This is a genomic window from Paucibacter sp. DJ2R-2 (assembly GCF_025717675.1).
In the GTDB taxonomy this organism is placed as follows: Bacteria; Pseudomonadota; Gammaproteobacteria; order Burkholderiales; family Burkholderiaceae_C; genus Paucibacter_A.
Window position 1 is genome coordinate 1,537,928 of sequence record NZ_JAJIRT010000001.1, and the last position, 56,351, is coordinate 1,594,278.

Here is a 56,351-nt window from a genome sequence, read left to right on the forward strand (position 1 = left end):
TCTCGGCCAGGGGCAGGCCCAGGCGGCGCCAGGGCTCGGGCGCCAGCTCGTCGCCGCCGATGTGCACAAAGGCGTCCGGGAAGACCTCGGCCCATTCGTCCAGCAGGCTGGCGATGAAGTCGTCGAGCGCCGGCTGGCGCGGGTCCACCGCCGTGCCGAAGATGCCAAAGCCGCGCTGCGCCTGCTGGGGCACGGGCGGGCACAGCAGATCCGGCCGCGCCAGACCCAGGGCCCAGCAATGGCCGGGCAGGTCCAGCTCGGGCACGACGCGGATGCCGCGCTCGGCCGCCTGGGCCACCAGGCTGCGGGCCTGTTCCAGGCTGTAGCTGAAGCCGGCGCTGGCGCGTGCGGCCAGCTCGGGGTGGCGATCCGAGGCCAGGCGCCAGGCCTGGTCGTCGCAGACATGCCAATGCAGCACATTGAGCCGGGCCGCAGCCATGCCGTCGAGCAAGCGCGTCAGGGTTTCGAAGGGCAGGGGGCGGCGCGCCACGTCGACCAGCAGGCCACGCCAGGGGTGGCGGGGCGTGTCTTCGATGAGCAGACCGGGCAGGGCGCCCCGATCCGCCAGCAAGGCCCCGTGCCGCAGCTGGCTCAAGGTGTGCAGGCCGTGGCGCGCGCCCCAGAGGCGCGGTGCGCTCAGCCGGATCTCGCGCTTGGCCGCGTCGATCTCCAGCCGGTAGGACTCGTCGTCGCCCAGCTGGGGGATCGCCGGGCGCGTGTCACTGACTTCCAAGCGCAGCCGTGGGGCGCCGTCTGCGCTCGGCGCCTTGTGCAGATCAGGCAGCAGGCGCTGCGCCAGCGCGCGCAAAGTCGGCAGCTCGGCGCCCGGCCAGCACCAGTCGGCCAGCGGCAACTCAGCCGGCCGGCCCTGCAGCTGTGCGGGCCAGGGCATCAGGCTGTGGCTCCAGCCGGCCCCGGGGTTCAGGGCAAGCTTCGCCTCTGCAACGCCCTCATCCTTGAACGCAATTGACATGGCGGCATCATGGCCGCGGCCATGTGCAGCCTGTCTCAAGCTTGTCTTCAGGTTGTCTCAAGACCGGGGCGGCTGGTGGTGCTTGTGCGGCCTGCGTTGAGCTCCTGTGGCTGCCGGTGCTTGCCTACCTGGGCAGCGTTGAGCGCCTGAGTTAGGCTTCGCGCGACGCGGGGATCTTCATCCATCGACCCAAGGGGAGCTCGAGCCATGTCCGGAGGTAATTGGAAAGAGATGTTCGAGGCGGCCGAGACCGGCGACTTGGCCTTGGTGGACTACCACGTCCAACGCGGTGTGGACATCAACTACGCCCACCCGGAGTTTCTGAGCACGCCCCTGGTTGCGGCCATTCTGGCCGGGCAGGAGGCGGTGGCGCTCTATCTCTTGCAGGCCGGCGCCAACCCCGATCTGCCGTCTGAGTTCGACCATGCCACGCCCCTGCAGGCCGCGCGCAAGGCGGGCTTGGCCGCGGTGGAGCAGGCCTTGTTGGCGCGAGGCGTGCCGCCGCTGCCGGCGGAGCCAGCGCCGCCACGCTCCTGGCTGGCGAGGATGTTGCGTGCGTGATCGCAGCGGGGACAAGGAAGCGACAGGCGCACCATGAGCGAGGGCAGGAACAACAGCTACTACTTCATCAGCCACCCCAATGTGCAGATCAGCGCCGAGGTGCCGGTGCCGCAGTGGCCGCTGTCCGAACTGGGCCGGCGGCGCATGCATGCGGCGCTGAAGCAGCAGGAAGCCTGGCTGGGGCGCATCCGGGCGATTTACGCCAGTGCCGAGCGCAAGGCCCTGGACAGTGCTGAGATCCTGGCCGGGCATCTGGGCCTGCCGGTTCAGGTCTTGGAAGCGCTGGGCGAAAACGACCGTTCCGCCACCGGCTTTTTGCCTCCAGCGGAGTTTGAGAACGTGGCTGATGAGTTCTTCGCCCGGCCCGAGCAGTCGGTGCGCGGCTGGGAGACTGCGGCGGCGGCCCAGGCCCGCATCGTGGCTGCCGTGCAGCAAGTGGCCCGCAGCCACGCCAGGCAGGGCTGCGACGTGGATGAAGGGGGCGCGGTCGCCATCCTGTCGCATGGCGCCGTCGGCAGCTTGCTCTACTGCCATCTGGCCGGCCTGCCCATCTCGCGCCGCTGGGACCAGCCAGCCAATGGTGGCGGCAATTTCTACTGCTTCGAACTGAACCCGCCGCGTGTGCATGGAGCTTGGCAGCCCATCGATGGAGGGGTTTGAAATGAGTGCTTTGTCCAACTTCAGGCGAAGCAAGCTGCTGGCCGGCGTGTTTGTAGCGCTGCTTCTAGTGGCCTGCAACATTGAAATGGGAGTGGAAGGACTTGCGAGATGGGCTGAATGGCAAGGCGCGAAGCACAGCGATGCCCTGTGGCATCGCGAGCATTTGCAACGCAGATAGGCGGCGCATATCGTGAGCCAGGGCACTTCCGATTTCAGCGTTACAGGTCACTAGCATCTGAAGGCGTCGCTCAGCGGCAAGGGGGCGGAGGGTGTTGAAAAAGAAACTCAAACTCCCTACGGAGAGGGGCCGCAGGCTCTGGAGTTGGCCAAGGAAGTCATGAACCCATTGCCCAGTTGATCGGAAGCTATGCCAATCCCACTCGTAGCTATTGCCCAGGCTCTCGCAAGCGGCGCAACCATCGTGGCGCCTACCAGGGGCAACTATTCAGGGCATGAGCCCAAGGCGTCTCCATGACCCTGATTCTGTTCCTGTCGCTTCCGGTTCTACTCCCACTGTGCGGCGCTTTCTGGCTTGTTCGAAGAAAGCGCTATACGGGACTGTTGCAGGCCGCCTTGCTAGGTGGGTCCATGGCCGCGATCGGCCTCTGGTCCGTCTTTCAATCCAGATCCTCAACGGGCGCTCTTGGACTGCTCCCCCTCCCCATCATGGTCACCGCCGTATCCGTGCTGTGCTGGGCTGCAGCTCAAGGCAGGATGAGCCCCCGGCGGCACATTCGTGTCCTGGGTCACCTTGCACTTTTGGCAGCCCTTGCTATTCCAGCCATCTATGCAATCGGCGGGCTGAAGACGCGTGCGCGGTACCAAGCATTCGACCAGGAACAAAGGCTCCAAGCGGCAACCATCGATGCGCACCGACTCAGCATCAAGTCGCAACTCGCGCAAGAACCGGCGCGTCGTAGCGAGATGCTTGACGCTTTAGCCAAAGCAAACGCGTCCGATCGGCTTTATTTGCTCGCACTGTTGGACCAGCCCGATGTGCCTGCCCACACCCTGGAATTTCTCGCACAAGCTGCAGAAACCTCGGGGCTCAGTTTGTCGATCCTGCGGCAGAAAAATGCCTCATCCGAGTTGATTTCGAGCATGTATCACAAGGCGGGTTACAAAGACCATTACTTTGCCGACCTTGCCGCGCACCCCAATACGCCCGTAGAAATCCTGACAGAGATCTACAAAGGCCCACGAACGATCCAATATTTGGACCGCAACTTTGCGTCGAATCCTGCGCTGCCACTGGCTCTGAAAATTGACATGCTTTCACGCACCACGGACGTGAACGTTGTGCAGGCTGCCCTCGGTGTGCAGCCCTTCGATTGCAAGCTCCTGCCTTTGCTCGGCTCGGCCCTGGCAAGAAGCGATCGGCCACGCGATGAATTCAGCGTTCGCCGAATTGCCGAACTTCAAGCAGGCGACTGCCGGCCATAGGAAACAAGAGTTGTGCAAGCAAGACTGATCAGTCGCCTCAGAAGGGGCTGCACCACCCGGCTTCATCAGGGCCGACCTCGACCTGAAGCGATTCACGGAATCCCTTTTACTGAGCGGTGCTCGCTTTTCGTGGTGGCTGTGTACTTGCCGCTTGCTCTGCAGACCCCTCGCATTGCCGGCTCGCCCATGCTTGCGCCGCACTCATGGCCCTCGGGCTTCCCATAGGCAAAAAAAGGAGCTTCTCATCATGGGCGCTAGAACTTGGATGCTGGTGTACGTAGAAGGCGGCGACGCCCGCGCCCAGCTGGCGGCGCGGCCGGCCCTGGACCGGGCTCAGAGTGCCCGCGTGGCCGAACAGCTGTTTGCCGCGGACGAGTTGCAGCCGCTGGCCGATGGCAGCCTGGCTTGGACGGCGCCGCCCGATGACGAGTTGCTGGTTGGCTGTTTCGGCGGCTTGACCGTGCTGGCTGCCAAGGAGTTCGCACTGGACCGGCCCTCGGGTCTGGATGCCCGTTTTCTGGAGCATGCGCAGGGGCGCGATGTGATCCTGCATGCCATGCACAGCGCTGCGGATTGGCTGGCCGTCGCGCATTGGCGCGGTGGGCGCCTGCTGCGCGCCCTCAGTGTGGCGCCCGACGACGGGGTGATCGAGGATCAGGGTTCAAGGCTGGCCTTCGAAGCGCCATTCTGGGCAGGTGCCCATCCAGCCGATGACCCGGAGGAGCTGGCCGCGGGTGAAGAGCCCTACCCGCTGCCCTTTCACCCGCTGGAGCTGGGCGAGGCGGCGCTGCGCGAGTTCTTGGGCTACCAGCTGGAAGGCATCGTGGATGCCAGCCTGCTGGAGCCTGACACGGTGCCCCTCTTGCGCTTCAAGCGCAAACCCCGACGCAAGCCGTCCTGGTTCAGCCGGCTTTGGTGATCGCAGTCAGCGGCCGGTAGGCCACCGCGTCGATCTCCACTTTGGCGTCGATCATCAGGCGCGCCTCGGTGGTGGAGCGGGCCGGTTTGCCGCGCGGGAAGTAGCTCAGGTAGACGCGGTTGAAGGCGCCAAAGTCGCGCGCATCCTGCAGCCAGACGGTCGTCTTGCAGACGTCGTCCAGGGTGCAGCCGGCCAGGGCCAGGGCGGCTTGCAGATGGGCCATGACCTGGCGGGTCTGCGCCTCGACGCCCCCGGCCACCACTTCTCCGTGCACATCGGTGGGCACCTGGCCCGAGACGTAGACGAAATCTCCGGCGCGCACCGCGGGTGAGAGCGGGCGGGGCTGCTGGTCACTGGCCGTGGGTGGCACACCTAGGTATTCGAGGTGGCTGATCGGCTCTTGCGGGGTGGGTTGCTTGCGGTCCATGGCGGCGCAGTCTAGGCCGCGCACGAGCTCTTGGGCGGCCCTGGCCCGGGCGATGTGGCGCTTCTTAAGCTGGCCTTGAGATGGGCCGGCTGCGTCGGCAGCGATGATGATGGCGCATGGACACGACGCATTCCCCCGCTACCCCTCCCATCCCTCCGCAGCCCGAGCTGCTGGGCCCCTGGCTCAAGGGCTTTCCGCCCCTCCAGGCGCCCCTGCCCCTGAGCGCGCTGGCCGCCCAGGGCTGGCGGGCGCTGGGCCCCGAGATGCCCATGCCTCTGGCCTTGCTGCGGCGCGAGGCCCTGGCGCACAACATCGCCTGGATGCAGCGTTTCGCGGCCCAGCGCGGCCTGAGTCTGGCGCCGCATGGCAAGACCACCATGAGCCCGCAGCTCTTCCGCCGCCAGCTCGATGCCGGCGCCTGGGGTCTGAGTTTTGCCAATGTGCAGCAGCTGCGTATCGGTGTGCAGGCCGGCGGCGTGCGCCGCGCATTGATCGCCAACCAACTGCTCGGTGAGGCCGAGCTGGGCCTGCTGGCCGAGCTGTTGCGCCAGACCCCGGGCCTGCGCGTGGCCAGCTTTGTGGATTCGCCCGCCCAGTGTCAGCTGCTGCAGGCCTGGCAGGCGCGTCAGGGCCCCGGCGCGCCGGCGCTGGAGCTGCTCCTGGAGCTGGGCTCAGAGGGCGGCCGCTGCGGTGTGCGTGATGCGGAGTCGGCCCTGGCCCTGGCTCGCCAGGTGCGCGCGGCACCGGGCCTGCGCCTGGTCGGCCTGGCCTTTTACGAGGGCCTGGGTGCACGCGGCGAGGACGAGGCCGACCGAGCCTGGATGGCAGGATGGACGCAGCGGGCCCATGCCTTGCTGGCCGCTTGCGAGGCCGAGGATTTGTTCGAGCTGGCCGAGGGCCAGGAACTCTTGATCTCGGCCGGTGGCTCGGCGCTCTTTGATCTGGTCTGCGGCGCGCTGCGCCCGCGAAGCCGCCACCGCTGGCGCGGCCTGCTGCGCTCGGGCTGCTACATCACCCACGACCATGGTTTGTACAAGCGCCTGGTCGATGTGGCCGCGCCGCGCATCGCGGCCGAGGGTTTGTCGGAAGCCGGCGAGCCCGGCCTGCAAGGCGCGCTGGAGGTCTGGTGCCAGGTCTTGTCCTGTCCCGAGCCGGGCCTGGCCCTGCTGGGCGCGGGCCGGCGCGATCTTTCGTACGACCAGGGCATGCCCACGCCCATCGGCTGGGCACCGCTGGGGCAGTTGCAGTTTGGCCCGGCACCGGCCGGCTGGCGCATAGCGGCCATGAACGACCAGCACGCTTACCTGCGTTGGGATGCGCAGGATCCGGCCATCGCGGTGCCCGCCGTGGGCGACCGGGTCGGCCTGGGCATTTCCCACCCCTGCACCACCTTCGACAAATGGAACTGGCTGCCCATCGTCGAGGGCGAGGACTACCGCATCGTCGATGCGGTGTTGACGCATTTCTGAGGCAGGCACCATGCAGCTGCTGCGCGGCGCGCTGATCGTTGACGGCGTTCTGACCCCGGCCTGGACCGGCGACCTGCTGTTCGACGCCAGCGGTATCCTCGAGATAGGCCCGGATCTTTCCGGCCGGGTCGGAACGCATGTGCCGCGCCGCGATTGCCAGGGCCTGGCCCTGGCCCCGGGCTTCATCGATGTGCACACCCACGACGATGCCGCCCTCTTGCTGGACCCGGCCATGAGGCCCAAGCTCAGCCAGGGCGTCACCACTGTGGTGGTGGGCAACTGCGGCATTTCGCTGGTGCCGCTGCGCCTGGCGCCCGATCAGGCGCTGCCGCCGCCGCTGAACCTGCTGCCCGCTGAGGCCTACCGTTACGCGCGCTTTGCCGACTACCGAGCGGCGCTGGAGGCCGCACAGCCGGCCGTCAATGTGCTGGCCCTGGTGGGCCACACGGCCTTGCGCGCGGCCTGCATGCCCGAGCTGGACCGCCCGGCCCAGCCCAAGGAGCTGGCCGCCATGTGCGCGCTGCTGGATCAGGCTCTGGCCGAGGGCGCCGGCGGCCTGTCCTCGGGCACCTTCTACGCTCCAGCCGCCGCCGCGCCGTCCGAGGAGCTGCTGGCCCTGGCGCGGGTGGCCGCGCGCCACAGCGGCCGCATCTACGCCACCCATCTGCGCGACGAGATGGCCGGCGTGCTGGCTGCCATCAAGGAGGCGGCCGATACCGCCCACCAGGCCGGCCTGCCGCTGCAGATCTCGCACCACAAATGCGCCGGCCACCGGCAATGGGGCCGCGCCATCGAGACCTTGGCCTTGATCGAACGCTTGGCGCTGCGCCAGGATCTGGGCCTCGATGTCTACCCCTATCTGGCCGGCTCCACCGTGCTGCGCGAGGATCTGGTGGATGGCCACACGCCAATCCGCCTGACCTGGTCGGAGCCGCACCCGGAGCGCAGCGGCCAGTGGCTGGCCGAGGTGGCGTCGGAATGGGGCGTCACGGAAGTGGAAGCCTGCCGTCGCCTGCAGCCGGGCGGGGCCTGCTATTTCCAGATGTGCGAGGACGATGTCGATCGCATCCTCGCTCACCCGCTGGCCATGATCGGCTCCGACGGCCTGCCGCACGACCGCCAGCCCCACCCGCGGCTCTGGGGCGCGTTCCCCCGCGTGTTGGCCCATTACAGCCGCGAGCGTGGCCTGCTGAGCCTGGAGCGCGCGGTGCACAAGATGAGCGGCCAGAGCGCTCAGCGCTTCGGCCTGCTGCACGAGCGCGGCCAGTTGCGGCCGGGCGCGGCGGCCGATCTGCTGCTCTTCGACCCGGCTGCCGTGCAGGACGTGGCCGACTATGGCGAGCCCTGCCGACCGGCCCGTGGCATCGAAGCCGTCTGGGTCAATGGCCGGCTGGCGCTGGAGGGCGGCGCAGGTTTGGCGCGCGCCGGGCGGGTGCTCAGTCCCCGTGCGGGCGCAGGCGCAGGCTCATGCTGAGCTCACCGAGGCGCTGGCCATCGATGCGAAACAGATCGGCCCGCTCGCCGCAGATGACGAAGCCCATGCGCAGGTAGAGGCGCTGGGCGCTGGGATTGCTGCTCAGCACCTGCAGATCGATCCATTCCAGGCCTTCTTGCTGGCGGGCCCAGTCGTGCGCATGCGCAATCAGGGCCTGGCCCAGGCCCTGGCGGCGCGCGCTGGCATGCACGCCCATGCCCAGCTGGGCGCGGTGCTCGGCATGGGGCAGGGGGTAAGCACGCAAGTCGACATGGCCGAGGATGGCGCGGTCGGCCGTGCTGCGTGCCAGCCAGGCGCGGCGCCAGCCCGTCTGGCCCAGGGCGATGCTCAGGCCGCGCTCGAAGGCGGCAGCGCGTTCAGGCGGGAACTCGGCCTGGCCGCGCGGCTGGGGCTGGAAATAGCCAGTCTCGGGCCCGCCGTTTTCGGCCAGATGCGCGTTCAGGTAGGCCAGAAACTCGGGGAACTGCTCGGCGCTCAGCGCCTCGATCCGGTAGTCGACCTGCATGGCTTCAGCCTCCCTGGACGGTGCCGGATTCAATGGGCGCGGCGGGCCGCGCCTGGCCGGCGAACTGGGCCAGGGCCACGCCGCCCAGGGCCAAGGCGGCACCGCCAAGCTTGACGGCACCAAAGGTTTCGCCGGTGCTCACCCAGGCGGCCAGGCCGGCAATCGGCGGCATCAGGTAGATCAAGGGGGCGGTCCGGGCCACGCCGCGCTGGGCGTTGACCCAACCCCAGGCCAGCCAGGTCAGGAAACCGATCACGACGATGGCCCAGAGCGCACCCAGCCAGATCCAGGGGCTGAGCGCGGCCCAGTCCACGCGCAAGGCTGCCGGCGTGGCGTAGGCCAGCACCGGCACGGTGGCGGCCAGCGAGGCATAACACATCACCAGCACGGCACCGTGGCGCTCGATCAGGGGCTTGGCGGCCACGGTGTAGTAGCTGAACAGGGCGGCGGCCGTCAGCAGCACCAGGTCGCCGCCGCCGGCGCGCCAGTTGGCGGCCAGCAGCTTGTCGGACATGAAAAGCAGGGCGCCCGCAGCGGCCACGGCCATGCCCAGCAGCTGCGGCCGGCGCAGGCGCTCCAGGCCCCAGGCGCGCAGGATCAGCAGCGTGAACACCGGCCCGCAGGCCAGCAGCACCGAGCTGGAAAACGGCGTGGAGAAATGGATGCCGTAGCTGGACATGGCCAGGTGCAGGCCCTGGCCCAGAAAGCCCAGGCGCAGCAGCGCCCAGGCGTCGGCGCGCGAGACCCGCGGCCAGCGCAGGCCATGCTGTTGCAGCAGCAGGCCGGTCACCAACACAGGCATCAGCGCAAAGCGCAGGAACAGAAAACCCTCCGGGCCCATGGCCGTGAGCAGGGTCTTCTGCAGCGGGAAGTTCAGGCCCCAGGCCAGGATGACGGCCAGGCCGGCCCAGAGGCTGAGGCGGTGGGGGGCGGAGGGCGAAGAAGAAGTCTGCGAAGGCGAGGGCATGGCCGGCATCTTGCCAGCCCTGCGCCTCGCTTTGCGTTTTAGCGGTCGTCGCGCACCAATTGGCCGATCGGCGCCGTCGGGTCGCCCATCATGAACAGGCTGAACACCGCGCTGGTCGGCACGATCAGGCTGGCATTGCTGTAGATGGCGGTGCTGGAGGCGGGTGAGTTGACGGTCAGCAGGGAGGCGGTGGCGCTGGCGTTGACCACGGCGGCGCTGGAGCTGCTGCCAGGCGTGACGTTGCTGGCGATGCTGCTGTAGTCCATGGCCATGCCCAGGCCGGTGGCGGCGCCCGAAAGGCCGTTGATCAGGCGGATCTTGGCGGTGCCGCTGGCGGTGGGCAGGCGGTTGTCATCGCTGAGCACGCTGAGCTGCGGGCTGGCAGCCGTGCCCCAGACCAACAAGGTGTAGTCGCCACCGGCCTTGAGCGTGGGGTTGCTGGTGTTCAGCGCGATGCCGTTGACGCGCAGGTCCAGCACCGGGGCGCCGGCGTCCACCGTGGTGTAAGCGCCGATCTGCGGCGCCAGGGTGGAGGGCAGCACGCTCAGGCCGCCGATGCTGGCATTGACGGACGCCGCATTGGCCGAGGACAGCGTGGCGGCCACGCGCACCCGGGCTTTGGCGGTGGGCAGATTGCTGACGGTGCTTTGCTGCTTGAGCACCATGCCGTTGACCAGGCGGCCGCCCGAGGTGGCGGTGGCGATCAGGGTGGCGACGCCAGTGGAGTCGAGCGTGACGCTGGGCAGGTCAAGGCGGATGTCGCTGGGCTTGCCGGTGCCGGTCAGGGTGATGCGGAAGGTGCCGGCGTTCAGGCTGTTGTAGCCGCTGCCGGTGCCGCCGGCGATGGCGCTGGCCACGGGGGTGGCGGTCTCCAGGCTGTCGCTGTTGTTGGCGGTGGTGATGTAGACATCGAGCGCGCCGGCGTCGGGCGCCAGGTTCAGCACCAGCAGCTTGGTCTTGTTGGCGTCAGCAGCGGCCTCAACCTCCTGCAGCAGGCTGTTGCGCACGGCGCCGCCCCAGCCGTAGGCAATGATGGTGTAGTGGCTGTCGGCAGCGAGCGTGGGCGTGAGGTTGGCCACGGTGGCGCCGACGCCGCTGGTCAAGATCTGGGTGCTGGTGGCGCTGGTGTCGACGCTGGCATAGCTGCCCACGCTGCCGTAGGCCACGCCGGTGTTGGTGGCGGCGCTGTTGACGCTCAGGTCCAGAGAGCTGTAGCCGACGCTGGCATTGAGCAGACGGACTTGGGTGCTGCTGCTGCTGCCTCCGCTGCCGCCGCAGGCGCTCAGGAGGGTGGCGGCGCACAGGGCCAGGCAGCTCAGGCTTGCTGAGCCCCAAATTTGCTTGAATCGCATCGAGAAAAACTCCGGAAAAAAATGGAACAGGGGTCGGGGCAGGGCGTACCGGCGCGATTGGGCGGGCCGCGTGTTGCTCGGCCGTGTGGCGAGGTGTCGCTGCGGTGAACTTGTGTTGCTGGACCGGTTCTTTACATTTGGGGGCAGCTCTCCAAAGCCCCGCCCGCTGGCGCGCACCGCAGGGGTGCGCTGCTAGCATCGCCCGCAGCCTTTTGCCCTGCCACCGAATGCCAACTTCAGCGAGCCGCCGCCATGAACTACCCGCACCTGCTTGAACCGCTGGACCTGGGCTTCACCACGCTGAAGAACCGCGTGCTGATGGGCAGCATGCACACCGGCCTGGAAGATGGCCGCAAGCATTTCGACCGCATGGCCGCCTACTTCGCCGAGCGCGCGCGCGGCGAGGTGGGCCTGATGGTGACCGGCGGCTATGCGCCGAATATCGAGGGCTGGACCAAGCCTTTCGCCGGCACCCTGGCCACCAGCGGCGCGGCGCGCCGCCACCGGGTGGTGACGGAGGCCGTGCATGCCGAAGGCGGCAAGATCGCGCTGCAGATCCTGCACACCGGCCGCTATGGCTATTCGCCGCTGTGTGTGGCGCCCTCGCGCATCCAGTCGCCGATCACGCCCTTCACGCCGCGCGAGCTCTCGGCCCGCGGCATCGAGCGGCAGATCCGCGCCTTCATCCGCTGCGCCAAGCTGGCCCGCGAAGCCGGCTACGACGGTGTCGAGGTCATGGGCTCCGAGGGCTATCTGATCAACCAGTTCCTGGTCACCCACACCAACCACCGCCAGGACGAGTGGGGTGGCAGCTACGCCAATCGGATGCGCTTCGCGCTCGAGATCCTCACCCGCATGCGCGAGGCCGTGGGCCCCGACTTCATCATCATCTACCGCCTGTCCATGCTGGACCTGATCCCCGATGGCAGCAGCTGGGACGAGGTGCTGCAGCTGGCGCGCGGTGTGGTCAAGGCCGGCGCCACCTTGATCAACACCGGCATCGGCTGGCATGAGGCGCGCGTGCCCACCATCGCCACCTCGGTGCCGCGCGCGGCTTTTGCCGGCGTGACCGCCCAGCTGCGCGCGGCCCTGCGTGCCGAGGGCATCACGACACCGGTGATCACCAGCAACCGCATCAACATGCCCGAGGTGGCCGAGAACCTGCTGGCCGAGGGCGCGGCCGATATGGTCAGCATGGCCCGGCCCTTCCTGGCCGACCCGGCTTTTGTGAAGAAGGCGCGCGAGGGCCGTGCCGACGAGATCAACACCTGCATCGCCTGCAACCAGGCCTGCCTGGACCATGCCTTCCAGCAGAAGATCGCCTCCTGCCTGGTCAACCCGCGCGCCTGCCATGAGCAGGAGCTGCCCATCATCCCGATTGCCGCGCTGAAGGCGCCGCGCAAGAAGCTGGCCGTGGTCGGCGCTGGTCCTTCGGGCATGGCGGCTGCCACCACCTTGGCCGAGCGCGGCCATGAGGTCCATCTCTTCGACGCCGCGGCGCAGATTGGTGGCCAGTTCACCATGGCCAGCCGCATCCCGGGCAAGGAAGAGTTCCGTGAGACCCTGCGCTATTTCGCGCGCCGCATCGAGCTGACCGGCGTGCAGCTGCATTTGAACCGTCGCGTCGATGCCGACGCGCTGCTGGGCTTTGACGAGGTGCTGCTGGCCACCGGCGTGACGCCGCGTGACCCGCGCATCAAGGGGCAGGCGGAAGGTCAGGCACGGGGTCAGGTCTTGACTTACATCGATGTGCTGCGTCACAAGAAGCCGGTCGGTGCGCGCGTGGCCATCGTTGGCGCCGGCGGCATCGGCTTCGATGTGGCCGAGTACCTGGCCGAAGCGGGCGCCGAGGACGGCCACTCGCTGACCCTGGACCTGCCGGCCTGGCAGCGCGAATGGGGCGTGGGCGACCCGCAGCTGCTGCGTGCCGGTTATGTGCGGCCCGAGCCGGCCGCGCCGGCCCGCGCCATCACCTTGCTGCAGCGCCGCGCCGGCAAGCCTGGCGCCGGCCTGGGCAAGACCACGGGCTGGATCCACCGCGCCGCGCTGAAGATGAAGCAGGTGGAGATGCTGTCCGGCGTCAACTACGAGGCCATCACGCCTGAGGGCCTGTGGGTCAGCTACGGCGAGAAGCATGCCGACAGCGAGCTGATCGCCTGCGACAGCATCATCCTGTGCGCCGGCCAGGAGCCACTGCGCGAGCTGGAAGCACCGCTGCGTGCGGCAGGCGCCCGCGTCCATGTGATCGGCGGCGCCCTCGAGGCCGGCGAATTGGATGCAAAGCGTGCAATCTTGCAGGGAACCCGGCTCGCAGCGACCCTGTAAACCCTAGCCACCCTCAAGCCCGCCACGGACACTACCGAAACGGCGAGAACGAGGGGTCACCTGTGGTGCGGGGTGGCGTCGGATCGACAAAACACAACAGGCGAAACGCAGCGCTCGGGCCATGAACCCGGTGGCGCCCAGCGAGTCCTGACCGACGAGACGGGTTTCAGGAATGAGCGAAATTTTCAATCGCTGGTGGCTTCGGCTGCCGGCTGGGATGTCCCTGCTGCTGGGCTGCGCGCCGGCGGCCTGGGCACAGGCACCCGCGGGCGGCGGCGATGTGATCGCGCTGGACCTGCGCAGCCCGATGCTCTGGCTCAGCGTCTTCGGCCTGCTCGGCGCCCTCGGCCTGGGCCTGGTTCTGGGCTTGGTGCAGTACCAGCGTTTGCGCCTGAGACAACGCCGCGCTGAGCTGCTGCTGGTGCGGCGCGAGCGCACCAAGCTGAGCGCCTTGCTCAATGCCATTCCCGACCCGGTCTATTTCAAGGACGCCAGTGGCGCCTACGAGGGCTGCAACCCGGCCTTCGAGCAATGCACGGGCTTGCGCGAGGCCGATCTGATCGGCCGCCGCGACGAGCAGCTGGCCGATCGCCCGGCCTGGAGCCAGGCCCTGGGTCTCGCCGCTGCCGAGCAGCGCGGGCCGCAGCGCACCTTGAGCTGGCTGAGCCAGGCGGACGGCAGCCGGGCCTGCCTGGACGTGGTGCAGGCGCCGGTGTTCGACGAGGGCTTGTGCCTGGGCCAGGTCGGCGTGGCGCGTGATGTGACGGCGCTGCGTGAGGCCATGAGCCAGCTGCACCGCGCGGTGACCGTGTTCGAGCATTGCGGCGAAGGCATCATGGTGATGGACGCCGACCTGCGCATCCGCGACGTCAACCCGGCCCTGTGCGCCATCACCGGCTACAGCTGCGAGGAGCTGGAAGGCAGCATGCCCCACTACCTGCGCTTGAGCGAGCAGGACCCCGATTTCCTCGAGAGCCTCTGGGCCGAGGTGGCCGCCCATGGCAAATGGAGCGGCGAGCTGACCGACCGCCACAAGAACGGCGAGACCGTGCCGCTCTGGGCCACCATCGTCAAAGTGCCGCCGGCCGAGGCCCATGGCGAGCCGCACTACCTGTCGGTGCTGACCGACATCTCGCGCATCAAGCAGACCGAAGCCGAGCTGCTGCACCAGAAGCTGCACGACCGCCTGACCGGCCTGCCGAATCTGGCCTTGCTGCGCGACCGCATCGAGCGCCAGGTCGGCCTGGCCCAGCGCGACCACACCTGCGTGGCCGTGCTCTACATCGACCTCGACGGCTTCCGGGACGTCAACGACATCGCCGGCCATGCCGCCGGCGACGCGGTGCTCAAGGAGACCGCCGCCCGCTTTATCAATGTGGTGCGCGCCAGCGATTCGGTGGCCCGGGTGGGCGCGGACGAGTTCGTGGTCGTGCTGTCCGGCCTGGTGGACGAAGAAACCTCTATGCGCCTGGGCGAGCGCCTGATCGACGCCATGCGCGAACCCATCCTGATGGGCGACAAGAGCTTCACGCTCGGCGCCAGCATCGGCCTGGCCCTGTTCCCGGCCGATGGCGTCAGCGTGGACGAGCTGCTGCGCAATGCCGAGGCGGCCATGTGCCGGGCCAAGGCCCATGCCCGCAACACCGTGCAGGCCTACCGGCCCGAGCTGACCCAGGCGGTGCAGCAGCGCTTTGAGCTGACCCATGCGCTGCGCCACGCCAATGAGGCCGCGCAGTTCCGCCTCGAATACCAACCCCAGGTGCGCCTGTCCGACGGTGCCCTGATCGGCGCCGAGGCCTTGCTGCGCTGGCGCCACCCGACCCGCGGGCCGATCTCTCCGGCCGAGTTCATCCCCCTGGCCGAGGACACCGGCCTGATCATCCCGATCGGCCGCTGGGTGCTGGAAACCGCCTGCGCCCAAGCCGCGCGCTGGCAGGGCCAGCCGGGCAAGCCGCAGCAGGTGGCCGTCAATGTGTCGGCGCGCCAGCTGCGCCAGCCCGATTTCATCGAGACCGTGGACTTCATCCTGGCCGAGACCGGCTGCCCGGCCCATGCCCTGGAGCTGGAGGTGACCGAAAGCCTGCTGTTGGAGGACGCCGAGGCCGCCATCGAGCTGCTGGGTGCGCTGACCGCGCGCGGCGTGCGCGTGGCCATCGACGACTTCGGCACCGGCTATTCCTCGCTGTCCTATCTGCGCCGCATGCCGGTGCGCACGCTCAAGATCGACCGTAGTTTCGTCTCCGAGCTGGGCCAGGACGCCCATGTGGCGGCGATCGCCCGCACCGTCATCGTGCTCGCGCGCAGCCTCAACCTCGATGTGCTGGCCGAGGGCGTGGAAACCGCCGAGCAAGCCGCCTGGCTGCAGCGCGAGGGCTGCGACTGGGCCCAGGGCTGGCATTTCGGCCGCCCCATGCCGGCCGAGGACTTCGTGCTGACGCCGCATGCCTTGCCGGTCGGTCCGCGGCGCACGCTACGGCATTTGCAGCTGGCTTGAGGGTGGGTGCAGGGCCCTGAGCCTGTAGTTTGCAAGGTAGCTGCGTGCTGCGCGGGAGCTTCCGTGAAGTTCAATTTCGATCTGGTGACCCTGGTCCTGCTGATGGTCTATTCCATCCAGGTCCTCGTGCCCAGAATCATCCGGAGCAAGCATTGGCTGCCTTGGATGCTGGCATTGATACTGATGTTCGGCGTCCGCGGGCTGCTGCTCAATCCATTTGAGATGTCGGACGCAGAAAAGCTCACCCGAGGCTGTTCGAACGGGCTCACGGCTCTTGCACTCGGTGCCTTGGTGACGTGGTGGAACCGCAGAAAGCAGCGGCCACCGGATTCGTCTTGATTGAGGGTGTGAGGCATGGCACCCGTGTTGGTGTGCGCGTCAGGCCGGATTTGCCATGGGTGCGACTGAGGTCCGGGCCGGGTTGGGCACGCAGCTTCGCTGCGTTACGCTTGAGGGCCAGGCGGCCGACATTGGCCGCGGCCCAGCCAAGGAGAAGCCATGACCCGCCCCTTTAACCGTCTTGTCTGCAGTCTGAGCGCGCTGGCGCTCTCGCTCGCACCGGCCACGTCGGCCCTGGCCGCCGAGCCTGCCAATCGCGGCGTCGAGCTCAAGACTGTGGAGCTGCGCTCCCATGGCCGCTATGAGACTCTGCGCTTGGATGATCAGGTCCTGGATGTCGAGCTGGACCAGCAACTGAGCGGCGCCTGCCGCTTCAACCGCAGCTGGGGTTTTGACCTGGGCAAGCGCGAGCTCTGGGTCAATGACGGCTGCGCCGGCCGCTTCAAGCTGTTTGGCGCGGCCGCCAACGGCGAGGATGGCAACAAGGAGTCCTCGGGCGTCAGCACCGGCGCCGTGGTGGCCGGCGTGGCGGCGGTGGCCGCGATTGCCTTGCTGGCCTCCAAGTCCGGCAAGGACAAGGACAACAACAACAACAACGATGACTGGCAGGGCCCGGACCGCCCGCAATGGGGCGGCAGCCAGATCCGGGGCAAGAACGGCCTGTGTCTGGACATGGCCGGCCGGGTGCAGCAAGGCACGGCGGCCATCGTCTACAACTGCCATGGCGGCAACAATCAGCGCTTCAGCTGGAGCGGCCGAGGTGAGCTGCGTGTGGACGGCATGTGCCTCGATGTGGCAGACGGCAACCGCAACGACGGCGCGCGCGTGATTGCCTGGCCATGCAATGGTGGCGACAACCAGCGCTGGACCCGCAGCGGCAGCCAGATCCGCAGCCGCATGAATGGCAAGTGCCTGGACATCAAGGACGCCCGCGCCCAGCCCAACCAGCCGGTGCTGCTGTGGCGCTGCAACAGCGGCAGCAACCAGCGCTGGAGCTGGTGAGGTCACGCGCCTGTCACGCCGCGCTGGCAGTCTGCAGCGCTCAAATCCCTCTTTTTTTGAAGCCGACGCCATGAGCACGCCCACCCAGCCGCCCGCCGACCCTGCCGACATGATGCAGCGCATGCAGGCCGATTTGATCGACAGCTATGACGAAGAGCTGGAGATGGAGATCGACGACCGTGGCTTCGACGAAGACGCGGTTCGCAGCAGCTTCACGGCCGAGCAGCGCTTGCAGCGCCGCGCCTATTTCCAGGAGCTGTTCCGCCTGCAGGGCGAGCTGGTCAAGCTGCAGGACTGGGTGGTGGCGACCAAGCACAAGGCCGTGATCATCTTCGAAGGCCGCGATGCGGCGGGCAAGGGCGGCGTCATCAAGCGCATCACCCAGCGCCTGAATCCGCGCGTCTGCCGCGTGGCGGCCCTGCCGGCACCGAACGACCGCGAGCGCACGCAGTGGTACTTCCAGCGTTACATCTCGCACCTGCCGGCTGGCGGTGAACTGGTGCTGTTTGACCGCAGCTGGTACAACCGCGCCGGCGTCGAGCGGGTGATGGGCTTTTGCAGCGACGACGAGTACGAAGAGTTCTTCCGCTCGGTGCCCGAGTTCGAAAAGATGCTGGTGCGCGCCGGCATCCAGGTCATCAAGTACTGGTTCTCGATCTCCGACGAGGAGCAGCACACCCGCTTCCTGGGCCGCATCCACGACCCGCTCAAGCAGTGGAAGCTCAGCCCCATGGACCTGGAGTCGCGCCGCCGCTGGGAGGACTACACCAAGGCCAAGGAAGTGATGATGGAGCGCACCCACATCAATGAGGCGCCCTGGTGGGTGGTGCAGGCCGACGACAAGAAGAAGGCCCGCCTCAATTGCATGGCCCATCTGCTGGCGCAGATGCCGTATCACGAGGTGCCGCATGACCCGGTCATCCTGCCCTCGCGCGAGCGACATGAGGACTATGAACGGCAACCGGTGCCGCCGCAGATGGTGGTGCCCGAGTTGTACTGATTCACCGGCTAGCATGGCGGCATGTTGTCGTTTCCGCCTTTCTGGCCCTGGTTAACTCGCCTGGGCGAGGCTCAGTTTTTGCTCCCCCTGGCTTTGCTGGGCCTGTTTTGGGCCTGGCGCAGCGCGGGCGCGCGGGCTGCGCAGCGGGCCTGGGTGGCGCGCAGCCTGCTGCTCTTGGCCGCTGTCATCGCCGTGACGACTGCCAGCAAGCTGGCCTTCATGGGCTGGGGTTGGGGCTGGGCCCGTTTTGATTTCACCGGTTTTTCCGGCCACGCCATGTTCGCGGCCGCTGTCTTGCCTCTGTTGACCGGGCTGGCGCTGGCCGCCCATGGCCCATCGCATGAGCCGGGTCGGCCCGGGGCCGGGCGCGCTCGCGCCGGCATTGCCCTGGCCTATCTGCTGGCCGCCTTGATCGCGTATTCACGCCTCAAAGTTGGTGCCCACTCTGTCTCTGAGCTTGTGACCGGCTTTCTGCTCGGTGCCGCAGCCAGCGGGCTGAGTTTGTGGCTGGCGCCGCCTTTGCGCCGCCCTTTGCCGCGCAGCCTGCCGCTGGCTGCCCTTGCCGTGCTGCTCTTGCTGCCCGTGGCGGCACCCTTGTCGCGCAGTCATGATTGGGTGATCCACTGGGCGCTGCAGCTGTCCGGCCGCAGCCAGCCTTTCGATCGCTTGGAACTGCAGCGCGAACCCTCGTGATTGCCGTGCCTGCGGTTCGGCGCTGGCATCAGTGGCAGACCCGGCCCATCTGCAGTGCCTGGGCCCAGAGTTGCAGGAGGCAGGTATCGGTGTCTTCGGTCACCACCAGGCCCTGACTGAGCTCGTAGCTGGAGTCGAACCAGCCGCAGCCGCGATTGGCCTCCTCGGAGTCCGGCGCGGGCTGGGGCTTGCGAGGAGCGGTGGTGCTCGGCGTGGCTTGAATTCGCATGATGAGCTTCTCCAGTGGGATTGTTGCCGGTGCCGGCGGCCTGGTTTGGAGCCAGTGCGCGGCGTCTGGAACTCATATTCGGCGACACAAAGCGTGCTTCCCATCACACTTCGGGCCGTGAGATGGGGGAGTGAGGGGGGGCAGGCGAGGGCTGGCACCCGCATCCCCCCCAAGGTGGGGTGGCGCAAGGACCTCGCTTTCTGACCCGCAAGCAGGTGCCTTGGCCTCATAGAAAGTCAAGGCAAGTCGCGTATGCTCCCGCAGCGCGAAAGGGACGGATCAGCTGATGCTCAATGTTTTTTACACAGTCGACGTAGAAGTGTGGTGTGACGGTTGGAACGATATTGATTCCAAGTTTCCCGCTGCATTCCAGAGCTATATGTACGGGCCGACGGCTGCTGGGAATTTTGGTCTGCCCTTCCAGTTGAAACTGCTGAGCGACCATGGCCTGACCGGCGTGTTTTTTGTCGAGCCCCTATTCGCCGCGCGGTTCGGGATCGAGCCGCTGCGGGAAGTCGTTGGCCTGATTGAATCGGCCGGCCATGAAGTGCAATTGCACCTCCACACCGAATGGGTGGACGAAGGGCGGCCGACCATCCTTCCCAACAGCACGCACAAACGCCAGTACCTGCGGATGTTTGATCTGGCCGAGCAGACCCAGCTGATTGGTATCGGCATGGACTATCTGGCCCAGGCCGGCGCGCGGCGCCCCAATGCCTTCCGCGCCGGCAGCTTTGGCTTCAATCACCTGACCCTGCAAGCCTTGCAAGCCCAGGGTCTGAGCCACGACTCCAGCTACAACGCCACCATGTTCGGCCCCGACAGCGGTCTGGCGCCCGGAACTCTGCTGACCGATTGCTGCGCTTTTGAGGGGGTGCTGGAGCATCCCATGACGGTCTACGATGATGGCTTCGGTCGTCTGCGTCACACCCAGTTGACGGCCACCTCCAGCGCTGAAATGGAAGCGCTGTTGTGGCAGGCCCTGGAGCGCGGTCAGTCCGAGTTCGTCATCCTCTCGCACAACTTCGAATTGCTGAATCCGGCCAAGAACCGGGCCGATGCGGTGGTGGTGAAGCGCTTCGAAAAGCTGTGCCGCTTCATCAGCGACAATCGCGCGAATTTCAATATGTCGGGCTTTCATGGTTTGAATGCCCGGACGGTTCAAGCCCAACCCTTGCCCTTGGTTTCCACGCGTTGGAAAACCGGGATGCGAACGCTGGAACAAGCGTATCGCCGGAGATATCTGTGAATTCCTGGTTTGTCGCGCAGGTACCTTTCAAGTTTCAGCTGAGTGACTGGACTTGGTTTCGATTCAATTTGAATCTGCAGTGCACCCAGGTGCGTCTGTCGGACCCGGGCGAGCCGGTGCTGCAACCGGTCGCGCCGGACCGTGAATTGCCGGCCGACTGTGCCGGCTATTTGATTCGTTCATTGCCTGTGCAGGCCACCTTGCCGGTTCTGGGAAAGCAGGGTAACTATCTGGTGTATGTGCGCCAGCATTACCCGCGCTACTTCATCGATCTGAACCAGTCGTTTGACGGTTACAAGGCGAAGTTTTCGGCCAAGACGCGCTCGACCATCAACCGCAAGATCAAGAAGTTCGCCGAACACTGCGGGGGCAGCTTGGACTGGCGCCAATATACGCGCCCCGAGGAGATGGCCGAATTTCTGAAACTGGCGCGTCAGGTTTCGGCCCTGACCTATCAAGAGAAATTGCTCGATGCCGGTATTCCCAATTCAGAGGAGTTCACGGCTGAGGTGATGAAATTGGCAGCCCAGGATTTGGTGCGCGCCTATATCATTTTCCATGAGGGTAAGCCGATCTCTTACCTGTATTGCCCGATCGAAGAGGGTGTGCTGGTTTATTCCTATCTCGGCTATGACCCCGGTTATATGAAGTTGTCGGTGGGTACCGTGCTGCAATGGCAGGCCTTGGAAACAATATTCGCGGAGAACAAACACAAGTTCTTTGATTTCACCGAAGGTGAATCCGAGCACAAAAAGCTATTTGCCACCGGCCATCGGCAATGCGCCGATGTGTTTTTCATCCGCCGCAGCTTCGCCCATTGGGGATTGGTGCAAAGCCACCGGACTTTCAATTCGGCCGTCGAGAAATTCGGCGAGTTTCTCGAGCGCCACAATTTGAAGACACGCATTCGCCAATGGATGCGTTTCGGCGCCTGAGTTGGTTTCGCAGCCGGCGCGCTTGGTCTTGATTCTTGAGTCGGAAGTGACATGAATACATCGGAGGGTCGTGCGCTCATCAGCGACGAGGAGCTGTCTCAAGCCGGGGCCGGTGGCTGGCCGATACATCAGTTCAAGGATCAGGCTTTTTGCAGCCCCAAGAGCTTGCGCGCCTGGGCGCAGGCCTTTTTGCCCGGGCGCGGCTGGAGTGGCCCGCTGTGCCATGTGGTGAGCCGTGAGCACGGCGCCATCCAGGCCTTTGTGCCTTTCGCCCAGCAGAAGATCGCGCTGTTTTCCATCCACTCGCTGGCGGGCTATTACTGGCCATTCCGAACCTTGTTTGTAGCGGCGCAGAAAGCGCCGGGCTTGGCAGCCGCCGAGGCGCTGGGGCGTGAGCTGGCACGCCGCCCGCCGGGCGCCGTGCTGCGCTTCGGGCCAGTGTCCAGCCGCGATGCCGCCTTGCATGCCGTCCTGCGCGAGCTGACTCGCCAGGGCTGGCGCTATCTGTGCCGGGAAACCGGTGCGGTCTTCGAGCTGGATCTGTCGCAAGGCATGGAAGGGCTCAAGCCCAAGTTCAGCAACTCGCTGATCAAGAACATCGAGTATTCGCGTCGGCGCTTGGGCAAGACGGTGGGCGAGGTGAGCGTGGAGCGTCATGTGATGGGCCGCTCGCTGGACATCCTTGACACCCTGGCCGGCATCGAGTCGCAATCCTGGCTGGCCAAGAAGGGCGGTGAACTGAAGTTCATCGGCCCGGCCAACCAGCGTTTCTGGGCGCTGATGGGTGAGCAACCCGATGGCCACTCGGAGGCGGTGTTCTGGGTGCTGCGCTGCAGCGGCCAGCCGGTGGCGTTCTCGGCGCATCTGGAAACCGAGACCGCGGTCTACATCATCGCCAACTCCTACGACGAGCAATGGAAGAGCCACAGCCCCGGCTCCATCCTCACCTTTGACGTGCTGCAGGACGCTGTCGCGCGCGGCAAGCGCTTGCTGGACTGGGGCCAGGGCGATTCGGGCTACAAGCAGCGCTGGGGTGCGCAGGACGCGTCCTTGCTGCATGACGTGATGGTGTTCAAGCCGGGTCTGATCGGTGGTCTGCTGGCCTGGGTGGCCAAGAAGGCCCTGCCGTCCTGGACCGCCCGCCTGGATTCCTTGGCCTGAGCGGGCGCCACCGCATGAATCAACGCCTGTCTTTCCTGCTCGGCCCTGGTGGCCTTACGGCCTCGGCATTCTTCGGCTTCAAGCTGCTCAGCGGGCTTGAGGTCTTTCGCTTCGCCAGCAAGGTTTTGCCGGCTGCGGCGGCCCCGGTATTGCCGGAGGGCTGGGCCTATCAGTGTCTGTCCAGCCTGGCTGACCTGGCGCGCTTGCCGGCCGGCACGGCCACGCAGATCGCCGCTCAGTCGGGGGCTGAGCCCGAGCGCCTGCTGCAGCGCGGCTGCAGCATCCATGTCTTGCGCTGCGGTGAGGCGGTGGTGGCCCAACTCAATATCGAAACTGGCCCGGCCTGCGAGGTTGACGATCCCAAGCTGGCTTTGCATCTGTCTGCGGGCGACGGTTTCCTCGGTTTTCTCTACACCTGGCCCGAGTTCCGCCGCCGTGGCGCGGCGCAGCTGCTGATCGCCGCCACCGAGCAGGGCATGCGTGAGCAGGGCCTGCAGCGCTTGGTCACGCATGTGCGGGCCACCAACGTGCCCTCCATGGCCGTGTTCAAGAACCTGGGCTGCCGCTTCAGCGCTGTCGTGTTCAGCAAGACTTCGGGTGCCTTGGTTGGATCCTTGGGCATGCGTCGCTTGGGCTTGCGCGCCTTGCCGGCCTCACAAGTCCAAACCTGACACCGTCGCTTGCCCCTTCAGAACGGCAACGCCGTCGTGTTCTTCACCTCTTCCATCACCGCGTAAGTCCGCGTCTCGCGCACACCGGGCAGGGTCCAGATGACGCTGCCGATGAACTCGCGGTAGGCGCCCATATCGGACACGCGGGTCTTGAGCAGGTAATCGAAACCGCCGGCCACCAGATGGCATTCCAGGATCTCCGGCCGGGCCTGGACGGCGGCCTTGAAGTTGTCCATCACGTCCTGTACCGTGCGGTCGAGCAGGATTTCGATGAAGACCAGCATGGCCGCGCCCAGCTTTTCCGGGTTCAGTCGTGCTTCGTAGCCCAGGATGTAGCCCTCGCGGGTCAGGCGCTTGACGCGCTCGAGCACGGCGGTGGGGGAGAGGTGCACGGCCTCGGCCAGCTTCAGATTGGAGATGCGGCCGTCGGTCTGCAGCACACGCAGGATGCGGGCATCGGTCTTGTCCAGGGTGGGGGTGTCGCTGCTCATGCTGAATTTTCGACTAGGGGAGTGCTGATGTTCTGAATTTAATTCAGGGCCAGCACACATAAAGTTCGACGCTTCGCTAGTTTCGCCCATTACGAGGTTTTCCATGACCGCTTTCGCCCTGCTGCCCGAAGCCGCCCGCCTGCCCGACCCCTATCGCGACGAGATCGGCGTGGTCAACACGCTGGCTCAGAGCCTGGGCGCTGGCCTGAATTGGCCCGCCGTCATCGAGCAAGCCCGCCCCTGGGTGGAGCAGGTGCGCGCCAACCCCGCGCCCTTCTGGGCCATGGAATCGCTGCTGCGCGAATACCCCATCACCAGCTCCGAAGGCCTGGCCCTGATGCGCCTGGCGGAGGCCCTGCTGCGCGTGCCCGACGCCCCCACCGCCATCGCCCTGACGGCCGACCAGCTGGGCCGCGGCCAGTTTGACGGCGGCTCGGACGGCCCGCACAAGCTCTGGTCCAGCCTCTCGGCCTCGGCCATCTCCCTGTCCAAGAAGTTCCTGCCCGATGCCGAAGGCCAGGGCGGCTTGCTGACCCGCTTGGGCGCGCAAACCGTGGTGGGCGCCACGGTGCGCGCCATCCAGCTCTTGGGCCGACAGTTCGTGCTGGGCCGCAATATCGGCGAAGCCATGGACGAGGCCAGCTCGGCACGCAAGGCCCAGCCCATGCTGCGCTTCAGCTACGACATGCTGGGTGAGGGCGCCCGCACCGAGGCCGATGCGCGCCGCTATCAGGCCGCCTACGTTGGCGCCATCAAGGCCATTGCCGCCGGCGCCAAGGCCGATTCGCCGGAAGCGGCGGACGGCATCTCGATCAAGCTCAGCGCCCTGTTCTCGCGCTATGAAGTGCTGCAACGCGAGCGCGTGTTCGCCGAGCTGCTGCCGCGCGTCTGGGAGCTGATCACCCTGGCCGCGCAGGCCAATATCAACCTGACCATCGACGCCGAGGAGGTGGACCGCCTCGAACTCTCGCTCGATGTGCTGGACGCCCTGGCCGCCCGCATCGCCAGCCATTACCCGCAGTGGCGCGGCTTCGGCCTGGCCGTGCAGGCCTACCAGACCCGCGCTCTGGCCGTCATCCACGAGGTGGCTGCCATCGCCAAGAAGCACCATCTGCGCTTCATGGTGCGCCTGGTCAAGGGCGCGTATTGGGACGGCGAAATCAAGCGCGCCCAGGAGCTGGGCCTGGCCGCCTACCCCGTGTTCACGCACAAGCAGCACACCGATGTGTCCTATCTGGCGTGCGCCCAGGCCTTGATCGAACACGCCGATGTGATCTACCCGCAGTTCGCCAGCCACAACGCCGGCACCATCGCCGCCATCGTGCAGATGGCCACCTCGGCCAATGCCAAGTTCGAAATGCAGCGCCTGCACGGCATGGGCGAAGGCGTGTACCGTGAGGTGCTCAAGGCCGGCACGATTCCCTGCCGCGTCTACGCTCCGGTCGGCGAACACCGCGACCTGCTCGCCTATCTGGTGCGCCGCCTGCTTGAAAACGGCGCCAACTCGTCCTTCGTTCACCAGCTGGCCGATGTCAACGTGCAGGTGCCCGAGCTGCTCGGCTCGCCGGTCGAGCAAGTTCAGCCCTACAGCGCCCTGCCGCTGCCGCGCTCGCTCTATCAAGACCCCAAGGGCGAAGGCCGCGCCAACTCCACCGGCGCCGACCTGACCGATCTGGCCCAGCGCCAGGCCTACCTCGACGCCTTGGCCCGCAGCGAGATCAAGCCCGTGCCCGAAGCCACGGCCGAGCAGGTCAGCGAGGCCATGGTCCGCTTGCAAGCCGGCTTCACGCCCTGGAACACCACACCCGCTCATGAGCGCGCCGACATCCTGCGTCGCGCCGCCGATTTGCTGGACGGCCGCATCCACGAGTTCTGTGCCCTGCTGGTCAAGGAAGCCTACAAGACCCAAGGCGACTGCGTGGCCGAAGTCCGCGAAGCCGTCGACTTTCTGCGCTACTACGCCGACCAGGCGGAACTCGACGGCCCGCGTATGCAAGGCCGTGGCGTCTTCGTCTGCATCAGCCCCTGGAACTTTCCCCTGGCCATCTTTGCCGGCCAGGTCGTCGCCGCCCTGGTGACGGGCAATACCGTGGCCGCCAAGCCCGCTGAACAAACGCCTTTTGTGGCCCAGCAGTTCGTCGAGCTGCTCTACGCCGCCGGCCTGCCGCAGACGGCGCTGCAGCTGCTGCACGGCCCGGGTGAAACCGTCGGCGCCGGCCTGGTGGCGGCGCCGCAGACCGCCGGCGTCTGCTTCACCGGCTCCACGCAAGTGGCGCAGATCATCAACCGCAGCCTGGCCGCCAAGGACGGCGCGGTCGTGCCCCTGATCGCCGAGACCGGCGGCTTGAATGCCATGGTGGTCGACTCGACCGCCCTGCCCGAGCAAGTGGTCGATGCCGTCGTGCAATCGGCCTTCCGCTCGGCCGGCCAGCGTTGCTCGGCCCTGCGCCTGCTGTGCGTGCACGAGAGCATTGCCGACGGCGTGATCGAGATGCTCAAGGGCGCGTTGCAAGAGCTGTGGGTCGGCCGCCCGGCCGAGCTGGCCACCGATGTCGGCCCGGTCATCGACGACGAGGCCTTCGACAACATCGCCAAGAACGTCGCCCGCCTCAAGCGCGAGGCGAAACTGATCGCCGAAGCGCCGGTGCATGACGCCCTGCCGCGCCTGATCCAGCCCGTGGCCTTCGAGATTGCCTCGATCGGCAGCCTGCGCCAGGAAATCTTCGGCCCGGTGCTGCATGTGGTGCGCTGGGGCGGCGATGTCGACGCGGTGGTCGAGCAGATCAACGCGCTCGGCTATGGCCTGACCCTGGGCATCCAGACCCGCATCGACAGCCGCGCCCTGCGCCTGGCCGAGTTGGCCCGCATCGGTAACGTCTACGTCAACCGCAATGTCATCGGCGCCGTGGTCGGCGTCCAGCCCTTCGGCGGCGAAGGCATGTCCGGCACCGGCCCCAAGGCCGGCGGCCCGAACTACCTCTACCGCTTCTGCGCTCTGCCGCATGTGGTGGCGCCTGCCGCAGGTGCCGGCTTGAAGCCCGAGGCCGCCGCTACGGCCGGCTTGGCCGCCACCGTGGCCGCCCTGGCTGCGGGCCACGAGGCCTGGGCCTCACGCCCGCTGGCCGAGCGTGCGACAGTGCTGCGCCGTGCCTTCGAAGGCCAGGCCGGTGGCCTGTCTGTCAATGCTCGCTTGAGCCTGGCCGAGCGCGTGCTGGCCGACCTGCGCCTGCCCGGCCCCACTGGCGAGAGCAATGAGCTGCGTCTGCATGCCCGCGGCGTGCTGCTGCTGCTGGCGCAGTCCGCTGCTCTGCCCGAGCTGGCCCTGAGCCTGGCCGCGGCCCTGGTGGCCGGTAACAGCGTGGCCCTGCTCTGCGATGCGCCGGCCGAGGCTGAGCTGGTGCAAGCCCGGCTGCGTGCCGCCGGTCTGCCGGCCGAGGCCTTGCTGATCCTGCCTCAGGCAGGCAGCGCCACGGTGGCTGCTTTGCTCGACGACGAGCGCGTCGCCGGCGTGGTGCTGGCCGCACCCGACCGCCCGGCCGAGCGCGCCTTGCTGCGCCAGCTGGCCGCCGGTGACGCCGCCATCCGCCCCCTGATCACTGCGCAGGAGGTGCATGACCCGCTGCAGCAATACCGCTTCAGCGCCGAGCAGACCTTGACCATCAACACCGCGGCCGCTGGCGGCAACGCGGCACTGCTGGCCGGCCTGCACTGAGGTCTTAACCCGGATATTTCACGAGGTCGGCCCTGGCTGTTCCGCAGCGCCGATGAGCACGACATGCTCTCGCTTCAAGGTTAGATCCATGTTGGCAACTAGGCCTACGCGGGCTTGCGCGGCCCAGACCTTGCCCCTGACGCTTCAAACCTCGCCGATGCCACTGGGCATCGGCTGCGGCCGTCTCAGCGCCATTGGCTGCGGCCTCGACTCACGCAATTCCCGCTTCCCTCGTGAAACTTCCGGGTTGACGCACCGTTCCTGGAAGCCGGTTCGCTCTGGCCACCCGAGTCCTCGGGTGGCTTTTCTTTTTCTGTTGGCTGGCGACCCGTCCGGCACTTCGCGGCGGGAATATTCCACTTGTTCGCGGGGGGTGAATAGTGGCTCACATCCAGTAACCTCTCGCCCTGGCCTGCGCGCCGTTCGCCTTGTTGGAGCGGATAGGGCAGAGGCCATTGCTTTGCGACAACACGGGCGATGCCGAATCAGCGTCCTTGGCCCCGAATCATTGAAAGAGACAGATGATGGAAAACAACTTGGGCTTGAAGAGCTGGGGCGGCGTGTCGGTGCGCAAGGGATTTGCGGCGTGCTTGCTGGGTGCCAGCCTGGCCCTGAGCGGCGCTGCGCAAGCGGGCGTCGTGACCGGCAATTTCGACCCGCAGTTCGGCGCGGTTTTGCCGGGCGTGTCCTACGAGTACGACTTCAGCTTCAACGTGGCCGACAGTTGCATCGGCAATGCACCGGGCCAGGTCACCGTGAACCTGGACGGCTCTGTCCCTGGCTGTAACGCGGTGCCGGTCAACATCGATTTCCGCATCTACGCCACCGGCGCGCCGGCCGTCTTTGAGAACAAGGTGTTGAACCTGGACGTGTTGCAGATGACGGTGGTGGATGGCTTCGTGATGGGCATCTCCACGAACATCGCCGGTGCCGCCTTTTTCAACGACTTCGAGGGCGGCACCATTGCGCCGGGCAAGCTGTTCAACTTCGCCAGCGTGGGCTACCACTTCATGCCTTACATCCAGGTGGGCACCAGCTGCGGCTTTGGCTGCATCAACTTCGACGGCGTGGCCGACACGGTCGGCGCGGTGGCCACCATCTACAACTACGACGACAACGCCGTCAGCAAACTCGGCTACGACAACAGCGGTGCGGCCATCGGCTATCGCATAAGCCGCAACCTGGACAATGACGGTTGGCCGGTCGACACCATCGAACCTACCGGCGTCCCTGCCAACAACCAAGTGCCCGAGCCCGGCAGTCTGGCCCTGGCTGCACTCGGTCTGATGCTGCTGGCCGCAGGCCGACGTCAAGCCTGAATCGCCCCACCACCATCTGCTCGCAAGCCCTGGGCGAGGCGCATCAACTCTGAGGTGCCGCTACCCCAGGCCTGCTGCCAAGCCGTGGCATGCGCCTCGGGTGACATGGCATCTTGCAGGCGCTGAAGAAAAGCCTGCCAGGTCAGTTCGGCTGTGGGCGAACGCGCCAGCTGAGCCTGTTCACGCAGGCAGTCGGTGCCAGCGGCCAAGCTGAGGGCGCTGTCTGAAGACCCAAAGGCCAGCGCCAGCTGCGCTCGCGCCTGACGCAGCACGCTGGTGAATTCCCAGACCCATGAGTTCCGTTTTTTGGCCGAAGTCCCGACAGCCAATTCGGTGCCCGAGCCGGCCAGCCCGGGCCTCTTGCTGGCGGCCCTGGCTGGACTGGGTTTGAGCTCGCGCAGCAACAAGCGCCGGCTTTGAACGCGAGCCGGGCGCAGCCCGGCCTCAGGTTCGCAGGCCCTCGGGCATGGACAGGGCGAGTGCCTGACGCAAAGCCTCGGCGGTGTCCCAGTCCTGCGCTGCTTGCCAGGCCTCTTGAAATGCCGAGGCGTCCGGGATGGCGGCCTTCAGCTCGGCCTGCCGGCTGAGCCAAAGCCGGTGTGCATGCTCAGGCAAAGGCAGGCCGGCCTTGCGGCGCAGCTGTTCGGCGGCGGACGCCAGTGCGCAGGCCTGTTGAGCTTGGCCCAGTGCCAGCCCCAAGGCCGCGTGGTCCTCGAGGCAAGCGATCAGCTGCTCGCGCATTTCAAAGGCATTGAAGGCCGTCAAAGCCTCGGCCAGCCGGCTGCGGGCCAGGGGCAGGCGGGCGGCTTGCACATCGAGCTTGCCCTGCCAGGCGAGCGCATTGGCCGCACCGCGCCGGTCACCCGCGTTCAGGCAAATCTTCAGCGAACGCGCCAGGGCCGCTTCTGCTGCGGCCAGGTCAGCTTGGTAGAAAGCGAGCTGACCCAAGGCCAGCTCACTTTCGGCTTCGGTCTCGGGGTTTTTGATCTGGCGGGCCAGCTGCAAAGCCGCTTGCAAGTGCACCTCGGCTTGCGGCCAATGGCCCAGATAAGTCTCAATCTGACCGAGTTGCAATCGAACCGTCGTCTCGCCAATCGCGTAAGCGCATTCTTGAAACAAGGTCAGGCTTTCGGTGGCCGCTTTGAGCGCGCCTTGAGCGTCGCCACAGCTGAGGCGGGCCACCGCGAGCGTCGACAAAGTGGCGGCGGTTTCCTCCGGCTTGCCGAGCTTGCGACGCAAGTCCAGACAGGTGCTCAGATTCGTTAAGGCCGCTTTGTGGTCGCTCTGGCTCCAGGCCAGGCAGCCGTCCACATACAGCGCGAACCCATGCACCATGTCCGAGGCCTGAACCGCCGGCAGCTTGAGCATGGCTTGCAGGCTGGCCCGGCCTTCGCTGACATGGCCGCGCAAGATCCAGAAGCCCTGCAGGGCCACGGCTAGCTTGACGGCAATGATGGGGTCGACCGGCCCGTGCTCGGCCATGGCCAGGTTCACCGCCGCGCGCAGATTGTCATGCTCGCTTTCCAGGCGGGCCAGCCATTCGCCCTGTTGCGGCCCCCGCATGCCATTGCGCCCTTGCTTGGCCAGTTCGAAAAAATACAGGCAGTGGCCGGCGCTGAGCTCAGCTGCGCGCTCGCTGTCGTTGAGCTTCTCCAGCGCATAGTCGCGGATCGTCTCCAGCATCTTGTAGCGCGAAGACTCTTCGGTTTCGACCTGCATCAGCAGCGACTTTTCGATCAGGGCGCCCAAGAGGTCGAGCACGTCTTCCGGCGCGATCGGGTCTTGGCCGCACACCGCTTCGCAGGCTTCCAGGTCAAAGCCGCCTTTGAACACCGCCAGGCCTTGCAGCAGGCTGCGTTCGACATCGCTCAGCATGTCGTAGGACCAGTCCACCAGGGCGCGCAAGGTCTGCTGGCGATGCTGCAGCACGCGTGAACCGCCGGTCAGCAGTTTGTAGCGGTCGTCCAGGCGGCGATTGATCTCGGCCACCGACAACATCCTTACCCGGGCGGCCGCCAGTTCCAGCGCCAGGGGAATGCCCTCCAGCCTTGCAACCAGCTCGGCCACGGCCGGTGCTTGATCCTCATCCAGCGTGAAGCTGGGCTTGTGGGCCTGGGCCCGGTCGACGAAGAGCCGCACCGCGGGCGATGCCATCAGCACCGCCATCGAGGCGCCGACCGGCGGGAGCGCCAGGGGCAGGATGGGATAAGTGCGCTCGCCGGGAATGTTCAGCGCTTCGCGGCTCGACGCTGCCAGGCGCACATGTGGTGCGGCGCGCATGACCGCATGGGCCAGCGCGGCCGCCGGCTTGATCAGGTGCTCGCAGTTGTCGAAGATCATCAAGACCCGGCGATGCTTGAGATGCGCACAGACCGATTGCAGCAAGCTGCATTCCGGTTCCTCGCGCACGCCCAGGACTTGTGCCGCTTCGCTCAGTGCGAGCTCCGGGTCGGTGATGGGCGCCAGATCCAGAAACCAGACGCCGTCCGGGAACTGGTGCATCAACTCGGCGGCCGCTTGCAGGCTGAGCCGGGTCTTGCCCAGGCCGCCCATGCCCAGCAGGGTCACCAGGCGGGCGCTGCCGAGCAGCTTTTTGATGTCGCGCAGTTCCTGGTCCCGGCCGACGAAGCTGCTCGCTTGTTGAGGCAGGTTGTTCGGGATCTCGCGGACCGGCAACCAGCGCTCGCCCGAGCGAATCACGCGGTAGACCTTCTCGCCATCGGCCAGTGCGGTGAACCCAGCGCCGTCGAGGCTCGCTTCGAACAGTTCGATGGGCTCGGACACCCCCTTCATCATCCAATGGCCATGCGACTCGATCGGAAGCTCGCTGTCGGGCAGGGCCGCCCGAGCTTCCGCGCTCAGCAGGGTCTGGCCGGCGCCGGCGACCGACATGATGCGTGCCGCCGTGGGCTTGGCCAGGCCCTCCACCTCCAGTGGCTTGGCACCTCGCTGCACATCTTCAGGGCAGTTCTCGCGCAGAATCACGGCGCCGACATGAAGGCCGGCCCGCGCCTTGAGCGCCACCGGCAGCTGGGCCAGGGCCTGGTGGTAGGCCTGGGCATAGTGCAGCGCGTCTTCGCAACGTTCAAACAGCAGCAGCATGCCGTCGGTCTTGTCGATCTCGCGGCCTCGCCACACGGGCAGGAGGTCGCGCGCCAGCCGGTCGTGCTGCAGCCAGACCTCGGCCATGGCCTGGTCGCCCAACTCTTCGGAAAGCTTGGTGCTGTCCACCACGTCGGTCAGCAGCAGTGCGCGAATCTCAGACATCTGGAACCATGAATCCGGTGCGGGCAAGGCGATTGCCCTGGCATATGGCCTGCATTCTAGGAAGCTGCAGCAGGCCCTGTCACCCTGCGGCTGCGGGTGTCGACAGAATCGCGCCGCGCCGGGCCCGCAGATCTGCCCGAGTTGGCTTGCGCCTTGCCCCTTCTGTCGCAGTCTTCAGCGCCCGAAAGTGGCTAAAAAATAACTTGGCAATTCAGCTGATCTTGCCCAGATCACGGTCTGCGCCTTGCAGCTGGGTCTGGGCGCGCTGCACATCGCTGCTGAGCCGGTTGGCCAGCAGGTTGAGTAAATGAAAGCCGAAGGCCGGGTCCTGAAAATAGAGCTGGCGGACCGTGCTGTCGTGGATTTGCAGGACGGTGCCGGCCCTCAGGCAGCGAACCGTGTGGGTGCGAACGCGTTCGGGCGAGAACAAGGCGATCTCGCCAAAGATATGGCCGGCTTCCAGGGTCTTGCCCAATTCGACCAATTCCAGTTCGCCGTCCACCAACAGAAACAGGTGCTCGGCGGCGTCACCCTTGCTGAACAGGGTCTGGCCGGCCTTGAGCTTTCGGGCCTTCATATAGGGCTTGAGCCACAAGCCGGCGCTGTCGCCGGCCGCTTCGGCACTGCGCACCCGGCGTGTCAGCCGGCTCACCTCGGCCGCCCGGTACAGATTGACCGGCAGCAGCACCGCAGCGATGCAAAACGTGATCGGCGATGGCCGCAGGGCGCCGTAAACCATCAGGCCCACATTGCTGCCGGCGGCCAGCCAGCGCAAGGGCGACATGGTCTTGGCCAGCGCGCCTGCCATGATCAAGCCAATGGCGATGGCGGCGGCCAGATGAGCCAGCATCTGCTGTGGCGAAGCGAGCACGCTGCTCAGCCATGCGCTGGCCAAGGTGCTCAGGTGTGTGAACCACTCGTTCAAGAAGTTGCTCGCTGCTGGGGCTGGGGCCGGGGTGCCGAATTTTGCATCGGGATGCGGGAAGCGTCGCCTGCTGCAGCCCTGAGGCTGCGCCGGGTCTAGAGCAGGCTGGTGATCCGCACCGAGGAGCCCATGCTTTCCAGCTGAATATTGCTGCTCAGGCTGCGTGCTAGGCGAATCATGCGTTCGTTATTGCTCAGCACTTCGGCCACGAAGCCACGCACGCCGCGCAGCCGGGCGTGTTCGCTCATGCGCTCCTGCAAGAGGGCGCCCAGGCCTTGGCCCTGCCAGTCGGGGTGCACCATGAACGCGGTCTCGGCGAGATTGGTGCTGGGGTCGATGACATACATGGCGTGCGCAATGATGACGGGGTGCTCGCGTGTGCCGACACAGGCGACCATGCCGACCTCGGTCTCCGAATTCAGATTGCACAGGCGTTGCACATCACGACTGGAAATGCCGCGCAGTTGGCGGAAGAAACGCGTGTAGACGTCGTGCTTGGGCAGGTGGTGGAAGAGATCGCGGATGGCGTCGCCATCGGTCGGCATCGTCGGGCGCAGCAGCACCGGGCGCTTGTCCTTGAGTTGCAGCTGCCGCTCGTCCTCGACGGCATAGGCCTGCAGATTGCGCAAGGTCTGGTCGGCCGGAACATAGCCCAAGGCCTGCGCCTGGTCGAACAAGGCCTGGCGCACCTTGGGGTGGGCGATTTGTATCATCGCCAGGGCCCGTTCGCGGACCGACTTGCCGAACAGATAGGCGATGCCGTATTCGGTGATCACATAGTGCACATCGCTGCGCGCGATGGTCGCGCTCTCGCCGGCGCTCAGGGCGGCGCGGATGCGTGAGCTTTCGCCGTCTTCCTCGGTGGACGGCAGGCAGATGATGGCTTTGCCACCGGCTGAGCGCGAGGCGCCCTGCAGGAACTCGGCCTGTGCGGCCAGGCCGCTGTAGAAGTCGCCGTGCAGTTGATCGACGCAGACCTGACCGGTCAGGTCGACGGCAAAGGCCTGCGTCACCGAAACCAGCTTGTGCTGCGAGCCCAGCGTGAAAGCGTCGCAAACGACTTCGATGGGCTGGAAGGAGAACATGGGGTTGCCATCGATCAAATCGTAGAGCCGGCGTGAGCCCATGGCAAAGCTGGTGACGATCTTGCCGCGTTGCGTGCTCTTGCGCTGGCCCGTGAGAATGCCGCGCTCCAGCAGCGGGATGATGGCATCGGTGATCACGTCGGAGTGGATGCCCAGATCCTGCCGGTCGGTCAGGTACTTGAGCGCCTCGTTGCTGAAACGGCCCATGCCGATTTGCAGGGTCGAGCCGTCGTCGATCACGCTGCCGATGTAGCGCGCGATCTTCTCCACCACCTCGGTCTGTTGGACCTCGTGCAGGTATTCGATCACCGGCGTGTCCACCGGCACCAGATGGTCGATCTCGCCGACATGCAGGGTCGAATCTCCCATGGAGCGAGGCATATTGGGGTTGATCTCGGCAATCACCAGGCGCGCTTTGGCCACGGCCGCCGGCGTGATGTCGACCGAGACGCCCAAGGACACATAGCCGAACTCATCGGGCATGGACACCTGGATCAGGGCGACGTCGAGCGGAATCCGCCCGATGGCGATCAGCTGCGGCACCCGCGCGATCGAGATCGGCACATAGTCCGCCAGCCCCAGCTTGACCGCGGCGCGCATGTCCTGGCCGACAAAGAAGCAGCGGTGCCGGTACTTGGTCCGGGGCTTGCCCGTGTCGTCAAACTGGACCGCGCGGTCGGTCAGGAAGTGCAGCAACTCCACATCTTGTGGCGCGTAGGCCAGCGCCTCCAAGGCCTCGACCAGGCTGCGCGGCGTGGCGCAAGCCGTGCCGACGAACACATGGTCACCGGGCTTGATATGACTGACCGCCTGCTCCGCCGTGCAGATCTTGGCGGCGAAAGCCTGCAAACGCGGGTCGATGGACGGGCCCGCCTCCTCTTCACCCACGGAGCGAAAGCGCTGCTCCCACTTCTGTGCTAGGCGGCTCAGAATGCCTTCGGCCGAAGGCTTGACGGTGGTGTTGCCCGGATAGCTTGCCATGGCGGTTTCCCAGTTGATGCGTGATCGCTGAAGCCTGAGCGATGCCTAAGCGATGACTAAGCGGTCGCGCCGGGTTTGGCGTCAAGAACCTCGCAGCCATGCTCGTAGCCCAGCTGGACCAGCTCGTCGAAGCGGCTCCATTGCAACATGCCGATGCGGCTCAAGGGTGGATTGAAATAGAGGTCGATCAGCTTGCGCACCTCGCGCTGGCGCGAGGTGCTGCACAGCACGGTGACATTCATCAGCAAGGCCGACAGGGCCGGCAGGCGGAAGCGCCGCTGGGCGCGCGGCCGCAGTTTGTCGCGCAACAAGGCCAGGCTGCCCGGCACCTCTTCAAAATCGAAACGGCGGGCCTTGTTGCTGTCCAGGTCCACGCCGATCACGCGGCCGATGCCCCAACGTCTGCGCATGACATCGGCCGGCAAATTGTTGAAAGTGCCGCCGTCGCAGAGCAGATCGCCGTTCCAGATGACAGGCGGCAGCGCGCCCGGGATGGCCACGCTGGCCAACAAGGACTTCAGCAGCGAGCCCTGTTTGATCACCTGCTCGCGGGCTTGAGAGTAGTTGGAGGCGACGCAGAAGAAGTTCTTCCACAAGTCCTCGGCCTGCGCGGCGTGGCCCGTCAGCTCCAGGATGGAGCCCTCGACCACGCGCCGCAGGCGCCGCCCGCGAATCAGGGAAATCATGGGCAGCCAGTTGAAGTCGCCGGTCGGGTTGCTGGCAAAGGCGCGCCGGGCGACGGTGGTCATCAAGTCCAGTGGCCGGTCCATGCCCACCAAGGCAGCCATCACCGCGCCGATGCTGGTGCCGCCGACCAGATCGATCTCGATCTTGCGTTCGAGCAAGGCGCGGTAGATGCCGATATGGGCCAGGCCCCTGGCCCCGCCGCCGGCCAGCACCAGGCCGACGCCGTTGCGGCTGACCAGACGGGCCAGCCGGCTGAAGTCGCGCGGAAGCTGTGGGCGGATGTGGACATGGTCGGCCAGCGGCCGGCGCGCCAGCCAGGCCTGGGTTCCCTGCGGCGACTGGCGCTCGCTCGGGTGCAGCAGGACCAGGATCTCGGTGGCGTCCGTGCGCGGCGGCCGGCTGATCAGGCACTGCTGCTCGATCGGGTGCAGTTGCGGCGCTTGATCGGCATCGGCGAGCAGCAGCAACTCATCGCAATGGCGGCAGCAGCGTTCGGTCCAGGGGCTGGCTTCGCTGTCGCTGACCAGGAGGACGAAATCGTTCTCGGCCTCGATCTGATCGAGGTGCACCGCAATGCGGCGGGTGGCCGCGGTATCCGACCCTGGCCGTTCGCAAATCGTCGGGTCGTTCAGATCGGTGCCAATGCTCTGCGCCGACACCAGGGCCACGCGGCCAAAGCCTGCGAGTTCCTGGGCCAGATTGCTCGCGAAGCGGGCATGGTCCACCTGGACCGTGATCGGCAGCACGCCGATGGTGACGGGCTTGTCCGGCAGCGAACGGGAGCCTTCGGTCTTGAGCCGCAGGATGATTTGCCGCGTCAGCGCAATCGACACTTTTTCGCTGATGGAGAGCAGCTGATTGAAGCGCTCCTTGGCCAGGCGCACCAAGACCGAGTCGCGGATGGCGACCAGGGTCGCCGAGCGTGGCTCGTCGGTGAACAGGCTCATTTCTCCGACGATCTGGCCGCGCCCGATCTCGCGCACGGTGCGCGTCTCGCCGAATTCGTTGCTGATATAGGTGCGCAGCCGGCCGCTGAGCAGCAGGTACATGGCGTCGCCCGCTTCCCCCTGGGTCATCAAGGCCTGGCCGGCCGGCACTTCCACCCATTCCAGGTGGGGCAGCAGGACTTCGATGGCCTGAGGTTCGATGTCGCCCAACAGCTCAGGCAGGTGCCTGCGCAGCAAGGTGTCGAGATGCTTGGGGTGTTCGGTGAAATTCGGCATAAGGCGCCCGCGCGCGCTGAAAAACCAACAATGGCTAACTTAACACCACCAGCGCGACACCCCATGAACAGACGGTGGGGGAATTCCCGAACGGACGGTTTCTACTTCGCCCAAGCGGCGGGCCGCCCCCAGCCGCAGCACGTATGCTTTCGCGCGATCCGTGCCTGACTCCGAGGTTTTGCCCGCCATGCCCCTGCTTGCCTTTCGACGCCCCGCCCTTGCGGCACTGCCCGTGCTGCTGTCCCTGTCGCTGAACCCCTTGGCGCAAGCCCAGGGTCCAGTCCCCACCCACGCGCCAGCCTCCGCATCGGCTGCGTTGCCGGGGCCGATCGAATGGCAGCGCCTGCGCCAGCAGCTGCAAGTGCAGGACTACCGCGCCGCGCGGCCGGCCTTGCAGCTGCTGCTGCGCCGCCATGCGGCCGGCCAGGCGCTGGACAGCGAGGCCGGCGAGCTGCTCTACCGCTGGCTGTTCGCCAGCGAGAACCTGGCCGAGGTCGGCCGCCGCACGGCCGCGGTGTTGGAGGATGGCGCTGCAGCCACGGCCGCCGACCTGCTGGCCGCCGCGCGCCTGGCCCTGGAGCTGCGCGATTTCGGGCGGGCCGAGGCCTGCCTGCAGCGGGCGCAGCACAGCGCGCGCAGCCCGGCCGAACGCGCCAGCGTCTTGCGCGGCCAGGGCCAGCTGGCTTACCAGCGGCGTGACTACGACGCGGCCCTGGCCCTGCACCAGCAAGCCCTGGCCCTGCAGCCCAGTGCCGATGGCGAGCAAGCCCTGGCCGAGACCCTGATCCGCCTGGGCCGCACGGCCGAGGCGGTGGCCGCCGCCGAGCGCGCCGTGGCCCTGGATCCCTTCCACGAGCAAGCGCATTACCACCTGGGCAATGGCTATGCCCGCAAGAACTACAGCGAGCTGGCGGCTGAGGCGCCGGCCGCTTTTGCTGCCGCCAACACCTTGATCCGCCGCGCCGCGCGTGCCTTTGACCGCGGCGATCTGCTGGCCGCGCGCCGCCTGGCCGCCAGCTCCCTGGCACGTTGTCCCGGCCATGGCCGCGCCCATGCCGTGCTGGCCAAGGCCATCGAAGGCCTGCGCCTGCGCCAGGACCCACACCGCGCGGCCGACGAAGCCCGCTTCGCCGCCACGCCCATGCCGCAGGTGCCCGCCATCGAGCGCTATGTGCTGAATTGGGCGCAGCTCTCGCCACGCCACCAGAAGCGCGTGGCCCTGTCGCTGGCACCCTGGAAGGCCTTCATTCCGGTGCTGGTCGAGGGCGGCGCCACGCATTTCATCAAGCCCCTGGACATGCGCCTGTCCGAAACCCCCGGCGCGCTGGCGCTCAAGGACCAGCGCATCGGCTACGACTCGCGGCTCTGGGACGATGTGCGCGGCATGGGCGGCTTCAACACCGTGACCGGCATCGAGGACGTCGAGCGCTCCATCTTCGGCCGCTACAACACCGTGCTGCATGAGCTGAGCCACCAGGTCCACGGCGTGCTGACGGCCGACGCCGCGCGCGAGATCCAGGAGCTGTACCGCCGCGCCAAGCTGCGCGATGAGCGCAGCAAGAACGGCTTTCTGTCTCGCTATGCCGGTGGCTCGGTCTGGGAGTATTTCGCCGAGGGCGCCAACGCGCTTGACTCGCCGCGCCGCGATGCCTTCGACACGCGCGAGATCGTGCGCGAGCGTCTGCAGGCTCAGGACCCGGAACTGCTGGCCCTGGTGCAGCGCCTCTTCAATCAGACCGACACCCGCGCCAGCCTGCCCATCGCCCTGGTCAATGCCGGCCACCATCGCCTGGAGTCCGGCGAGCTGGCCGCGGCCCGCGGCTTTTTCGAACGCGCCCGCAGCGTGGCGCCGCAGGACGAGCTGGTGCTGACGGCGGCGCTCTACGGCGCGTCCTTGGCCGCGGATGCGGACGCCGTGCGCCGTCTGGCTGCCGAGGTGCAAACGCGTTATCCGCGCAGCGGCGCGGTGCTGAGCTCAGCGCTGGAGGCTTTGTGGCACAGCGGCCAGCCCCTGGCCGAGCTGACGGCCCGCCTGAGCGCACAGGCGCAAGGTCTGGAGGGCGAAGACCGGCAGCGCGTTGACCTGGCCCTGGGTGGGCATCAGCTGCGCCTGGGTGCGGCCGCGCCGGCCCTGGCGGCGTTTGAGTCGGCCCTGGCCTATCAGAGCGACAGCCCCGAGGCCCTCTGGGGCAAGGCCGCCGCCCTGGCCCAGGCCGAGCGCTGGGACGAGGCCTTTGCCGTCTACGAGCAGGCCCTGCGCCTGCGCACCGGCCTGGTCGAGCTGCGCCGTGACCTGGCCCGCGACCTGCTGCGCGCCGGCCGCCTGGAGCCCGCCCGCGCCCAGCTCAAGGAAGCGGCGCTGCTGGACCCCAAGGACGCCGGCGTGCTGGCGCTGCAGGCCTGGGCTTCGCTGTTGAGCGGCGACGCCGCTTCGGCTCTGCGCCAGGCCGAGGCCGCCCTGGCCCTGAACCCCTGGACCGACCTGGCCCTCATCATCCAGGGCGCCGCCCAGGCCCGCCTGGGCCGCCCCGAGCAGGCCAAGGCCAGCTTGGCACCGCTGCGCCAGCGCTATGCCAATGCCGCCAGTGCGCCGCATTATGTGTACCGCAGCGAAGCCTCGGGCTGGATCTCGGTCAACGAGCAGCCGGCCTGGGAGCGGCGGCTGCTGGAGAAGCTGGCGAGCGAGTGATCAGAACCAGCTGCTGATCGCCTCCAGCGGCTTCTTGATGCCACCATGCACCGGCACCAGGCAGCCCGGCTTGGGGTAGCCCACGACCAGCAGGATGACCGGCTTTTCTGATTCCGGCCGGCCGCAGATCTTGCTCAGAAAGCCCATGGGGCTGGGCGTGTGGGTCAGGGTGGCCAGGCCGGCGTCGTGCAGGGCGCTGATGAGGAAGCCGGTGGCAATGCCCACCGACTCGGGCACGTAGTAGTGGCTGTAGCGCTCGCCCTGGGCGTCGATGCCGTACTTCTGCGCAAAGATGGCGATCAGCAGCGGCGCCTCTTCCAGAAAAGGCTTGTTGGCGTCGGTGCCCAGGGGCGCCAGCGCGCGCAGCCATTCCTCGGGGGCGCGGCCGTTGTAGAAGGTGCGCTCCTCTTCCTCGGCTTCGATGCGGATCTGATGCTTGATCGCCGGGTCGCTGATGACGGCGAAATGCCAGGGCTGCTGGTTGGCGCCCGAAGGCGCGGTGCCGGCGGCCAGCAGGCATTGCTCGATCACCTCGCGCGGCACGGGCCGGCTGTCGTAATCGCGCACGGTGCGGCGGCGCAACTGCTGCTGGTAGTGGGCGCGCGCCTGGGCCAGCATCTGCTCGGGCGGCAGTTCGCGGTAGTCGCGCAGGGGCTCCATGGCAGGAGCGGGCAGTTCGTGGGTCTCGGTCATGGTGGTTTCTCCTCCGTCGCGTCTTGTGGTTTGGGAACTTTCGCGACGCGGGCAGCGTAGCCGGTGTCGGCCGGCTTGACCATCGGTGCCGGGCCCGAGTCCTGCGCGGCGCGCCTACACTTCGACCTCCATCCCATGAGCAGGAAGCGGCGTCAGCCATGAGTTCACCCATAGCTTTCATTGGCGGCGGCAATATGGCCAGCGCCATCATCGGCGGCTTGCTGCGGGCCGGCCTGAACCCGGCGCGGGTCTGGGTGGTCGAGCCCTATGAGCCGCAGCGCGCTCGCCTGCAGGCCGATTTCCCGGGCCTCCATGTGCTCGCCGCCGCCGATGCCAGTCTGGCCGAGGCGGGCTTGGTGGTCTGGGCGGTCAAGCCCCAGCTCTTTGGCGAAGCGGCCGCGCCTCTGGCCGGATTGCTGCACGGGGCCCTGCACCTGTCCGTGATGGCGGGCATCCGCAGCGACACCCTGGTGGCCAAGACCGGCAGCGAGCGCATCGTGCGCGCCATGCCCAACACGCCGGCCCTGATCGGCAAAGGCATCGCCGGCCTGTTTGCCCGGGCTGCGGTGTCTGCTGGCGACCGGGCCCGGGTGGAGCAGGTGCTGGCACCCACTGGCCGCTGCATCTGGGTCGATGCGGAGGCCGATCTGGATGCGGTCACCGCCTTGTCGGGCTCGGGGCCGGCCTATTTCTTTTACGTCGTCGAGGCCATGACGGCTGCGGCGGTGGACATGGGGCTCAGCGAAGCCCAGGGCCGCGAGCTGGCCCTGGCCACCTGCCGCGGCGCGGCTGCCCTGGGCCTGGCCTCCAGCGAGTCGCCGACCGTGCTGCGCGAGCGCGTCACGTCCAAGGGCGGCACCACCCATGCCGCCATCAGCAGCTTGCAGGCCGACCAGGTCGGCGCGGCCGTGCAGCGCGCCGTGCTGGCCGCGCAAGCGCGCGCCCGCGAGCTCGGTGATGAGTTTGCGGCCTGAGCCGACCCGCCAAGCCCGACCGACGCGAGCACGACCTGACCCCAAGCTGACAGCGATGTCCCACGGAACCCTGAACTCGACCTTGTCGCTGACCCTGAGGGTGCTGCTTTGGGCATAGCCAGCCGCGACAGTTTGCGCAAATGGCTGCACGCCCCCGGCTCGCTGAGCCGGCGCCTGGCCTGCCTGGGCGAACGCTTTGAAGTGACGGTGCTCAGTCAGCGCACCGCGCCCCTGCGCACGGCCGAACTCAAGGCCCTGGGCCTGCCGCGGCACGGCTGCACCGTGGTGCGCGAGGTCATCCTCAGCGTCGACGGCCGTCCCCTGGTCTGGGCGCGCTCCAGCCTGCACCAGAGCGCCCTGGCCGGTCCCTGGCGCGCCCTCAAGGGCCTGGGCCCCCGGCCGCTGGCCAATCTGCTCTATGCCGACCCGCGCGTGCGGCGCAGCGAGCTGCGGCCGCGCCGCCTGTCCCGCTTCGGCCACACCCGCCGGCAGATGGAAAAGCAGTGGTTGGCCGCCACCGGCAGCCCCGCATCGGCCCAAATGTTGTGGTCACGCAACTCTGTTTTCAGCCGCTGCGGGGCTCAGTTACGGGTGATGGAGCTATTTGTGCCGGAACTGGCAGGAAATATGCCGACAGTTGGTCGCGTTAGGTGTGTAAAGAGGCGTAACAATAGGGCCTAGAACAATAAGGTAGGGAGGTTCATCAGCTGTTTTGAGGAATCTCATGAAAACTCGTGACGTCGTTATTTTCAGTGGCCAGCAATTCGCTGTGCCGCAATGCATTCAGCGTATCGACCATCAGTCGACGCACGGTTGGCAGCTGCGTTATGGCGGCACCAAGCTTTTCTCCGATCACTCGCAAGACGGTAGCGGTGCTGCGGCGGCCTTGGCCGAAGCCACCAAGGCCTTGCTGAGTCGCATCGCCACCTTGCCCGCGCCTTCGCGCTTGCAACGCCGCCCCAGCGGCAACAAGGGCAGTGGTCTGCCGGTTGGTATCTCTGGCCCCATCGTGCGTCAGCGCGCCAGCAGCCGCGTGCGCGACTGCAGCTTTGCCGTGTCCTTGCCGCGCTTCGGCGGTTCGCCGCGTGGCCGCAGCGTCTACATCGGCACCGAGAACACCTACACGGTGGAGAAGTACCAAGCCGCCCTGGCCAAGGCCGTGGCCCTGCGCGAGTCGGCCGAAGAAGCCTACCAACGCGCCGCCACCCGCGCCAAGCGCGCCGAGGGCAAGGCCTTGAAGGAGCAGCTGAAGTCCATCATCGCCGCAGCGCCGGCAGCGAAGGCGCCCAAGGCCGCGCCCAAAGCCGCCGCCAAGCCGGCTGCAAAGGCTGCACCCAAGGCAGCCGCCAAGCCGGCCAGCAAGGCGGCGCCCAAAGTTGCCGTGAAAGCTGCACTGAAACCGGCCGCAAAGACTGCTGTGAAAGCCGCCGCCAAGCCCGCGGTTCGCAAGGCAGCCGGCAAGGCCGCCGCCAAGAGCGCGCGTGCCTGAAGCGCGGGCCTTGCGCTGGGCCCTGGTCGGCCCCGGCAATATCGCCGGGCGCTTTGTCCAGGCCTTGCAAGGCCTGCCCGGTCATGAGCTGAGTCTGGTGCTGGGCCGCGACCTGGCCCGCTCGCAGGCCTTTGTGGCCGAGCATTGCGCGAGCGACCGGCCGGCACCGCGTCTGGCTCTGGCGGCCGATGCGGCCGAGCTGCAGGCCGCCCTGGCCAGCAGCGAGGTCGATGCGGTTTACATCGCCACACCCCATGCCCAACACGGCCTGGCCGTGGCCGCCGCCCTTGAGGCCGGCAAGTCTGTGCTGTGCGAGAAGCCCTTGGTGCCAGGTCTTGCCCAGGCGCTGCCCCTGGTGGCCTTGGCGCAGCAGCGCCAGCTGTTCCTGATGGAAGCGCTGTGGACGCGCTTTCTGCCGGTCTACGCGCAAGTGCGAGCCTGGCTGCAAGCCGATGCGATCGGCCCGCTGCGGGCCATTCAGTCGAGCTTTTGTTTCTCCATCCCTTTTGACGCCCGCAGCCGCTGCTTTGACCCGGCCCTGGCCGGTGGCGCCTTGCTGGACATCGGCATCTACAACCTCAGCATGACGCGCTGGGTGCTGCAACAGGCGCTCGGTGCATGCCCCGAGCCGCTGCAGATCCAGGCCCAAGGCGTGCTGGCGCCCACCGGAGTCGACCAGCGTCTGGCCGCCAGCCTGCATTTTCCCGGCGGCATCAGCTCGCAATTCGTCTGCGCCTTCGACGGCATGGCCGACAACGGCCTGCGCATCTTCGGCGAGCGTGGCGTCATCGAGCTGCCGCGCAACTTCTGGGAGGCGACCGAAGCCCGGCTGCAGGTCGCCGGTCAGCCGGAGCAGACCGTGCAGGCGCCGTTCCAGATCAATGGCTTCGAGGGCGAGATCCTCGAGGCGGCAGCCTGCATTCGCGCCGGCCGCAGCGAGAGCGCGCACATGCCGCTCAGCGAGACCCTGGCCACCCTGGCCTGGATGGACCAGATCCGCGCCCAGCTGGGCGTGCGCTACCCCTTCGAATCCGCCTTGCACTGAGCCAGGCTTTGGGCCTGGCTGTCCAAGGCCTGCAGATTGGCCGGCAGGCGCTGCTCTGTGCGCAGCCGCGCCAGGCCGGCCGCGGCCGCCTTGAGCAGGGCGCAGGCAGCGGCCGGGTCATGACCTGCCGGGCCTTGCAGCGCGCGGCCCAGCCAGAACTCGGCCAGATGAGCCTCGCGGGCGAACAAGGCGTTGAAGGGCTCGCGCAGGGCTGAGGCGCGCAAGGTCTTCAGCGCCGCCTCGCCGGCTTGGCGCGCCGCGGCGCGGGCGGCCGGGCTGAGCATGGCGGCCGGGGCCGCCAGCAGGATGCGGGCCTCGACCAGGCCGTACTTGGCTTCGCCCTCGGGGTCGTCATTGGCGCCGCCGGCCGCGCGCCGTTCGGTCAGGGCGCGCCAGCGCTGGACCGCCTCGCCATGCCGGCCGGCCAAGGACAGCTGCAGGGTCAGGTCGCGCTCCGACTCGTCCAGGCGCGGCGCCAAGGCCTTCACTTGCGGAAACTTCTGCCGCAACTCGCTCAGCAGCTTGAACTCGCGCTGGTACCAGACCAAAGCGCGCGCCGGGCGGCCCAGGCTGTCCAGGGCCTCGGCCAGGGGGCCGTAGCCATTGGCCAGGTTGCGCTGCGCCCGCTCATTGCCCGGGTCCGCGCGGGCGCCGCGTTCGCGCCGCTCGATCGAGCTGATCCACATGGCCAGGCCGCGCTCGGTGTCCCCCGTCTCCAGCAAGGCATCGGCCAGGCGACCTTCGGCCAGGTAGAGCCAGCGCTGCCAGCGCGGGTTGTCGGGTGCGCTGGCGAGCAGGCGGGTCGCCAGCTGGTGGCTCTTGAGTTGAGTCTGCAGGCTGGCCGGGAACTCTCCCGCCACGCGCTGGAAGTCGGAGAGCTGGTTGAGCAGGCCGCCGTAAGCCTCCAGCACTTCGCTGCGTTCGGGGTGGCGCTGCAGCAGGCCGTCCATCTCGCGGTCCAGCGCTTCGATGCGCTGGCGCGCCGGCTGGTACAGGCCCAGGCTTTCCTTGAAGGGCCAGTAGTCGACCGAAGCGAGGTAACGGTCGGCCTCGATGCGCTTGAGTTGCACCGCCAGGTCTTGTGGCTGGGCCTGCGCCAGGCTGGCCGCATGGGCGGCTGCGGTGCGGTAGAAGCCCTTGGCTTCGGGCAGCTTGCCGGCGGCGCGGGCGCTGTCGCCGAAGCGTTCGTTGATGGACTTCAGCCCCTGCACATTCTTCAGGTCCAGCGGGTCCAGCGCCGCCAGGGCCTCGCGCATGCGCAAGGCCTTCTCGTAGGCGGCGCGGGCCTCCTGGGGCCGGCCCAGGTTGGCCTGCATGCTGTTGCCGAAGATGTCGCCGATGCGCTCATAGCCCTCGGCCACATCGCGCAGCAGCTCGCGGTCCTCGAGGCGCTCGCTGGCCAGGCGGTCGAGATAGCTGAGCGCGCCGGCGACCAGCTTTTCGCGGCCGGCGGTCGGGCCGTCGCGCAAGGCGGTGTCCACCTCGAACAGCATCAGGCGCGCGAACTGGCGCACATCGTTGAAGCGCCGCTCGGCCAGCTGGCTCTGCGCCTGCGCCACGCGCGCCTGCCAGAGCGCCAGGCCGGCGCCGCCGACCACGGCCGCCAGGGCCAGGCTGCCGGCCGCCACCGGCCATTTGTTGCGGCTGACAAAACGGCCCAGCAGATAGCCCAGGCGGGGCTTGCGCGCGCTGACTGGGTAGCCCTGCAAGTGGGCGCGGAGGTCGGCGGCCAGGGCGTCAACGCTTGCATAGCGCGCACTGCTCTGCTTCTCCAAGGTCTTGAGCAGGATGTTGTCGAGATCGCCACGCAGGCGCTTGCGCCGGTTCAGCCATTGTGGGTCCTTGATCAGCTCGGGCGACAGGCTGCTGGGCCGGGTCGGCAGCTCTTCCAGCACGCAATGTGCGGCCTGCAGCGGCGTGCTGGCCTGGCGGCCATAGGGGCGCACGCCGGTCAACATCACATAGAGCAGCACACCCAGGGAATAGAGATCGGTGGCGGTGCTGACCGGGTCGCCGCGCACCTGCTCGGGGCTGGCGTAGTTGGGTGTGAAGGGGCGCTGGCCGGCCTGCGTCTGGTCGGTCGGGCTCTGCTGGCCCGGCAAGGCCTCTTGCGGGTCCAGGGCCTTGGCGATGCCGAAGTCCAGCAGCTTGACCTGGCCTTCGCCGTTGACCAGCACATTGCCGGGCTTGAGGTCGCGGTGCACCAGCAGATGGCGGTGCGCATAGGACACGGCGTCGGCCAACTGCAGGAACAGCGCCAGCCGCGCCTCCAGGCTCAGGCCTTCGCAGGCCTGGTCGATGGCCCGGCCCTGCACCAGCTCCATGACGAAATAAGGCAGGCCGCTGGGGCTGAGCCCGGCATCAAAAAGGCGCGCGATATGCGGGTGGTCGAGCCGGGCCAGAGCCTGGCGCTCCTGCGCAAAGCGCTGCAGCACGGCACTGGAATCCATGCCGCGCTTGAGCAGCTTGACCGCCGCCTCGCCCTGGTAGGCGCCGTCGGCCCGGCGCGCGCGCCAGACCTCGCCCATGCCGCCGCAGCCCAGGACGTCAATCAGCTCCCAGGCCCCCAGGCGCAGACCCGGCCAGGCCACGGCATCCGCTTCTTCCTTCGTGTGTGCGCCAGACTCGGCGAGTGCCGCCTGAGCCAGAAAGCCCGGGTCTTCGGCGCCGCCGCCGGTGCTGTGTGCGAGCAGAGACAGGACCTCGGCTTGCAACTCGGCGCTGGCCGCGCTGGCGCGCACAAAGGCTTCGCGCTCGGCCGCCGGCAGGCTCGCGGCGGCGTCAAACAGCTGCCGGACGTCCGGCCAGGCGGGTGGAATGCTCATGGCTGCCCAGTGTGCGCAAGTTCGGCGCCGCCGTCATGCTGACAAGCCCGAGGGTCAGGGCTTGCCTGCTGAGGCCGTTCAGCGCGGCGCCTTGGTGAAAGCGATCACCTCCTGGGTGCTGGTGACCGCGCCAGTCGGTGCGGGCAGGGTGCTGACGGTCACGCTCTTGGGCAGCATGAAGGGCAGGGCATCGCTGCTCCAGAGGGTCAGCTCGGTCGGCACGACGAAGCTGGACTGCAGCAGCGGCAGCATCATGCTGAGCAAGGGGCTGGTGGCGGCCGGGCCTTGAACCTGGAAGTCCTTGAGCGCGAACTCGACCCGGAACTTGCAGCTGTTGGCAAAGCTGCCCGCAGCCGTGCTGACGGTTTCGTTGGCCTCGCGCCGAACCATGAACTCGTATTTCATCACCAGGGCCGTGGCGCCACCCAGGGAGGCAAAGGCGTCGCTGACGCTCTTGCCCTGGGTGGTGGCCGTGACGCTGATCTTGCCGCTGCCGCCGCCGGGGATGCCGGCTTGGGTCAGTCTTTGCTGCCAGTCGGCCGGCTCGTAGCGGGTGACGGTGTCGGCGGCACCCGGTGTGGCCGCGTCCTGCGCCAGCGCGGCGCCGCTGACCGGGTCGAGGTAGAAGGTACCGACACCTGCCTGGGCGGCCGTGATGCCGCTGGTGCTGACCGTGCCGACGATGGCGGCCCGGCCCTGATAGCTGCCGGCGCTGAAATCGTACTTGACAGTGAAGGGAGCGGCTCCGGCCGCGCTGGAGGTCTGCCGGTAGGTGACCGAGTCTCCGGCGCGTGCCACCAGCGGCGCGCATTCATTGCCGCTGCTGGGAGCGGGGGAGGGTGCGTGGGTAGGCGACGGGGCAGGCGATGGGGCCGGTGTCGGCGCCGGGCTGGCGCCGCTCCCGCCGGCGGCCGGGTTGCGCCCTTGCAGATAGCGCCCGGAGCCCGTGGCGCTGCCCATGTCGGTGCCCGAGACATAGAGGCCGTTGAAGGCCGGGGCAAAGAAGTCGATGTGGCGCTGCTCGTCCAGCACCGCCACCACGCCGATGGGCTGACCGGCCATATTGGTGTTTTGGCAGACCGCGCGCACGGGGGCTGTGGCGGCGCTGGCGCCGGCGAGGCCGGCAGCGGGGGTGTAGCTCAGCACGCCGCCGGCCAGGCGCAAGCTGGCGGCGCCGAGCTCGGCCGCCGTGTTGCTGTCAAACACGGTCACGGCATACAGGCCATCGAAAGCGTTCAGGGCCGAGGCATTGAGCTCGGTTTGATTGCCGCAGCTGGCGGGGCTGGGCGCCGGAACCGGAGCCGGAGCCGGAGCTGGTGCTGGTGCTGGTGCTGGTGCTGGCGCTGGCGCAGGAGTGGGCGCGGGTGCAGGTGCAGGTGCAGGTGTGGGCACTGGGCTTGGCGTGCCGGCGGGCGCAGTGTCAGGCGCGGCGGTGCCGTCGTCTCCACCGCCGCCGCAGGCGCTCAGCGCCAAGGCGGCCGATGCTGCAATCAGCAAGGTACGGCCGTGGCTGGCTGGGCGAGCGCGGCGAGCGGGATGGGGCAGCAGACGTGGGTTCATGGCGTGGTTCTCCGGTTCAGGTGAGGCAGGGCCGGTACGTTCTTTCTGGCAACTGGCACCGGTACAAGACGGGCAGAGGAAGCGAAGTCGCAGCAGACCGTTCGCTCCTTCCTGCTTTGGATACGCAGCTCACAACCAGCAAAAGGATCAAGGGCCTGGGGAAAGGTGCTTTTTCACCGCCGGGGCGGCGCTACAGTGCCGGCGCGGAGCCTGTAGAGCTCTGAACCGAGGGGGCTTGAACATGGGGTTCAGGAAGGACGCTGCGGGAGCAGCAGTGGTGGGTGACCGGCGACACCGAGGACGCTGGCTCTTGCTGGCAGCGCTGTGCCTGGTCTGGTGCGGCCAGGCTCTGAGCTCAGCTCAGGCGGCTGAGACGCTGATCGTCGGCCGTGCCGACGCCGACAGCCTGCCGGGTGTGAGCCTGGGCCTCTTGCTGTTGGACGGGCCCCGGCGAGTGCTGACGCTTCGATTGCGGGACGGCGCCCGGCCCGGCTCGTCGGGCTTGTCCTGGCGCGAGGTCGATGCCACCGGCTTGCGCAAGATCGACCGCTTTGCCGCGCCCCGCCTGCAGCTGCGGCGAGAGCCTGAGCCGTGTCAGTTTTCGCTGCGCTGGGGTGCTTTGCTGCCGCCCCCGCCACCTTTGCATGGATCGAGTGAGCGCGAGCACTTGCTCCAAGCCAACCACGCCGACGCGGAAAACGAACAGCCGGCCTGGCAGACGGACTTGCCCGCGGATGCGCAAACCTTGGCCCTGCGAGCCTGGCTGCTGGCCGATGCCAGGGCGGAGGCGGAGCTCGTCCTCTACGTGCTGGATCTGCAAGCCGGGTTGGGTTCGGCGGGGGAGTACCGCTTGGCGGGCTTGCCCACCCTGCCGCCGCTGAGCTGGAAAGGCAGGGATGAGCCGTGGTCCTGGCTGAAGGCTCCGGTGCGCCTGCCGCTGGAACTGGCCGGACAGTTTCCGCAGCTGTTCCGGGCGGTCTGGGCTGAACAGGCGCGTCAGCAGAAGAGGGGCGAGGCGTCGCTGCTGTTCAGCAGCGAATGGGTGAACGGCCTTCATGCCTTTCGCCGGAGCCGCTATCTGGATTTGCAAACGCATGAACTGCTGGCACTGGGAGCGCCGGAGCTGCTGGCCTCTTTGAAGACTGCCCAGCTTCACCGCCTTTATCTGCGTCTGCGCGCTGCCGATGCACCCGAGCAGCTCAGTCTGCAAAAGCTGCCCAGGGCTGGTGCCGGGAGCCGCTCCTGGCTGGCGATTCAAGCGGCACAGGAGGATGGCGCCCAGTGCAGCGCGCATCTGGCCACGCTCTCGTGCGCGGCGCTGTGCCATGAGCGGATCGAGCGCTTGGCGCTCGACCCACCGGGCACCTATCTGCTGGAGCCACGGCGTGGCGAGCTGCCCGAGTCCCGCAGCGAGCAAATGCAGGCGTGCCGGGCTTCCTGCAATGCCCAGATGGCGCGGCTGGCCGCAGACGCTCAGGACTACGCGAGCGAGGGCCGCGCCCAGGCGCAGCAGGAGTTGTTGGATGGCTTGAGGCGGATGACGGGGCCGGGATTCCTTGCCGCTGAGCGTCAGCGCTAGCCCGCCAGTTGGCCCCGCGGCCCCTCAGCGCAGCGCCAGATCCGCCACCGTGCCCGCGAACACCGCCAGGCCAACCCAGTGGTTCTCGCGGAAGGCTTTGAAGCAGCCCTCGCGGCTGCGGTCCTTGATCAGGGTGTAGTGCCAGACCACTTGCGCCGCCGCCACGGCCATGCCGAGCAGAAAGACGCGGCCAAGGCCCAGGCGCAGGCCCAGCGCCGTCCAGGCAGCGAGGTAGATGGCGTAGAAGGCCATCACGCCGGCCACATCGAAGCGGCCCAGAGTCAGGGCCGAGGTCTTGATGCCGATGCGGATGTCGTCATCGCGGTCGACCATGGCGTATTCGGTGTCGTAGGCCAGCACCCAGAACAGATTGGCCACCAGCAGGGCCCAGGCCGACAGCGGCACGGCGGCGTTGATGGCGGCCAGGCTCCATTCGGTGCCACCCAGGGCGGCCGAGAAGGCCATGGGGATGCCAAAGCTGAAGGCCACGCCCAGCACCGCCTGCGGCATGTTCAGCACCCGCTTGGCATAGGGGTAGAGCAGGGTCACGGCCAGGGCGGCGAAGGACAGCAGGATGGTCGGCGCATTGGTGGTCAGCACCAGGCCGAAAGCCAGCAGGGCAAGACCTGCCCCCAGGGCCAGGGCTTCCTTCACCGAGACCGCGCCGCTGGTGACGGGGCGCTGGGCCGTGCGTTTGACATGTTTGTCGAAATCGCGGTCGGCGACGTCGTTGACGCAGCAGCCGGCCGAGCGCATCAGCACGGTGCCGCCGATGAAGACGGCCAGCAGGTGCCAACCCGGCCAGCCGTCGGCCGCGATCCAAAGGCTGCTGAGCGTCGGCCAGAGCAGCAGCAGCCAACCGGCGGGCCGGTCCCAGCGGATCAGGTTCAGGTAGAGCTGCAGTCGTGTGGGCGAGGCGTGGGAACTCATGGGGCGGATTGTCGCCGCGGCAGAGAACTGCGCTGTAATGTGGGCCAGTCTTCCGCCGACCAAGCGGAAGCTTCATTCCTTGCCACCGGCCTGCCCATGACCCTTGAATCCCAACTTGCGGCCCTGCATCAGCCCTTGCTGCGCTTTGCGCAGCTGCAGCTGCGCCATGACAGCCTGGCTGAGGACGCGGTGTCCGAGACTTTTCTGGCCATCCTGGAGAAGCCCGAGGCCTTCGAGGGCCGCAGCTCGCTGCGCACTTACGCCACCGGCATCCTCAAGTTCAAGATCATCGACCTGCTGCGCAAGCGCGGGCGCGAGGTCCATATCGAGCCGCTCGATGAGCAGAGCATGGACGATGCGCTCGACGCGCTGTTCGCCAGCAACGGCCATTGGCAGGAGCCGCAGGCGGCCTGGCGCGAGCCCGAGCGGGCGCTGGAGCAGCAGCAGTTTTTCGCCACCTTGCAGGACTGCATCGACCGCCTGCCGGCCAAGGTGGCCCGGGTCTTCATGATGCGGGAAAGCCTGGACCAGGAGGTCGAGGACATCTGCGGTGAGTTGGGCATCACCAGCAACAACTGCGGCGTGATGCTGTACCGGGCGCGCATGTCGCTGCGCGAATGCCTGGACAAGAACTGGTTTCAGGTGCAGGCATGAAGCTGATGTTCGATTGCCGCGAGATGGCCCGCCTGATCAGCGATCGCCATGAGCAAGCGCTGGAACCGGGCGAACGCGCCCGCTTCCGATTGCATCTGGTGATGTGCCGCAACTGCCGTACGGTGGAGGAGCAGATGGCGTTTCTGCACCAGGCCATGCGTCGCCTGGGCCAAGCGAACGACAGCGAAGGCGACCCGGCCGTGCGCGGCTGAAGGCTGCGTTGCAGTCGCTGCGCTGGTTTTGCCTGCTCAGCGCTTGCTGTTCATGCGTTCCACTTGCGCCTTGGCAGCCGCCAGCGGCCGCACGCCCAAGGCGGCGCGGTCTGCGTCGGTGACGGCGCTTTCGTCCACCTTGTAGAGCTCCCAGAGCTGGGAGCCTTCGGGCTTGGTGAACTGGGTGCCGTACCACTGCGGCTTGTTCAGGCGCATCAGGATGCGGTCCCAGGACGCGGCCCGCAGCCAGAGGGCTGACTCGTTGTCGGGCTGCAGCAGGGTGGCGACAGTGGCCAGTGCGTGGGCCTGGCGGATGTCTTCGACGCCGTCACCATGCTGGTAGACCATGGCGGCGTTGTAGAAATCGGCGCTGGTGCGCGCCTTGCCGGCCTTGAGCAGGGCGAGCACTTCGACTCGGCGCTCCTGGTCTTGTTTGGCGACGATGCTCCAGTCGATGTTGTCACGGCCCGGCGAACGTGCCGCCTGATCCGCGTCTCGGAGGCGCTGCAGATCGGCGTTGTTTTCGAGCGTGGCCTGGCCAGCACTGCTGCTCAAGGGCGCAGCTTGCGCTTGCGCGGGCAGGCTGACGGTGGACAGGGCCGCGCTCAACGCGGCCGCCAGCAGGGGGGCCGTCATCGGGCTTCGAGAGTGTTTATTCATGGGGTCCGGTTCTCGGGGAATCATTCGGTGCCTGGGGCCTGTGATGTGCTGCGCAGCTGGTGGGCCAGGGCCTCAATGTCCTGCGGCAGCAGGGCCTGTGCCTCCAGCACCTGGCGCTGTGGCCATTGCTGAAAGTTGGCGGCCTGGGAGCGGGCGTAGTGCGGGTCGTAGTGGCTGCGCATCAGCTCGGCGAACAGCGGCGCCAGGGTGGCGCTGCGCGCCCAGTCCTGCCAGCGGTTGACGGTTTCATGGCCGTGGCTGGGGCGCAGCCGGTCGAGGATCTGGGCCAAGCCGGCACCGTCTGCGCCCAGATAGGCGTAGTCGCGCAGCAGGAACTCCAGGCGCGCCTCTTCGCTGGCGCGCAGCTCGATGCAAGGGCTGGCGCGCATGCGCTCCAGCAGCGCTGACGGCACCGTGATGCGGCCGATCTTGCGGCTCTCGGCTTCGATGTAGACGGGCTGGCTCAGGTCCAGGCCGGCCAAGGCGGCATACAGCGCGGTGTCGAATGCTTTTTGCGAGGGCTGGGCTTGACCTGGCAGATCGCCCAGCATGGACCCCTTGTGGCAGGCCAGGCCTTCCAGGTCCAGCACCTGGGCACCTTGCCGGGCCAGGGCCTGCAGCAGCTGGGTTTTGGCACTGCCGGTGGCGCCGCAGACCACGCGCAGCGGCAGCGCCGGGCAGCGCTGGTCCAATGTTTCCATCACATGCTGGCGGAAGCGTTTGTAGCCGCCGGCCAGCTGCTGCGCGTCCCAGCCGACCAGGCGCAGCCACTGCACCATGGAGCCGCTGCGCAAGCCGCCGCGCCAGCAGTAGACCAGGGGCTTCCAGCCGATCGGCTGGTTCTTGAACTGCTCGGACTGCAGATGCCGCGCCAGATTGGCCGCCACCATGGCGCCGCCGACGCGGCGGGCCTCGAAGGCGCCTTCTTGTTTGTAGAGCGTGCCGACGATGCGGCGCTCTTCGTCGTCGAGCACCGGGCAGTTGATGGCGCCGGGGATGTGGTCGAGCGCGAATTCGGCCGGCGAGCGGGCGTCGATCAGGCAGTCGAAGCGAGGCAGTTCGTCGATGCCGACAGGGCCACGGTGGCTGCTGCTCATGGCATCAAAGGAGGCAGAAAGTTCATGCGCAGGCTCTCGAAATCAGGCGGATCGCAGTGTCGCATGGGCGGTGTTCACCGGCGTGGTCAGCAGTTCGCGCAAGCGCATGCGAACCAGCTGGATGTCGCTTTGCAGCTCGAAGAACAGGTCTGAATGGCGCGAAGGCACGCCGAGCTGCCGGACCTTGTCGCTCAGCGCATCGAGCTCGCGCAGCAGGCGGGCGGCGTCCAGCTCGCTGATCGGCTCTTGCAGCCGCGCCTCCACGGCGCGCAGCTGGCGGTAGGGCAGGTGCAGGCGTTCGCGTATCCACCAGCGGTAGATGCGTGGGGCGTAGTTGAAGAGCGGAAAGAACAGGGCCGCCGCTGACAGCAGCAGGGCGGCCATGCGTTCCACCTGCACCGCCATGCTCAAGGGCAAGAGGCGTTGCAGGAAGCTGGGCCCCTGCTTGTAGTAACGCAATGCCGCAGCGGCCATCGGGTACTCGGGGTCGCTGTTCAAAGGGAACTCCCCGGCGCGCTGGAACAAGCCGGCCTGGCCATGCTCGGCCACCAGGAAGCGGGTCAGCAGCTGGACCAGGTCGGGGTGCAGATCCTCCCTCACCAGCACAGCATTGGTGGTGGCCAGCAGTTCGACATCGACCATGGGCTGGTTGCGTTCCAGGTCGATGGCGCCTTGCGGCAGCACCAGGCGCACCAGAAAACTCAGGTGCCGCGTGATGGCCTCGGCCTGGCGCAGGCTAAGCAGTTGCACGCGATCGTCGTGCAGGAGTCGCTGCACCAGCGGTGAGTCGGCCGCGAAAGCCATGAAGATCACATCGGCCTGGCTCGTCAGCAAGGCCTCGGCCGCGGCCTCGCCGGCCAGGGGCAAGAGCTGGGCATTGGCCGCGCCGATGCCGTGCAGCTTCAAGACCTGATCGGCCAGAACCCGCGTACCGCTGTCCTGCGGGCCGACCGCGATGCGCTTGTTCTTCAGCTGGGTCAGGTTGTTGAAGGGGTACTCGGCACGATGAAAGATCCAGAGGATCTGGTGGTTGATGCGGCCCAGCGAGACCAGGCCTGGGCTTCGCTCTGCGTTCGAGACACCGCCTTGCACAAAGGCCAGATGCACGCCGGAAGCGGGGTCCTTCAGCAGGCGCAGGTTTTCCAGCGAACCCTGGCTGGGAACCAGGGTGGAGCGGATGTGCTCGGCCTGCAAGGCCTGCTGGTAGCGCTGACCGAAATGCTCATACGCCCCGCCCTTGAAGGCTGTGGCAATGCCCACCTGTTTGGGCGGCGCGGGCATGGCATGGGCCAGCAGCAGCCAGAGCGCGGCCAAGAGCACCAGGAACAGGGCGAGGGCTTGGTGGGAGTAGCGCAGGCGTCGGGGCAGCGGGACGGAGAGGCGAGGCATGGTCGGGGAGGGGCCGTTGCAAGAGGGCGAGGTGTTCAAACAGAGCGCGAAGTATCTGGCCCGACATGTCGGCGCGCTGCAAGTCATGCCGCGGCCGTGCGCAGTGCGCGCAAATGGCGGCTGAGGCCTGGCTATGCTTCGCCGCGCCGGCTTTGATTGCCGTTCAAGCCTTTATTCAAGACACAGGCGCCGCGGCAGCGTGGCGCCAGGAGACATGCGCGTGCCCCAGATCAATGTGGACTCTCGGCTGGCGACCCCCGTGGCCTCAGGCCCTTGTTTGCGCCAGGTTTGCGGCATTGCTCTGAGCGTGCTGGCCTTGCTGGCCTCCTTGCCGGCGGCTGCGGCCGAGGCCACGCCAGCCCCAGGCTTGGCATCGGCAGAAGGGCCTGTGCAGCGCCTGCGCTTCGATTACCACAGCAGTTTCCTGATGAACCTGCACCACTTCTTGCTTGACGCCTCGCGCCGCAAGCCGGAGCTGGCGGCCGAACAAGCCGCCTGCCGGCTTGAACCCACCGAGCTGGCGCCGCTGAACCAGGCGCGGGCCTTCTATGCCGAGCAATTTGAGCAGCGCCACCCCTTGTTCGATGCGGGCCTTGCCGCCATCAAGCAGGCCCTGCGTCAAGCTGAGGACGGCCGCCGTGACGCGCAGGGGCTGCGCGGCCTGCCGGAGCCTCTGGCGCTGCAGCTGAGCGCGGCCGCGCCCGCCTATGGGCGTTGCGTCTGGCCGGCCCACGAGGCCAGCAACCGGCGCTGGATCGAGCAAGCCCAGGCTCTGGACACACGATTTGGCGCTGCCGTGCAGGCGCGGCTCGAACGCCAGTTCACCCAGCCCTTCACCCGCCTGCCGCTGCGCACCGATCTGGTCCACATGACCGGAACCTACGAGGGCGCCTACAGCAGCGACGAGCCCGAGCATGTGCTCATGCCCAGCGGCCGCCCCGATTACCAGGGCGATGCGGCGCTGGAGATGCTGTACCACGAGGCCAGCCATGTGGGTGTGATGCGCCCCTTGTTCCGCAGCACGGCTGCCGCTCTGAAGGCCACGCCGCGCCCGAATGCCCAGCTGCTTTGGCATGCGATTCAGTTCTATACCGTCGGCCTGGCTGTGCAGGAGGTGCTGCGTCAGGACGGCGAGCGGGAGTACACGCCCTATGCGGTGCAGGGCGGGCTTTACCGACGCGCTCGTTGGCAGCAAGCGCTGCCCGCCATCGAAGCGCATTGGCTGCCGTGGTTGCGCCAGGGGCGCCCCGGTTTCAGCGAGGCCGTGGAGGCCGTGGTGCAAGCCCTGCCCATGCAGCCGGTCTCGGACTGAAACGCGCCGCCGGGCGCGGCTTGTCTCAGCCTCGGGCCGGCGCCTGCCTCCGCTCCCACCAGGCCAGGACCTCGCCGACCAGGCCGCGGCGGAAGGCCAGCACGCAGACGATGAAGATCAGGCCCGTCACCAGGCTGACCGATTCACCCAGGCCGTTGAACCAGGCGATGCCCGAGACATCGGCCAGGGCCTTGCCCAGATCGCCGATCTTGTTCTCCAGCGCGATGATGATGAGCGCGCCCAGCATGGGCCCGACCAGGGTGCCCATGCCGCCGACCAGGGTCATCAGGATGACCAGGCCCGAGGTGGTCCAGACCGCGTCGGTCAGCGTGGCGAAGCCCAGCACCAGGGTCTTTGTGGCGCCGGCCAGGCCGGCCAGCATGGCCGAGAGCACAAAGGCCAGCAGCTTGAAGCGGTCGACGTCGTAGCCCAGCGAAATCGCGCGCGGCTCGTTCTCGCGGATCGAGGTCAGCACCTGGCCGAAGGGCGAGTGCACCGTGCGGTAGATCAGCCAGAAACCGGCGATGAAGAGGCCCAGCACCACGTAATACAGCGTCAGGTCATTCGCCAGATCGAGGCCGAGGAAATGCCCGCGCGGCACCGACTGCAGGCCGTCCTCGCCGCCGGTGAAGGGCGCTTGCAGGAAGACGAAGAACAGCATCTGGCTCAGGGCCAGGGTGATCA

49 protein-coding genes (2 of these 49 running past the window's edge) are annotated in these 56,351 nt (G+C 67.4%); 29 read left to right on the plus strand and 20 right to left on the minus strand.

Annotated elements, in window-relative coordinates:
- A protein-coding gene (locus LNV28_RS06670; RefSeq protein ID WP_263515832.1) for a family 20 glycosylhydrolase crosses the window boundary here: on the minus strand, positions 1–973 show its 5' portion. Its footprint begins 1,355 nt before the window's first position; the window shows 973 of its 2,328 coding nt (coding positions 1–973); the start codon lies at positions 971–973; its stop codon lies beyond the left edge, outside the window.
- A gap of 207 nt (positions 974–1,180) precedes the next feature.
- On the opposite strand from LNV28_RS06670, the gene LNV28_RS06675 reads away from it, so the two are divergent.
- From LNV28_RS06675 to LNV28_RS06695, 5 genes are all read left to right on the plus strand, one after another.
- Positions 1,181–1,534: an ankyrin repeat domain-containing protein gene (locus tag LNV28_RS06675; RefSeq protein WP_263515831.1), complete on the plus strand. Its 354-nt coding sequence runs from the start codon at positions 1,181–1,183 to the stop codon at positions 1,532–1,534.
- Positions 1,535–1,567: 33 nt separating this feature from the next.
- Positions 1,568–2,194: a histidine phosphatase family protein gene (locus tag LNV28_RS06680; RefSeq protein WP_263515830.1), complete on the plus strand. Its 627-nt coding sequence runs from the start codon at positions 1,568–1,570 to the stop codon at positions 2,192–2,194.
- Position 2,195: 1 nt separating this feature from the next.
- Complete coding sequence (locus tag LNV28_RS06685) at positions 2,196–2,372, plus strand: hypothetical protein (RefSeq protein ID WP_263568754.1); 177 nt, start codon at positions 2,196–2,198, stop codon at positions 2,370–2,372.
- 293 nt (positions 2,373–2,665) lie between these two features.
- Positions 2,666–3,637 carry a hypothetical protein gene (locus tag LNV28_RS06690; RefSeq protein ID WP_263515829.1) on the plus strand — a complete coding sequence of 324 codons (972 nt, stop codon included), beginning with the start codon at positions 2,666–2,668 and terminating at the stop codon, positions 3,635–3,637.
- Positions 3,638–3,884: 247 nt separating this feature from the next.
- Positions 3,885–4,556 carry a DUF6928 family protein gene (locus tag LNV28_RS06695; RefSeq protein ID WP_263515828.1) on the plus strand — a complete coding sequence of 224 codons (672 nt, stop codon included), beginning with the start codon at positions 3,885–3,887 and terminating at the stop codon, positions 4,554–4,556.
- Here LNV28_RS06695 and LNV28_RS06700 read toward each other — a convergent pair.
- The gene (locus LNV28_RS06700) at positions 4,540–4,983 is read right to left on the minus strand and encodes a RidA family protein (protein WP_263515827.1); all 444 of its coding nucleotides are present in this window, start codon (positions 4,981–4,983) and stop codon (positions 4,540–4,542) included. The two genes, LNV28_RS06695 and LNV28_RS06700, sit on opposite strands and share 17 nt — an antisense overlap.
- Positions 4,984–5,099: 116 nt before the next feature.
- On the opposite strand from LNV28_RS06700, the gene LNV28_RS06705 reads away from it, so the two are divergent.
- On the plus strand, positions 5,100–6,452 hold the full coding sequence (locus tag LNV28_RS06705; protein ID WP_263515826.1) for an alanine racemase: 1,353 nt from the start codon (positions 5,100–5,102) through the stop codon (positions 6,450–6,452).
- A gap of 10 nt (positions 6,453–6,462) precedes the next feature.
- Entirely contained in the window at positions 6,463–7,926 is a 1,464-nt protein-coding gene (locus LNV28_RS06710) for an N-acyl-D-amino-acid deacylase family protein (protein ID WP_263515825.1), read from the plus strand.
- On the opposite strand, the gene LNV28_RS06715 is transcribed toward LNV28_RS06710, so the two are convergent.
- From LNV28_RS06715 to LNV28_RS06725, 3 genes are read right to left on the minus strand one after another with little or no spacing between them, the layout of a single operon-like run.
- On the minus strand, positions 7,889–8,452 hold the full coding sequence (locus LNV28_RS06715; protein ID WP_263515824.1) for a GNAT family N-acetyltransferase: 564 nt from the start codon (positions 8,450–8,452) through the stop codon (positions 7,889–7,891). The two genes, LNV28_RS06710 and LNV28_RS06715, sit on opposite strands and share 38 nt — an antisense overlap.
- 4 nt (positions 8,453–8,456) lie before the next feature.
- Positions 8,457–9,419, minus strand: coding sequence for a DMT family transporter (locus LNV28_RS06720; RefSeq protein WP_263515823.1), 963 nt, complete (start codon positions 9,417–9,419; stop codon positions 8,457–8,459).
- 38 nt (positions 9,420–9,457) lie between these two features.
- Complete coding sequence (locus tag LNV28_RS06725) at positions 9,458–10,771, minus strand: DUF4397 domain-containing protein (protein ID WP_263515822.1); 1,314 nt, start codon at positions 10,769–10,771, stop codon at positions 9,458–9,460.
- Positions 10,772–11,023: 252 nt separating this feature from the next.
- Here LNV28_RS06725 and LNV28_RS06730 point away from each other — a divergent pair, with 252 nt between their 5' ends.
- The 6 genes from LNV28_RS06730 to LNV28_RS06755 all read left to right on the plus strand — a co-directional run bounded on the left by LNV28_RS06730 (position 11,024) and on the right by LNV28_RS06755 (position 18,624).
- Positions 11,024–13,096, plus strand: coding sequence for an NADPH-dependent 2,4-dienoyl-CoA reductase (locus LNV28_RS06730; protein ID WP_263515821.1), 2,073 nt, complete (start codon positions 11,024–11,026; stop codon positions 13,094–13,096).
- Positions 13,097–13,313: 217 nt separating this feature from the next.
- Complete coding sequence (locus LNV28_RS06735; protein ID WP_263515820.1) at positions 13,314–15,590, plus strand: putative bifunctional diguanylate cyclase/phosphodiesterase; 2,277 nt, start codon at positions 13,314–13,316, stop codon at positions 15,588–15,590.
- A gap of 63 nt (positions 15,591–15,653) precedes the next feature.
- Positions 15,654–15,929, plus strand: a complete 276-nt coding sequence (locus LNV28_RS06740; protein ID WP_263515819.1) for a hypothetical protein — start codon at positions 15,654–15,656, stop codon at positions 15,927–15,929.
- A gap of 159 nt (positions 15,930–16,088) precedes the next feature.
- Complete coding sequence (locus LNV28_RS06745; RefSeq protein WP_263515818.1) at positions 16,089–16,931, plus strand: lectin; 843 nt, start codon at positions 16,089–16,091, stop codon at positions 16,929–16,931.
- Positions 16,932–17,040: 109 nt separating this feature from the next.
- Positions 17,041–17,931 (plus strand): polyphosphate kinase 2, encoded by an 891-nt coding sequence (gene ppk2 / locus LNV28_RS06750; RefSeq protein ID WP_411969924.1) that lies wholly within the window; start codon positions 17,041–17,043, stop codon positions 17,929–17,931.
- Positions 17,932–17,952: 21 nt separating this feature from the next.
- Positions 17,953–18,624 (plus strand): phosphatase PAP2 family protein, encoded by a 672-nt coding sequence (locus LNV28_RS06755; protein ID WP_263515816.1) that lies wholly within the window; start codon positions 17,953–17,955, stop codon positions 18,622–18,624.
- A 28-nt stretch (positions 18,625–18,652) separates the two neighbouring features.
- On the opposite strand, the gene LNV28_RS06760 is transcribed toward LNV28_RS06755, so the two are convergent.
- On the minus strand, positions 18,653–18,853 hold the full coding sequence (locus LNV28_RS06760; RefSeq protein WP_263515815.1) for a hypothetical protein: 201 nt from the start codon (positions 18,851–18,853) through the stop codon (positions 18,653–18,655).
- 286 nt (positions 18,854–19,139) lie between these two features.
- Between LNV28_RS06760 and LNV28_RS06765 the strand changes: the two genes are divergently transcribed.
- The 4 genes from LNV28_RS06765 to LNV28_RS06780 are packed head-to-tail and all read left to right on the plus strand — an operon-like array spanning position 19,140 to position 22,869.
- Positions 19,140–20,102 (plus strand): polysaccharide deacetylase family protein, encoded by a 963-nt coding sequence (locus tag LNV28_RS06765; protein ID WP_263568755.1) that lies wholly within the window; start codon positions 19,140–19,142, stop codon positions 20,100–20,102.
- Positions 20,099–21,037 carry a GNAT family N-acetyltransferase gene (locus tag LNV28_RS06770; RefSeq protein WP_263515813.1) on the plus strand — a complete coding sequence of 313 codons (939 nt, stop codon included), beginning with the start codon at positions 20,099–20,101 and terminating at the stop codon, positions 21,035–21,037. Before LNV28_RS06765 ends, LNV28_RS06770 begins: the two co-directional genes overlap by 4 nt.
- Before the next feature lie 51 nt (positions 21,038–21,088).
- A complete protein-coding gene (locus tag LNV28_RS06775) occupies positions 21,089–22,198 on the plus strand; it encodes a GNAT family N-acetyltransferase (protein ID WP_263515812.1) in 1,110 nt (369 codons plus the stop codon).
- A gap of 14 nt (positions 22,199–22,212) precedes the next feature.
- The gene (locus LNV28_RS06780; RefSeq protein WP_263515811.1) at positions 22,213–22,869 is read left to right on the plus strand and encodes a GNAT family N-acetyltransferase; all 657 of its coding nucleotides are present in this window, start codon (positions 22,213–22,215) and stop codon (positions 22,867–22,869) included.
- A 17-nt stretch (positions 22,870–22,886) separates the two neighbouring features.
- On the opposite strand, the gene LNV28_RS06785 is transcribed toward LNV28_RS06780, so the two are convergent.
- Complete coding sequence (locus tag LNV28_RS06785) at positions 22,887–23,360, minus strand: Lrp/AsnC ligand binding domain-containing protein (protein ID WP_263515810.1); 474 nt, start codon at positions 23,358–23,360, stop codon at positions 22,887–22,889.
- Between the two features lie 103 nt (positions 23,361–23,463).
- Here LNV28_RS06785 and LNV28_RS06790 point away from each other — a divergent pair, with 103 nt between their 5' ends.
- Entirely contained in the window at positions 23,464–27,072 is a 3,609-nt protein-coding gene (locus LNV28_RS06790) for an L-glutamate gamma-semialdehyde dehydrogenase (protein WP_411969911.1), read from the plus strand.
- A gap of 521 nt (positions 27,073–27,593) precedes the next feature.
- On the plus strand, positions 27,594–28,391 hold the full coding sequence (locus tag LNV28_RS06795; RefSeq protein WP_263515809.1) for a PEP-CTERM sorting domain-containing protein: 798 nt from the start codon (positions 27,594–27,596) through the stop codon (positions 28,389–28,391).
- On the opposite strand, the gene LNV28_RS06800 is transcribed toward LNV28_RS06795, so the two are convergent.
- Positions 28,382–28,663, minus strand: coding sequence for a hypothetical protein (locus LNV28_RS06800; RefSeq protein ID WP_263515808.1), 282 nt, complete (start codon positions 28,661–28,663; stop codon positions 28,382–28,384). The two genes, LNV28_RS06795 and LNV28_RS06800, sit on opposite strands and share 10 nt — an antisense overlap.
- Before the next feature lie 4 nt (positions 28,664–28,667).
- Here LNV28_RS06800 and LNV28_RS06805 point away from each other — a divergent pair, with 4 nt between their 5' ends.
- Entirely contained in the window at positions 28,668–28,811 is a 144-nt protein-coding gene (locus LNV28_RS06805; RefSeq protein WP_263515807.1) for a PEP-CTERM sorting domain-containing protein, read from the plus strand.
- A 24-nt stretch (positions 28,812–28,835) separates the two neighbouring features.
- Here the strand turns inward: LNV28_RS06805 and LNV28_RS06810 are convergent, their stop codons facing one another.
- From LNV28_RS06810 to LNV28_RS06825, 4 genes are all read right to left on the minus strand, one after another.
- Positions 28,836–31,658, minus strand: coding sequence for an ATP-binding protein (locus LNV28_RS06810; RefSeq protein ID WP_263515806.1), 2,823 nt, complete (start codon positions 31,656–31,658; stop codon positions 28,836–28,838).
- A gap of 211 nt (positions 31,659–31,869) precedes the next feature.
- Entirely contained in the window at positions 31,870–32,583 is a 714-nt protein-coding gene (locus tag LNV28_RS06815; RefSeq protein ID WP_263515805.1) for a Crp/Fnr family transcriptional regulator, read from the minus strand.
- Between the two features lie 95 nt (positions 32,584–32,678).
- The gene (locus LNV28_RS06820; protein ID WP_263515804.1) at positions 32,679–34,649 is read right to left on the minus strand and encodes a bifunctional acetyl-CoA hydrolase/transferase family protein/GNAT family N-acetyltransferase; all 1,971 of its coding nucleotides are present in this window, start codon (positions 34,647–34,649) and stop codon (positions 32,679–32,681) included.
- Between the two features lie 56 nt (positions 34,650–34,705).
- On the minus strand, positions 34,706–36,559 hold the full coding sequence (locus tag LNV28_RS06825) for a patatin-like phospholipase family protein (RefSeq protein WP_263515803.1): 1,854 nt from the start codon (positions 36,557–36,559) through the stop codon (positions 34,706–34,708).
- 187 nt (positions 36,560–36,746) lie between these two features.
- On the opposite strand from LNV28_RS06825, the gene LNV28_RS06830 reads away from it, so the two are divergent.
- Entirely contained in the window at positions 36,747–39,248 is a 2,502-nt protein-coding gene (locus tag LNV28_RS06830) for a tetratricopeptide repeat protein (protein WP_263515802.1), read from the plus strand.
- Here LNV28_RS06830 and LNV28_RS06835 read toward each other — a convergent pair whose 3' ends face one another.
- A complete protein-coding gene (locus tag LNV28_RS06835) occupies positions 39,249–39,941 on the minus strand; it encodes a nitroreductase family protein (RefSeq protein ID WP_263515801.1) in 693 nt (230 codons plus the stop codon).
- A gap of 158 nt (positions 39,942–40,099) precedes the next feature.
- On the opposite strand from LNV28_RS06835, the gene proC reads away from it, so the two are divergent.
- The 4 genes from proC to LNV28_RS06855 all read left to right on the plus strand — a co-directional run bounded on the left by proC (position 40,100) and on the right by LNV28_RS06855 (position 43,449).
- Positions 40,100–40,915 carry a pyrroline-5-carboxylate reductase gene (proC, locus tag LNV28_RS06840; RefSeq protein ID WP_263515800.1) on the plus strand — a complete coding sequence of 272 codons (816 nt, stop codon included), beginning with the start codon at positions 40,100–40,102 and terminating at the stop codon, positions 40,913–40,915.
- Positions 40,916–41,023: 108 nt separating this feature from the next.
- Positions 41,024–41,596 carry a chorismate--pyruvate lyase family protein gene (locus LNV28_RS06845; protein ID WP_263515799.1) on the plus strand — a complete coding sequence of 191 codons (573 nt, stop codon included), beginning with the start codon at positions 41,024–41,026 and terminating at the stop codon, positions 41,594–41,596.
- 43 nt (positions 41,597–41,639) lie between these two features.
- The gene (locus tag LNV28_RS06850; RefSeq protein ID WP_263515798.1) at positions 41,640–42,404 is read left to right on the plus strand and encodes a hypothetical protein; all 765 of its coding nucleotides are present in this window, start codon (positions 41,640–41,642) and stop codon (positions 42,402–42,404) included.
- Positions 42,397–43,449, plus strand: coding sequence for a Gfo/Idh/MocA family protein (locus LNV28_RS06855; protein ID WP_263515797.1), 1,053 nt, complete (start codon positions 42,397–42,399; stop codon positions 43,447–43,449). The genes LNV28_RS06850 and LNV28_RS06855 overlap by 8 nt, the downstream gene beginning before the upstream one ends.
- Here LNV28_RS06855 and LNV28_RS06860 read toward each other — a convergent pair.
- Complete coding sequence (locus tag LNV28_RS06860; protein ID WP_263515796.1) at positions 43,422–46,274, minus strand: serine/threonine-protein kinase; 2,853 nt, start codon at positions 46,272–46,274, stop codon at positions 43,422–43,424. The genes LNV28_RS06855 and LNV28_RS06860 overlap by 28 nt on opposite strands.
- Before the next feature lie 78 nt (positions 46,275–46,352).
- The gene (locus LNV28_RS06865) at positions 46,353–47,834 is read right to left on the minus strand and encodes a hypothetical protein (RefSeq protein WP_263515795.1); all 1,482 of its coding nucleotides are present in this window, start codon (positions 47,832–47,834) and stop codon (positions 46,353–46,355) included.
- Between the two features lie 667 nt (positions 47,835–48,501).
- Between LNV28_RS06865 and LNV28_RS06870 the strand changes: the two genes are divergently transcribed.
- Positions 48,502–49,413 carry a hypothetical protein gene (locus LNV28_RS06870; protein WP_263568756.1) on the plus strand — a complete coding sequence of 304 codons (912 nt, stop codon included), beginning with the start codon at positions 48,502–48,504 and terminating at the stop codon, positions 49,411–49,413.
- A gap of 24 nt (positions 49,414–49,437) precedes the next feature.
- Here the strand turns inward: LNV28_RS06870 and ubiA are convergent, their stop codons facing one another.
- Complete coding sequence (gene ubiA, locus LNV28_RS06875; protein ID WP_263515793.1) at positions 49,438–50,343, minus strand: 4-hydroxybenzoate octaprenyltransferase; 906 nt, start codon at positions 50,341–50,343, stop codon at positions 49,438–49,440.
- 96 nt (positions 50,344–50,439) lie between these two features.
- On the opposite strand from ubiA, the gene LNV28_RS06880 reads away from it, so the two are divergent.
- Together LNV28_RS06880 and LNV28_RS06885 are read left to right on the plus strand one after the other, a co-directional pair.
- Positions 50,440–50,997 (plus strand): sigma-70 family RNA polymerase sigma factor, encoded by a 558-nt coding sequence (locus tag LNV28_RS06880; RefSeq protein ID WP_263515792.1) that lies wholly within the window; start codon positions 50,440–50,442, stop codon positions 50,995–50,997.
- Positions 50,994–51,209: a zf-HC2 domain-containing protein gene (locus LNV28_RS06885; RefSeq protein WP_263515791.1), complete on the plus strand. Its 216-nt coding sequence runs from the start codon at positions 50,994–50,996 to the stop codon at positions 51,207–51,209. Before LNV28_RS06880 ends, LNV28_RS06885 begins: the two co-directional genes overlap by 4 nt.
- A 36-nt stretch (positions 51,210–51,245) precedes the next feature.
- On the opposite strand, the gene LNV28_RS06890 is transcribed toward LNV28_RS06885, so the two are convergent.
- From LNV28_RS06890 to LNV28_RS06900, 3 genes are read right to left on the minus strand one after another with little or no spacing between them, the layout of a single operon-like run.
- Positions 51,246–51,845, minus strand: a complete 600-nt coding sequence (locus LNV28_RS06890; RefSeq protein ID WP_263515790.1) for a hypothetical protein — start codon at positions 51,843–51,845, stop codon at positions 51,246–51,248.
- A gap of 44 nt (positions 51,846–51,889) precedes the next feature.
- Positions 51,890–52,966: a tRNA 2-selenouridine(34) synthase MnmH gene (gene mnmH, locus LNV28_RS06895; protein ID WP_263515789.1), complete on the minus strand. Its 1,077-nt coding sequence runs from the start codon at positions 52,964–52,966 to the stop codon at positions 51,890–51,892.
- 42 nt (positions 52,967–53,008) lie between these two features.
- Positions 53,009–54,355, minus strand: a complete 1,347-nt coding sequence (locus tag LNV28_RS06900; RefSeq protein ID WP_263515788.1) for a TAXI family TRAP transporter solute-binding subunit — start codon at positions 54,353–54,355, stop codon at positions 53,009–53,011.
- Between the two features lie 220 nt (positions 54,356–54,575).
- Here LNV28_RS06900 and LNV28_RS06905 point away from each other — a divergent pair, with 220 nt between their 5' ends.
- Positions 54,576–55,667 (plus strand): hypothetical protein, encoded by a 1,092-nt coding sequence (locus LNV28_RS06905; protein WP_263515787.1) that lies wholly within the window; start codon positions 54,576–54,578, stop codon positions 55,665–55,667.
- Positions 55,668–55,692: 25 nt separating this feature from the next.
- On the opposite strand, the gene LNV28_RS06910 is transcribed toward LNV28_RS06905, so the two are convergent.
- On the minus strand, positions 55,693–56,351 hold the 3' portion of the coding sequence (locus LNV28_RS06910; RefSeq protein WP_263515786.1) for a branched-chain amino acid ABC transporter permease. Its footprint extends 340 nt past the window's final position; the window shows 659 of its 999 coding nt (coding positions 341–999); its start codon lies off the right edge, out of view; the stop codon is at positions 55,693–55,695.

Excerpts from the sequence above, each read along its gene's own strand:
- LNV28_RS06675 (WP_263515831.1), top strand. The coding sequence starts at position 1,181 with ATGTCCGGAGGTAATTGGAAAGAGATGTTCGAGGCGGCCGAGACCGGC.
- LNV28_RS06680 (WP_263515830.1), top strand. The coding sequence starts at position 1,568 with ATGAGCGAGGGCAGGAACAACAGCTACTACTTCATCAGCCACCCCAAT.
- LNV28_RS06685 (WP_263568754.1), top strand. The coding sequence starts at position 2,196 with ATGAGTGCTTTGTCCAACTTCAGGCGAAGCAAGCTGCTGGCCGGCGTG.
- LNV28_RS06690 (WP_263515829.1), top strand. The coding sequence starts at position 2,666 with ATGACCCTGATTCTGTTCCTGTCGCTTCCGGTTCTACTCCCACTGTGC.
- LNV28_RS06695 (WP_263515828.1), top strand. The coding sequence starts at position 3,885 with ATGGGCGCTAGAACTTGGATGCTGGTGTACGTAGAAGGCGGCGACGCC.
- LNV28_RS06700 (WP_263515827.1), bottom strand. The coding sequence starts at position 4,983 with ATGGACCGCAAGCAACCCACCCCGCAAGAGCCGATCAGCCACCTCGAA.
- LNV28_RS06705 (WP_263515826.1), top strand. The coding sequence starts at position 5,100 with ATGGACACGACGCATTCCCCCGCTACCCCTCCCATCCCTCCGCAGCCC.
- LNV28_RS06710 (WP_263515825.1), top strand. The coding sequence starts at position 6,463 with ATGCAGCTGCTGCGCGGCGCGCTGATCGTTGACGGCGTTCTGACCCCG.
- LNV28_RS06715 (WP_263515824.1), bottom strand. The coding sequence starts at position 8,452 with ATGCAGGTCGACTACCGGATCGAGGCGCTGAGCGCCGAGCAGTTCCCC.
- LNV28_RS06720 (WP_263515823.1), bottom strand. The coding sequence starts at position 9,419 with ATGCCCTCGCCTTCGCAGACTTCTTCTTCGCCCTCCGCCCCCCACCGC.
- LNV28_RS06725 (WP_263515822.1), bottom strand. The coding sequence starts at position 10,771 with ATGCGATTCAAGCAAATTTGGGGCTCAGCAAGCCTGAGCTGCCTGGCC.
- LNV28_RS06730 (WP_263515821.1), top strand. The coding sequence starts at position 11,024 with ATGAACTACCCGCACCTGCTTGAACCGCTGGACCTGGGCTTCACCACG.
- LNV28_RS06735 (WP_263515820.1), top strand. The coding sequence starts at position 13,314 with ATGTCCCTGCTGCTGGGCTGCGCGCCGGCGGCCTGGGCACAGGCACCC.
- LNV28_RS06745 (WP_263515818.1), top strand. The coding sequence starts at position 16,089 with ATGACCCGCCCCTTTAACCGTCTTGTCTGCAGTCTGAGCGCGCTGGCG.
- ppk2 (WP_411969924.1), top strand. The coding sequence starts at position 17,041 with ATGATGCAGCGCATGCAGGCCGATTTGATCGACAGCTATGACGAAGAG.
- LNV28_RS06755 (WP_263515816.1), top strand. The coding sequence starts at position 17,953 with ATGTTGTCGTTTCCGCCTTTCTGGCCCTGGTTAACTCGCCTGGGCGAG.
- LNV28_RS06760 (WP_263515815.1), bottom strand. The coding sequence starts at position 18,853 with ATGCGAATTCAAGCCACGCCGAGCACCACCGCTCCTCGCAAGCCCCAG.
- LNV28_RS06765 (WP_263568755.1), top strand. The coding sequence starts at position 19,140 with ATGCTCAATGTTTTTTACACAGTCGACGTAGAAGTGTGGTGTGACGGT.
- LNV28_RS06775 (WP_263515812.1), top strand. The coding sequence starts at position 21,089 with ATGAATACATCGGAGGGTCGTGCGCTCATCAGCGACGAGGAGCTGTCT.
- LNV28_RS06780 (WP_263515811.1), top strand. The coding sequence starts at position 22,213 with ATGAATCAACGCCTGTCTTTCCTGCTCGGCCCTGGTGGCCTTACGGCC.
- LNV28_RS06785 (WP_263515810.1), bottom strand. The coding sequence starts at position 23,360 with ATGAGCAGCGACACCCCCACCCTGGACAAGACCGATGCCCGCATCCTG.
- LNV28_RS06790 (WP_411969911.1), top strand. The coding sequence starts at position 23,464 with ATGACCGCTTTCGCCCTGCTGCCCGAAGCCGCCCGCCTGCCCGACCCC.
- LNV28_RS06795 (WP_263515809.1), top strand. The coding sequence starts at position 27,594 with ATGATGGAAAACAACTTGGGCTTGAAGAGCTGGGGCGGCGTGTCGGTG.
- LNV28_RS06810 (WP_263515806.1), bottom strand. The coding sequence starts at position 31,658 with ATGTCTGAGATTCGCGCACTGCTGCTGACCGACGTGGTGGACAGCACC.
- LNV28_RS06820 (WP_263515804.1), bottom strand. The coding sequence starts at position 34,649 with ATGGCAAGCTATCCGGGCAACACCACCGTCAAGCCTTCGGCCGAAGGC.
- LNV28_RS06825 (WP_263515803.1), bottom strand. The coding sequence starts at position 36,559 with ATGCCGAATTTCACCGAACACCCCAAGCATCTCGACACCTTGCTGCGC.
- LNV28_RS06830 (WP_263515802.1), top strand. The coding sequence starts at position 36,747 with ATGCCCCTGCTTGCCTTTCGACGCCCCGCCCTTGCGGCACTGCCCGTG.
- LNV28_RS06835 (WP_263515801.1), bottom strand. The coding sequence starts at position 39,941 with ATGACCGAGACCCACGAACTGCCCGCTCCTGCCATGGAGCCCCTGCGC.
- proC (WP_263515800.1), top strand. The coding sequence starts at position 40,100 with ATGAGTTCACCCATAGCTTTCATTGGCGGCGGCAATATGGCCAGCGCC.
- LNV28_RS06850 (WP_263515798.1), top strand. The coding sequence starts at position 41,640 with ATGAAAACTCGTGACGTCGTTATTTTCAGTGGCCAGCAATTCGCTGTG.
- LNV28_RS06860 (WP_263515796.1), bottom strand. The coding sequence starts at position 46,274 with ATGAGCATTCCACCCGCCTGGCCGGACGTCCGGCAGCTGTTTGACGCC.
- LNV28_RS06865 (WP_263515795.1), bottom strand. The coding sequence starts at position 47,834 with ATGAACCCACGTCTGCTGCCCCATCCCGCTCGCCGCGCTCGCCCAGCC.
- ubiA (WP_263515793.1), bottom strand. The coding sequence starts at position 50,343 with ATGAGTTCCCACGCCTCGCCCACACGACTGCAGCTCTACCTGAACCTG.
- LNV28_RS06880 (WP_263515792.1), top strand. The coding sequence starts at position 50,440 with ATGACCCTTGAATCCCAACTTGCGGCCCTGCATCAGCCCTTGCTGCGC.
- LNV28_RS06885 (WP_263515791.1), top strand. The coding sequence starts at position 50,994 with ATGAAGCTGATGTTCGATTGCCGCGAGATGGCCCGCCTGATCAGCGAT.
- LNV28_RS06890 (WP_263515790.1), bottom strand. The coding sequence starts at position 51,845 with ATGACGGCCCCCCTGCTGGCGGCCGCGTTGAGCGCGGCCCTGTCCACC.
- mnmH (WP_263515789.1), bottom strand. The coding sequence starts at position 52,966 with ATGAGCAGCAGCCACCGTGGCCCTGTCGGCATCGACGAACTGCCTCGC.
- LNV28_RS06900 (WP_263515788.1), bottom strand. The coding sequence starts at position 54,355 with ATGCCTCGCCTCTCCGTCCCGCTGCCCCGACGCCTGCGCTACTCCCAC.